Source organism: Companilactobacillus allii, from assembly GCF_001971585.1.
Lineage (GTDB): Bacteria > Bacillota > Bacilli > Lactobacillales > Lactobacillaceae > Companilactobacillus > Companilactobacillus allii.
Genome location: NZ_CP019323.1, coordinates 1,499,460 through 1,557,130 on the forward strand (window position 1 = coordinate 1,499,460; position 57,671 = coordinate 1,557,130).

Genomic DNA, 57,671 nt, shown 5'->3' on the forward strand with positions numbered 1-57,671 from the left:
CCTCCGAATGCGTTATTCTATAAGTGAATGTTACCATATTTTAATAACAAAGACAGTAGGTGTAAATTTGAAAACATTAATCAAAAATGATTGGGAAGATATATTAGAACCAGAGTTCAATAAGCCCTATTATCATGAATTACATAATTTTTTAAAGGAAGAATATAGTACAAAACAAATCTATCCAAATATGTACAAAATTTTTCAAGCGTTTATTTGGACTTCTTTTTCGGATACTAAAGTAGTTATTTTAGGCCAAGACCCATATCATGAACCTAATCAGGCTATTGGGTGTAGTTTTGCAGTGGCACCAGGTGTAAGAATACCGCCGTCATTGGTTAATATTTATAAAGAATTACAAGATGATGTTGGTTGTAAGCCGGTAAACCATGGCTATTTGAAGTCGTGGGCAAATCAAGGTGTATTGCTATTGAATTCTGTTTTGACGGTTAGAAGAGGCCAAGCATATTCTCATAAAGGTAAGGGATGGGAAGAGTTGACCGATTATGCAATTAAGGCATTGTCGAAACGTGGTAAGGTCGTATTTATTTTGTGGGGAGGAGCTGCTAAGGGGAAAATCCCTCTGATAGATCAAACTAAAAATACAATAATATCATCGCCGCACCCCAGTCCATTGTCCGCATATCGTGGTTTTTTTGGATCAAAACCATTTTCTCGCACAAATAAAGCGCTTTTATCTTATAATGAAAGGGTAATCAATTGGCAATTACCTGAAGTTGTCGATGAAATGGAGGAGAAATAATGGATTTATTTGATAGTCTTAAGAACAAAATTGATGGTAAGAATCTAACGATAGTACTACCAGAAGGTAATGAACCAAGAATTCTTGGTGCTGCGATTCGTCTTCAAAAAGAGAATATTCTTAAACCAATTCTACTAGGAAATAAAGATGATATTTCTAAAGTTGCTAGTGATAATTCATGGAATATTGATGGTCTTCAAATTATTGATCCAGAAACTTATTCAGAATTTGATGAAATGGTAGATTCATTCGTTGAACGTCGTAAAGGAAAAAATACTAAAGAACAAGCTTTGACTATGTTAAAAAATAACAATTATTTTGGTACTATGCTTGTTTATATGGATAAAGCTGACGGTATGGTTTCTGGTGCAGTACATTCAACTGGTGACACTGTTCGTCCAGCACTTCAAATTGTTAAAACAGCTCCAGGTAATAAGAGTGTAAGTGGTTCATTTATTTTGCAAAAGGGTGACCAACGTTATATGTTTGCTGATTGTGCTATTAATATTGATCCCGATGCAAATGGATTGGCTGAAATAGCGGTACAAACAGCTAAAAGTGCAAAACTCTTTGATATTGATCCAAAAGTTGCTATGCTTAGTTTCTCTACAAAGGGTAGTGCTAAAGGAGAAATGGTCGATAAGGTAGTTGAGGCCACTAAATTAGCTAAAGAGCTTGATCCAAGTCTTCCAGTGGATGGAGAATTACAATTTGACGCTGCATTTGTACCTAGTGTCGGTGCTCAAAAGGCTCCAGATTCTAAGGTTGCTGGTAATGCCAATGTATTTGTATTTCCAGATCTTCAATCAGGTAATATTGGCTATAAGATCGCTCAAAGATTTGGTGGATTCGAAGCTATTGGACCTATTTTACAAGGTTTGAATAAGCCTATTTCTGATCTTTCACGTGGATGTAATGAAGAGGATGTTTATAAGACATCGATTTTAACTGCAGCACTATCACTATAATATTTAACGTAATTTATTAATGAGGAATAATATGACTGAATATCAAGTACAGACACATTCTTATGAAGAGACTGAAGCTTTGGGGAAAAGATTCTCTAAGGCTTTGGTAGCTGGGGATGTTATTTTGATGAATGGAGATCTTGGCGTTGGTAAAACAACTTTTACCAGAGGTCTAGCTCAAGGATTAGGAATTAAGAAGAATGTTAAAAGTCCAACTTTCACTCTAATTCGTGAATACCAAGATGGCAGAATACCGCTTTATCACATGGATGCCTATCGTTTAGAGAGCAGTCCTGATGAGGATTTGGGATTTGATGAGTATTTTAATGGTAAAGGAATAACCATTGTCGAATGGCCACAGTTTATTAAGGATGAAATCCCAGATGATCATATATCAATTAATATAAAGCGATTGCAAAATGATGATGATCGCCAAATTGTGTTGAAACTACACGGTAATTATCAACAAAGAGACTTTGGAGAATTTCTAACAGGGGTCAATAAATGAGTGAACAACTGATTTTGCGAGAAGCGATTCCAGATGATGCAGAAAAATTGTTAGAATTTTTGAAACTTGCAAGTAAGCAAAGTGACTTTATTAAACATGATTCACTAGATGAAGTAACAATTGACCAAGAAAAAAATTCCTTGGATATAATTTATAATTCTGATGATAATGAACTTGTAGTTGCGATATTTGATGATGAAATAATCGGATTTTGTCGATTGGAGAACTCTGACAAAGAGATTGCTGAGTTAGGTGTTGTTGTTGATAAAGATTTCTGGGGAAATGGTATTGGCTCATATTTAATAGAAGATGCCCTGAACTGGGCAAAGGAATCAAGTCTTAAAAAAGTGTTTTTAGAAGTATATAAAAATAACCCTGTAGCGATCCATATTTATCATAAATATGGATTCACAACAGAGTCAGAGAAGCATGAAACTTTGATTATGGAAAAGATGGTCTAGCTAGTTAGCTTAACCATCTTTTTTATTTGTTCTGTACCAAAATCTTGTTCAGTTTTTAGTAGTATTTTTGCACAGGCAATACTATCGGCTAATGCATTATGGTGATTTTCTAGATCAATATTCAAGTTAGCAGATACGGTATCCAATTTGTGGTTTGGTAATTGTGGATAAAATTTGCGACTTGTTTTAACAGTATCGATTGTTAAATACTTTGGGGCAAAAATCCCGTAGTTTGTTAAGGTATTCTTCAAAACAGAATTATCAAAACTGGCATTATGTGCAGCTACTAAATGAGAAGTATCAAAGAGTGCTTGAATATGTGGCCAAACTTTGTCAAATGTTGGTGCATCTTGAACATCGTCAGGCCTTATATGATTAATTTGAATATTTCTTGGACTGAAGTATTCTTGTGGATTGATTAGTGTGTAGAAACTGTCGACAATTTGGCTATCTCTAACTAATACCAAGGCTAATGAGCAGGCACTAGTCCGATGTCCATTGGCAGTTTCAAAGTCTATTGAAACAAAATTCATAATTGTTCTCCTTGTGAGTATTAAAGATTGATATTCAATTCAATGGGACAGTGGTCGGATCCGTAGACGTCATTTAAAATATCGGCACTGTCGATTAAGTCTTTACCGTTATCAGAAATAACAAAGTAATCAATTCTCCATCCAGCATTATTGGCACGAGCATTAAAACGATAACTCCACCATGAATATTTAACTTCATCTGGATGCAAATAACGGAATGTATCAATAAATCCACTATTTAATAATTCAGAGAACTTGTTACGCTCCTCATCAGAGAATCCTGGATTCTTATGATTAGTTTTATCATTTTTAATGTCAATTTCTTCATGAGCAACATTTAAATCACCACAAAGAATGACAGGTTTATTTTCTGATAGACGTTTCATATAGTCTCGAAGTGCATCGTCGTATTCCATTCTAAAATCAAGCCGTTTTAATTTTTGTTGAGAATTTGGTGTATAGCTGTCGATTAAATAAAATTTAGGAAATTCTAAAGTTAGTGTACGTCCTTCAGTGTCCAACTCTTCAACACCGAGTCCGTGGGATACTTTGATAGGTTCTTCTTTGGTAAATACAGCTGTCCCAGAATATCCCTTTTTTTGTGCATCGTAGAAGTATTGGTGATATCCAGGAAGCTCCAAGTCTATTTGGTCCTGGTGTAGTTTAGTTTCCTGAACTGAGATTATGTCGGCATCCAAATTATCAACAATACCTTGAAAATCTTTTTTAACAACGGCACGTAATCCATTAACGTTCCATGATATAAGTTTCATTAAAATCACCTCAAGTCTGATTATATCATGATTTTGAAACTTGACTATTCGTTATAAAACGATGTATGTGATAAAATTATAATTAGCTTACATAGATTAAGGATGATGAAATCTTGAAATTTCCTGTTGAGAAGTTACCTAATATTGAATTTAAAGTTGATGAGCCATTAAGTAAATACACATTTACTAAGACGGGTGGAAATGCGGATGTTTTAGCTTTCCCTAAAACTCGTGTTGAACTCGTTGAGATTGTAAATACTGCTCGTGAAGATGATATTGACATTACTATCATTGGTAATGCAAGTAATTTGATTATTAAAGACGGAGGAATCCGTGGAATAGTAATTATATTACCAAACTTCAAGAAAATTGAAGTGCATGGCGACAAAGTTACCGCCGAAGCTGGTGCAACAATAATAGATACAACTATTGCTGCTCAAAAAGCTTCTTTGACGGGAATTGAATTTGCGGCTGGAATACCAGGTAGTGTTGGCGGTGCTGTCTTCATGAACGCTGGAGCTTATGGTGGTGAAATTAAAGATGTGTTTGATTCTGCCGAAGTTTTATTACCAAATGGTAATATTGTGACTTTGAATCATGACGATATGGAATTCTCATATCGCCATAGTTTAGTCCAGAATAATGATGGGATTGTTATAAGTGCTACATTCCTCTTGGAAAGTGGCGACAAGGAGAAAATCCAAGCCGAAATGGACCGTTTAAATGAGCTTAGACGTTCAAAACAACCATTAGAGTATCCTAGTTGCGGTAGTGTGTTTAAACGCCCCACAGGACATTTTACTGGGCCTCTTATTATTAAAGCTGGATTACAAGGACATATTATCGGTGGCGCTCAGGTTTCTATGAAACACGCGGGATTTATTGTCAATATTAATCATGCAACTGCTACTGATTACATGGATCTGATTCATTTGATCCAAAGAACTATAAACGACAAATTCGATATCAAGCTTCAAACTGAAGTGAGAATTATTGGCGAAGATACCAAATAAACATAAAATTTAAGAAAATAGGTGATGTCTGTGCAGATACTTGAATCAATTATTTTGATTCTTACATTATTGATCGTGGCGAATATTATAAGCCACTATTTTGTTTCTATTCCACCAAGTTTAATTCAGATTGCGGCAGGTATATTAGCTGCGGTATTTATGAAAGTACAAATATCAGTGGATACGGAATGGTTCATGCTAGCATTTATAGCCCCCATTTTGTTCAATGATGGGAATAGATTCCCCAAACGAGAATTATGGAAACTTAGAGGTCCAATTTTAGGTAACGCCGTTATATTAGTTATAGTTTCGACTGTTGTCGGAGGGATGATCGTTAAGTTATTGATACCTTCATTGACTTGGTCAGTGGCCTTTACATTAGTTGCGGTGTTATCTCCAACCGATCCAATTGCCGTTCAATCTATCGCCAAAAAGGCTCACATCCCTGATAAGTTGTTACATTTGATCAGTGGAGAGAGTTTAATAAATGATGCATCTGGTTTGATTTGTTTCAAATATGGTGTTGCGGCAACTGTTACTGGGGTCTTTTCTCTAAAAAGTGCAACAATGGACTTCTTTTATATTTCGATCATGGGTGCCTTAGCTGGTGCTATTATGATCTGGATTTTTAATGGTATTAGATTGTATTTGATTAATCAAGGTGTTGATGATTCAATACTTCACGCCATTATTCAAATAATCATTCCATTTATTATTTACTATATTGCTGAAGATGTATTCAGCGTTTCAGGTGTTGTTGCGGTAGTTATTGCTGGTATCATGAATATTTCATCTAGTAGAACAGTCAGTGCCTTCTCACCCGAAATTAGACTGGTTACGTCTAGAACGTGGGATTTAGTAGTGTATGTGCTAAATGGTATTGTTTTCGTGCTACTAGGAATCGAGATACCATTTGCGATGACCAAACTCGTTCATAACGATAATATCAGTACTTTTGGAGCTATTGGATTATCATTTATTATCTGGATAATGTTAGTGGTAATTAGATTTATCTGGAGTTACATATATACGACATTTGCCAAAAATGGTGATGACGATTTTATTTTGTTCTCTAAAGAGCGATTTGATTATTGCTTGATGTCTGGTATTTCAGGTGTCCGTGGTGCGGTCACTATGGTTGGTGTTTTATCGATACCACTAACTATCAGTGGTGGAGCAGCATTTCCATCACGTACGTTGGTATTATTTATTGCCAGTACCGTAATCATCTTTAGTTTAGTAGGGGCAACTTTATTAATTCCTATTTTGACAAAGAGTAGTGCACCGGTTGCTTATCGTGGTAATTCATTTAACGATGATAATGTTGAAATAGACGATGAAGCAGAGGATACAGAGGTCGTTGATACACAAATTGAACTTGATCAATATCAAGCTAACAAATTTGTGTTAGAGAAGACCATTGACAAGCTCAAAGATGAGAATGAAGAAAATGAGAATATTGTGTATTCAACGGTAATAGCTGAATATTTGTATAATATCCATAATTTAAGTATTAGTTCTGATTATCCTGCTCCAATCAGTAAGAAGCGCGTAAAGAACAAAAAGGACGCTGAGTTATGGGACATTTGTTTCAATTGTGAATTAGAAGCGATTGAAGAGTTGTATTCTGAAGAAGAGATTTCAGAGGATGCTTATAATTCGGCAGTCAAGAAAATCACTAAGTACAAAAAAGAAATCGTCAGACATAGATATAGTCAATCAGTTGAATTTTTCCTTAATTACTTCAGAAGGACTTATCGTTCGATAAGGAAAATCATTCGTACTTCATTTATCAAACGAGAAGAAGTTATTCAATTTGATCAAGATGCAATGAAGATTTCGATTGCTGGTGCACAAAGAGCACTGGCTAAATTACACGAATTGGATAAGAATGAACATGGCGATGTTGCTGATAATCTAGTGTATGTTTTCCAAAGACATTATGAAGATAGACTTGATCTACTTCAAGGTAAGCATAAACACCGTTCACCTGAATTTAATAGCGAGCGGATCAGTGTTGAAATTCAAGCATTAAGTTATCAACGTGCCTATGTTCAGGATTTATTAGAACAAGGTAAGATTAGCAAATCAACCGCTAATGAATTACGTCAAAATATTAACTATAGTGAGGAAGTAATTAATGTAGATCTTGATTAAAATTATGAATAGATATTGTTGTTAACTTTTATAATTTTTATTATTTGCTATAATTAGTTCGAGCTATTAAGGGGTAAAAAATTATGAATTTTATACCGAGCAATTTATTTACATGGCAAAATTTGGCTAATTTGGTTGATATTTTAGTAGTTTGGTTCGTGTTGTACCAATTCCTTTCGATGATTCGAGGGACTAAGGCTGTCCAACTATTAAAAGGTATCGTGATTATTTTTCTGATTAAGGTAATTAGTTGGGCACTTAATCTACATACCGTTTCATTTTTAATGGATCAATTAATTAATTGGGGAATTGTTGTCATAGTTATAATCTTCCAACCAGAAATACGTCGTGGACTCGAACATCTGGGACGTATGCCTTTGTTCAGTACAACCAGTAATGAAGAAGGTAAGACAAAGAATCATCTGATCGAAAGTTTGGATCAAGCTATTCAGTATATGAGTAAAAGAAGAATTGGTGCACTTATCACTTTGGAAATGAATACTGGTTTGGAAGAGTATGTAGAAACTGGTATTGATCTAGATGCTGAGGTAACAGGTGCGTTATTGATCAATACTTTTATTCCTAATACGCCTCTACATGATGGTGCAGTTATCATACGAAAGAATAGAATATCAGTTGCGGCCGCCTATTTACCGTTATCTGAGAGTAATACCATCCCTAAAGAACTAGGTACTAGACATCGTGCGGCTGTTGGTATTAGTGAGGTCACTGATGCTATAACAATTGTTGTATCAGAGGAGACCGGTGGCGTTATGATTACTCGTAACGGTCATATGATGCTGGATCTTTCGAGAGATGATTACTTGAAGTACTTGCAAGCACAACTTGCTGATACAGAAAATGAAAGTGACCACTCAATACTCAGTCTATTTTCAATAGGCCGAAAGAAGAGGGGGAAGCAAAATAATGATAAAAAAGATAATTAACAGTAATTATTTCTACGCATTTATTTCGCTTTGTGCCGCTATATGGTTGTTTTTAACCGTTAGTAGTCCCGGAGTAGGTTCAACCAGAGATTCTAATCAATCTAGTACATCAACGGTCAATACCAAGACGACCTTGACGGTACCATTACAAATACAGGCCAACACCAATGATTACTACATTACGGGTTATCCTGAAAGTGTAAAAATCACGATTGAAGGACCATCTGCGTTGGTCACAGCAACAAAGAATACACAAAACTTTAATGTGTATTTGAACTTGAAAAAATTGGCCACTGGTCAGCACAGTGTTGAAGTTAAGGAATCTGGTTTAAACAGTGAATTAACATATTCAATAAAACCAAGTACAGTAACTGTCAATATTCAAAAGCGTAAAACTAAGACTTTTGCTGTAGATGTTGATTACAGTAAAAGTGCACTTGCATCGGGATATTCTGCTGGGAAAATAACTTTATCCCCAGAGACAGTCAGTGTCACAGGTGCTGCTTCTGAAGTTAAGAAAATTAAAAAAGTAGTTGTAAAACCTATCTTGCCAAAAGGTATAAAAACTACATTTGACCAAGAAGTTTTAGTGCAAGCATTGGATAAAAATGGTAAAACTGTTAATGTAACTTTGGATCCACAAACAGTTCACGTTAAAATTCCAATCAGTATGCCGAGTAAAGAAGTCAGCATAAATCTTACGCAAAAGGGGACGACGAGTTCAGATTTCTCCTTTGAATCTGATGTGAAAACCATTAGAATCTATGGCTCACAAGACCAGTTGGACGATATCGATGATTCAATTGATGTGCCGATCGATGTGTCGAATGTGACCACAGATACCAAGAAAACGATTAATCTGACAGATGTACTGGATAATGTTGTTGCGACTGATCCTGAAAGTATAGATGTTACTATCAAAGTGACTGATTCAAATAGTAGTAGTGATACAAGTACTAACACAAACAATAGTAGCAGTAACACGACTACTGATAATTCGAATAATACTAGTGGTAGTTCCAGTGGGAGCACTTCTAGTAACGATACTACCAATAGTAGCAATAACAGTAACAGTAGTAATAGTAGTGATTCAAATAATAACAATGAAGACAACGATGAAAATTAAACGTTGGGGGAATTTTTTATGACAAAGTATTTTGGAACAGATGGAGTTAGAGGTATTGCAAATAAGGAGTTAAGTCCAGAGTTAGCATTTAAGCTGGGACGTTCAGGTGGTTATGTATTGACACAACATTCTGATAACGAGGGTCATCCTCGTGTATTGGTTGCTAGAGATACACGTATTTCTGGTCAAATGTTGCAATCAAGTTTGATTGCTGGTTTATTGTCAGTAGGTATTGAGGTATTAAATTTGGATGTTATTACAACTCCAGCTGTAGCTTACTTGGTACGTGCTGTTTCAGCAGATGCGGGAATAATGATTTCAGCTTCACATAATCCTGCTGAAGATAACGGGATTAAGTTCTTTGGTTCAGATGGATATAAATTAGCAGACGATGTTGAAGACGAAATAGAAGAATTGTTGGACGCTAAAGAAGATACATTGCCAAGACCTTCAGCAGAAGGATTGGGTAGCGTTTCGGATTATCCAGAAGGTGCACAAAAGTATCTTCAATTTTTGAAGCAAACATTATCTGATGATCTTAGTGGTATGAAGATTGTCTTGGATACTGCTAATGGTTCAACAAGCCGCCTTGCTAGCACTTTGTTTGCTGACTTGAATGTCGACTTTGAGATAATGGCATCACATCCAGATGGTATCAATATAAACAAAAATGTTGGTTCAACACATCCTGAACAGTTAGCCAAAAAGGTTAAAGAGTCCGATGCAGTTGCTGGATTAGCATTTGATGGTGATGGAGATCGTTGTATTGCTGTAGATGCTGATGGAAATATTATTGATGGTGACAAGATCATGTTCATCTTAGGCCAATATTTGCATGAAGGTGGCCGTCTTAAGAAGGATACTATTGTTACAACTGTTATGAGTAATCTAGGTTTGTACAAGGCTATTGAAGCTAATGGGATGCATAGTGTTCAAACAGCAGTTGGAGATCGCCATGTGGTCGAAGAAATTCGTGAGAATAACTACAATATTGGTGGTGAACAATCAGGTCACGTTGTACTTTACGAGTACATGAATACTGGAGATGGAATGTTGACAGGTATCCATCTATTGCACGTTATGAAAGAAACTGGCAAGAGTTTAGCTGAATTGGGTGCTCCTGTTAAGGTTTATCCACAAAAGCTTGTTAATGTACCAGTACATGACAAAGAGAACTGGAAAGATCATCAACCAATTGTAGATGCAATTAAAACTGTTGAAGATGAGATGGATGGAGACGGTCGTGTATTAGTTCGTCCTAGTGGTACACAAGCATTGCTTCGAGTAATGTGTGAAGCTGCTACTGAAGAGAAGGTCAATGAATTCTGTGATCAAATTGTTGAAGTTGTTAAAACTGAAATGAATTAAAAATCACTATTAAGTATATAATTTTCAAATAAATAAGGAGCCAGTAATCACATAAGTGAATGCTGACTCCTTTTTCTGTGCAAAAGCAAAATATCTATACCAATATTGGTACAGTCCAACCATACCGATTGTAAATTCGTTGTAGAAAATCAAAATAAAATTGTTGACAAAGTCTTTGAATATTAGTATTCTAGGTTTTGTTCTCTTATAAAAAAACAAATTATATGGCTAGACCAATTTAATTATAAAGACTAGACCAATTACAAATGCGAGGTTTTAAAGATGTGTGGAATTGTTGGAGTTGTCGGTAATAGTGAAACAACAGATATTTTATTGAATGGATTAGAAAAGCTGGAGTATCGTGGTTATGATTCTGCAGGTATCTATGTTAATGATCAAAAGGGAAAAGATTTCCTTATTAAAGAAGTTGGAAAAATCAGTGAACTTGAAAAAGCTGTTACACCAGATGTACAGGGACTAACTGGTATTGGACACACAAGATGGGCAACTCATGGACCAGCAACAATTGATAATGCTCACCCACATTTTTCATCAGATAATAGATTTTATTTGGTACATAATGGTGTAATTACAAATTACGCTGAATTAAAAAAAGAATATTTAGCAGACGTTACTTTTAAAAGTCAAACTGATACAGAAGTTGCAGTTCAACTTGTATCACATTTTGCAAACGAAGGTATGGATGCACAACAAGCATTTAGAAAAGCCTTAAGACTAATACAAGGTTCATATGCATTCGCTATGGTTGATAAAGAAGAACCTGACAAGATTTTTGTTGCTAAGAATAAAAGTCCACTACTTATTGGATTAGGCGATGGATTCAACGTTATTTGTTCCGATGCTATGGCAATGCTTGATCGTACTCATGAATTCGTTGAGATTCACGATGAAGAAGTTGTTATTCTTGAAAAGAATCAAGTATCTATCAGTACGATCGATGGAACACCTGTAAAACGTGATTCATATACTGTAAATATTGATGCAAATGATATTTCAAAGGGTACTTACGAACACTACATGCTCAAAGAAGTTGATGAACAACCAAGTGTTATGCGTCGTATTTCTAAGAACTATATCAGAGAAGATGGCAGTATTAATGTTGATCCTGAGATGTTAAAAGAGCTAAATAAGGCCGATAGAATTTATATCGTTGCTGCAGGTACTAGTTATCATGCAGGATTAGTTGGTAAAAATATTTTTGAAACACTTGCTGACGTTCCGGTTGATGCTGAGCTAGGTAGTGAATTTGGATATCATATGCCTAAACTTTCTAAGCATCCCTTCTTTATTTTCTTATCACAAAGTGGTGAAACGGCTGATAGTCGTCAAGTACTTGTGAAAGTTAATGAGATGAATCTACCTAGTTTGACTATGACTAACGTTCCTAATTCAACACTTTGGCGTGAGTCGACCTTTACAATGGAGTTATTGGCTGGACCAGAGATTGCTGTTGCATCAACTAAGGCATATACAGCTCAGATTGCTGTTGAGGCAGTTCTTGCTAAAGCTTTAGGAGAGTTAAAAGGAATCAAAGCCGCTAAGGATTTGGATTTAAAAGCTCAATTAGCTATCGCTGCTAATGGTATTCAAACGATCGTAGACGAAAAAGATCGTATCAAGAAACTTACAGCTGATTATTTAACTGATCAAGATCATGCTTTTTATATTGGTCGTGGAATTGATTATGCATTGTCACTTGAAGCAGCCTTGAAATTAAAAGAGATTTCATATATTCATGCTGAAGGATTCGCAGCTGGTGAATTAAAGCATGGAACAATTGCGTTAATTGAAGACGGTACTCCAGTGTTCGCATATATTAATGACGGTATCGGAGCTAGTCATACACGTGGCAATATTCAAGAAGTAAAAGCACGTGGTGCACATGTTTTGGTTATCGCAAATGAAAAGTACGCACAACCAGGTGATCAGATAGTTATTCCAGAAATTGATGAAATGATCTCACCGATTGTTAGTGTTGTACCAGCGCAATTGATTGCTTATTATGCAAGTTTGGCACGTGGTAATGATGTTGATAAACCTCGTAACCTTGCCAAAAGTGTTACGGTAGAGTAGTGTAATTGTTAATTATTAATGAGAGTGTGGCATAACTCTGTTTTTGCTCAAATTTGAAGCAAAAACGTAGTTTGTCACACTCTTATTCTTGTTTACAGATTAATAATAATCTTATAATATGTGGTGATTTTCTTAATGGAAGGTAAAAAATTAAACCTGTTTTCAACCGTGATGTTTGGCTTAAGTGCCATTATTGGTTCGGGTTGGATGTTTGGATCAAGCCAAGCAGCCAAGATCGCAGGTCCAGCAGCTATTATTGCTTGGATTTTTGGAGCTATATTAGTTGCTATGATTGCTATGGTATACGTAGAAATAGGAACAATGTTTCCAGAAGATGGAGCAATGAGTCGATTCACTATGTACACTCATGGTTCGTTTTTGGGACATATTTCATCATGGGCAAATTGGCTTTCACTTTTAGCAATTCTTCCCATTGAAGCTGTAGCGTCAACGCAATATATGAGTACTTGGCCATGGAAGTGGGCACAATGGACACATGGATTTATGTCACATGGTGAACTTTCACCTAAGGGGTTAGCAATGGCAACGCTGCTCATTTTTGTATTTACTATAATTAATTACTGGTCAGTAACCATTATGGCCAAGTTTAATAATTTGATTTCAGTATTTAAGTTAGTAGTTCCACTTATAACTATGGCGGTATTAATGACGTCCCATTTTGATGTTTCTAATATGGGATCAAATATTGGCCAATTTATGCCCAATGGAACTTCATCGATTTTTATTGCCATTGGTAGTGCAGGAATAATCTATTCTTATGTGGCATTTCAAACTGTGATCAATCTTGGAAATGATATTCAAAAGCCATCAGTAAATATTAGACGCGGGATTATCTTGTCCTTATTGATAAGTGCAATTATTTATATTTCATTACAAGTTGTATTCATTGGTTCCTTGCCAAAATCAATTATTAACAGTGGTTGGAATCATATTAGCTTCAATTCTCCATTTGCTGATTTAGCAATATTGTTGAACGTTTATTGGTTATCAACACTGATTTACTTTACAGCCTTTATTTCACCAGTTGGGAGTGGAATTGCATTCTCTGCTTCAGCAAGTAAGTCATTATCATCTATGCCTAAAAATAAACATTTGCCTAAGTTCTTAAGTAGATCAAATAATAAGTACAATACACCGCGTGTCGCGTTATTAGTGGATTTCTTCGTCAGCTTTTTATTGATATTAATGTTCAAAAACTGGGCATTATTATCACGTGTTGTGGCAGCATCTACGTTGATATCGTTATTGACTGGGCCAGTGGTTGCAGGAAGCCTACGTAAAATGGGACCAGATTTTAAACGTCCTACTAAGATAAGAGGGATGAAATGGTTGGCTCCGGTAGTATTCGATCTAATAAGTCTGGCAATTTATTGGTCAATGTTTCCAACGAGTGTGCAAGTTATTATAATAATTATAGTTGGTTTACCAATTTATCTGATTTACGATTATAAACGAGGTTTTCGAGAATTTAAACAAAAAATGTACGCTAGTCTGTGGATGATCGTTCATTTAATAGGATTGTCAGTGATTTCTTGGATAGGTAGCTCTGATTTTGGTGGCTTGAATTTAATTAAGTATCCATTAGATTTTCTTGTTATAATTGTTTTTTCAACAATAATATATTTTTGGGCGGTTAATTCTTCGTATTATTCAGGATATTTTGATGATGCTAGGGAATTGAATGCCAAAGTTAGTTTGGATGATGATAATGCAAAATAAATTAAAAATGAAACAAAAGTGGTTTTGGGGCGTTGTTATTGCCATTGAATTGATCCTTTTTTATAGTAGTTCGATGACATATAAGGAACAAACCTCAGTACCTTTCCTTGAAAAAATTTTGGGTACTAACAAGCCATTATATAGTAGTTTGAGTAAAATAAGTTTTAGATATGGCGGAAAAACGCAATCCATTGAAAATGACGGATACTTTCATTTTTTAGAGTTCTTTATTCGTAAAGGAGCACATTTTAGTATCTATTTTCTTTTGGGACTATTTCTTTGCTTAGCCGTTTACAAATATTTTAGTAAGAACAAGTTTCTAATGATGTTCATTCCTTGGCTAGCAACAACAGGTCTAGCAGCTTTTGATGAATTCCATCAAGGATTGACAGGTGGAAGAACTCCATCTGTAACTGATGTTATTTTGGATAGTGTTGGAGCATTGACCGGAATATTAGTTCTTATGTTGATACTTTGGTTGATAGAACTACATGCTAATAAAAATAAATCATAATAAATAAGACCCGGTATTTCATTTCTAGAATATCATTGAAGATCTATGGATCAAATACGCAATTCTAAGGCACTATTTTTACGTATGACAGTATTACAGACATTATGCAATAAAGGTTACTTGTACTGATGAATCGGCTTTAGATCAGAGTATATACCCAAATAATTGATGCAAATGATTCAAATTCCGGTATCGTTATAGCGGTGTTAGATTTTTTTGATATTGGTATCAATAAAAAGCACATACAACGGTCAAACTACGAGGTCATTTGAATATAAGATATTGAAATTGTAGGCTTATTTTGATATTATATTACCTGGTTTACAATTATTGACGAAAGAAGGAAGCAGAAATGTCAGGACACTCAAAATGGCATAACATCCAGGGTAGAAAAAACGCCCAAGATTCTAAACGTGGAAAGATTTTCCAAAAATTATCACGTGAATTATTCATGGCAGCAAAAGCGGGTGGTGCTGATCCGGACAGTAATGCTGCTCTTCGTTTAATAGTAGATAAAGCTCGTGCAGCTAACATGCCTAAAGATAACATCAAGCGTGCCTTAGATAAGGCCGAAGGTGGCAGTGAAGAACATTATGATGAAGTTACATACGAAGGCTATGCTCCAGGTGGAGTCGCAGTTTTAGTTGAAGCTTTGACAGATAATAAGAACAGAACAGCCTCTGCCGTACGTGTTGCGTTTACTCGTAACGGAGGTAGCTTAGGCTCTAGTGGTTCAGTTGCTTACATGTTCGATCGTAAGGGATATATCGTACTTGATCGCGAAGTTAACACACAAGATGAAGATGAGGTTCTTTTGGACATCATGGATCTTGGTGCTGATGACTTACAAACTTCAGACGAAGCATTTGAGATTTATACAGATGCTAAGGAATTTGCCGCTGTTCGTGATGGTTTGATTGAAAAGGGATATAAATTAGCTAATTCTGAATTAACTATGATTCCTCAAAACACAACACCAGTTCCAGAAGACAAACAAGAACAATATGAACACATGATCGATCAACTTGAAGATGATGATGATGTTTCAGATGTATTTACAGCAGCCGCTGATGATGATGAAGAATAATTTAATTTAAAAAAGATCGTAGACATTTAAGTTTACGATCTTTTTTTTTCGTAATTTTTTTGTGTAGGGAGGGATAAACATCAGCACAGAAAAAATGGCACTTAAATTACTTAACGAAGCCTGTAATAATGTAGCATCTGATATTTATATTTTCCCACATGATAATGGTTATTCTATTGAGGCCAGAGTGAATGATGGATGCTTTATAATTGCAAAATATACTTTGAATGAAACAATATCAATAATTAATTTTTTGAAATTTAATGGTGGATTAAACGTATCTGAACAAAGGAGACCTCAAAAGGGCTCATTTAGCTTTTTATTCAGTAATCATAATATTCACATTAGAATTTCGACAGTTGGAGACTTTATGAATCGAGAATCAGTTGTTATTCGATTGATATATCCACAAGAAATGTGTAATCAAGTTAACCAAGAAATAATTGATACCTTATTGCCAGTTGCTAGATTAAAGGGAATGATGATTTTTTCAGGTCCAATGGGTTCTGGGAAAACATCTTTAATGTATGCGCTCAGTCGGGAGTTAGTGAATAATAAAAAAGTTATGTGTATTGAAGATCCAATTGAAATTGTTGAAGATAAGTTTCTTCAGCTACAAGTGAACGCTGAATCGAAAATGACTTATGAAGAATTGATCAAAACTAGTTTAAGACATCGTCCTGAAGTGTTGATAATAGGTGAAATACGCGATAGTCAAACAGCCAAACTGGCCGTTCAAGCGGCGTTATACGGTTATACGGTCATGACAACGATTCATGGTAAGTCAAAATATACGGTTGTACAAAGACTTAGACAGTTTGGAATCGATGATTTCGAAATTACAAATTCTATAAATATGATATCTTATCAACGATTGATACCAGTAGTTAATGGAACTGAATTATTGGTTGATACATTGGATAATACTGGAATAAAAGAATTCATATCTAATGAGAAAACAGATGATAATTGGCAAGAAATGTTAAAAAATACGCGTCAGAATGGATATATTGATGAAAATACTTACCAAGAATATCTTTTCGGTTAAGGAAATAAACTCAGTACAACAGGCGGAATATTTACTGATTCTCAGTAAACTAATGCACAATGGCTTTCCCATTAGGGATGCCATAAACAGTATGAGAATGATGGACAAAGGAAATCGTGTATTTGACAAAATATATCAAGATTTACAAAATGGGCAAATGGTATCAGTTGCATTAAAACATTTGGAATTATCTCAAGTTATAAATAATCAATTAATTATTGCTCAAAGCAATGGTGGACTACAAAAGGCCTTATTCCAAAGTGGCATTATCTTAAAAAATAAAGCACGTCAAAAAGAAAAATTAAAAGATCTACTAGCATACCCGTTAGTAATATTGAGCTTTTTATTTATATTATTAATTGGTATGAAATTCTATATTATTCCACAAATGGACTTATCACAGGGCAGTAAAATGATAGATGCTTTTTTTATGGGATTAGTGATTCTTTCAATCATGTCAGTGATCTTTGTTGTGGGTTTTATTTATCGTATTAGAAGAATGGATGAGTATACGAGAGCCAATTTGATTATTAGACTACCAATAATAGGAAATACATATCTAAGCTTTTATCAATTCATGATATTACAAGGCTTAGGAATGCAGGTCGCAAGTGGATTGAATCTATACGAAATTTGTACTAGTAGTCAAATATTTAAGAGTGGTTCGATACAAGCAACAATAGCAAATGACTTTATTAATGGGTTAAATTCAGGTAAGGATATTTATCAGTTAATAAACGATGATGCCATATTACCGAATGAATTGAAAATGATCTTGCAGTCTGGTGATGAAACAAGGAATATCGCACAAGATTTGATATTAATGTCGGAATTAAAATTTGATGAAACTCAAAAAAAATTAAAAAGAATTTTGAATATGATACAACCAATTTTATTCGCAATTATTGCGATGGTAATTGTTATCACTTACTTAATTGTATTATTGCCAGTTTATGGAATGATGAAAGGGATGTCTTGATGAAAAAAATAATTAATAAAACTAAAAAAGGTTTTACTCTAATAGAAATGGTGATCGTATTATTTATTATTTCGTTATTGTTGTTGATAATGATTCCCAATTTGGCTAGACAAAAACAAGATGCAGCAATAAAAGGTGAGGACGCGTTTAGAGTAACTATGCAGACTCAAGTAGATATGTACGATGGAGCAGACTTATCTTGGAATAAATTAAAAGCCGAAGGGTTGATTTCTGATAAACAGGCTAAAGAAGCTATGAAGAAATTCAACGAGGTTTCAAGTGATAAAAAGAAAATCACTGATAAAACAGTACAAAAGTAAGGCTGGATTTACTTTAATTGAGGCGGTTTTCACACTTATAATTATTTGCAGTTTAGCTTTGGCAACTAGTTTTGGGATGAAAGATTATCAACAAAGGATTCAAGAGAAACAAACGTTAGAAGAATTCAAAGTTAATTTAAGAGATATGTTCAATTATTCTTATTTGTATAAACGGACTAGTGTCTTTCAATACTACAAAGATAAAGATTATATAAGTTTTAGAGATTTAAGTGATAGGGATAGATATTATCATGAAGTTAAATTGTCGAAAACTTTGCATATATTAAATTCTGAAAATATTGTGCACTATGTTAGTAGAGAAGGCCAAACCAGTCCTATGACAATAATATTTAAGTCAGAATTAACTGGTAAGAAATATATATTCAAAATTCAAATGTTATGGGGAGAAATAAATGAAGAGTAGAAGCGGATTCATGCTTTTGGAATCACTTATAACTATGTCTATTTCCATAACGATCTTAATTACCCTTTCAATGTGTGTTGGACAACAATTCAAAATACTTAATTATTGGGAAGAACGAGTTAGTGCACACAAAATAATGTTGATACATTCAAAAACAGACAATATGGATAATGAACATATTGTAGATGGGAAAAAATATTTTTACGATAATATTAACGGTAGAATGAGTGTGAAGGTCAATGGTAATATATTTTATGCACAAAAAGCGTAGTGGCTTCATGCTAGCAGAAGCAGCTGTGGCATTATTAGTGGCGATTATAACTTTAGGAATTTTGAATCAGTCACTACAAATTGCTAGAAATGTTCATCACAATACTAGAAGTGAATTATTGCGCTGGCATATAACGAACGAGAAATTACAAAATGATTACTTTATACATGCAGATATAAAAAATGTTAAAAGCAATTCTATAACGTTTAGCATTATTAAAAATGGCGAAAAAAAAGATTATGAACTTAATTCATACGATGATAAAGTTCTAAGATTGACGACTCCAAATGGTGGATATATGCCGATTTTAAAAAATTTGATTTACATAAATATTAGTAAAAATGGGAATTTGATAACAATAATAACCAGGGATAAAACTAATCGAAAGTCTGAGATGTTCTTGATAAATGAACCGAATACACCAAAAACATGAAGGGGCAATCATTCTTAATGCAGTTATGATTTTGTCTATTGCCATATTAGTGATAGGATTTAGTAATGCTTATTTTGATCGTCAAGTTAGAAGCTATCAAAAACTAGACGAGATCTATAAACAAGAAATTACTAACAATGCTGAAAGTACCGAGCAATTAAAATTCTGGGAAGCGTTACAGCCCTTGAATTAAATCGCTTACAAAGGTAAAATTTTAGTGTGTTATTAAAGAGGTAAATTATGGCAGAAGAAAATATGCAAAAGTACTATGATCAGTTAGATCAAGCTACCACTTTACTTAAGAAGTCTTTAGGAACTAGTTATGTTGAGGCACTTGCTGAGAACTTAACTAATATTTCCGACGGAAACGTTTATGTGGAGAACGGAGCACCAGATGATTCGACAGTATCACAGCTCAAGGATATTTATAAAGAATTGATACAGTTACATTTAACACAGGCGCAATTAAAACAGGCTATTACAGTCAATATTATCAAAGACCAAAGAACCGATAATGTTGAAGTCAACAAATTGATGACACCTGATACGATTGGCTTAATTGCTAGTTTAATTGCTTTTGAAATTCTTAATTCTGAGAACAAAAAAACTGTTAATTTGGTTGATCCTACTGTTGGAACTGGTAATTTCTTAATTGAATTCATTCAACAGCTAAAACAAGCAGGTGATTTTAAAATTAACGCTGCTGCATTGGATAATGACGAAACATTATTATCATTAACTAAGTCATTCAGTGAAGTTATGAATATAAATCTAGATGCATATCATCAAGATAGCATCGCTGACTGGGATATAACTGACATTGATATGGCTATTGCAGATCTACCAGTTGGTTATTACCCAGTGGATGATAATGCAAAAGCTTTTGAAACTAAAGCTGATGAGGGGCATTCATTTGCACATCATTTATTGATAGAGCAAACAATGAATAATCTTAATGATGGTGGAGTTGGAATATTTGTTGTTCCGTCACAAATATTCCAAACTGATCAAGCTAAGAAATTATCTGCATGGATGGTTTCAAGTGTATATTTGCAAGCGGTATTGGATTTACCAACTAATTTATTTGCCTCAAAAGAAGCACAGAAGGCTGTTGTAGTATTACAAAAGCACGGTGGTAATGCTAAACAAGCTGGTAATGTCTTAATGGGAACAATTCCAGATACTAATCAGCCACAATTGTTTGAAGGTTTTAAAAATCAATTACAAGACTGGGCACAAAACAACTTTAAGGATTAGGTGAAAAAAATGTCAAAGATTATTGCAGTTAATTCAGGTAGTTCAACGTTAAAATGGAAGCTTTATTCTTATCCAGATGAAAAAGTTATTGCTAAAGGGATGGTGGATCGACTAGGATTGTCAGATTCAGTATTCGAGGTTAAATATAATGGTGAAAAGACTAGTAAGGTAGGAGATATTCCTGACCATATTACGGCCGTTAATATGATGCTAGAGAAGCTTTTGGATATGGATATTATTAAGAGTTACGATGAAATTACTGGTATTGGTCATCGAGTTGTTGCTGGTGGTAATCTTTTCAAAGATTCTGCCGTAGTAACACCTAAAGTAATTCAAGAAATCAAAGAATTAGCAGAATTTGCACCACTACATAACCCTGGCCAGGCTGCAGGTATTGAAGCATTTGAGAAGATTTTGCCAGATGTACCACAAGTTGCTGTTTTTGATACATCTTTCCATCAAACAATGGATCCGGTCAATTATTTGTATAGTTTGCCATACGAATACTATGAAAAATATGGCGTAAGAAAATTTGGTGCACATGGAACAAGTCATCGTTACGTTTCGAGTGCTGCAGCAAAATATTTGAATAAACCGCTTAAAGACTTGAAGATCATTTCATGTCATCTAGGTAGTGGGGCATCAATCGATGCTATTGATGGTGGTAAGTCAATTGATACATCAATGGGATTCACCCCATTAGCAGGTATTACTATGAGTACTCGTTCTGGTGATATTGATGCATCCCTTGTTGCTTACTTGATGCAAAAGCTTAAGATTATTGATCCACAAGAAATGATTACTATTTTGAATAACAAGTCAGGATTACTTGGAATCTCCGGTGTCTCTCCTGACATGCGTGATTTGATTGCTACAAAAGACGACAACAAACGTTCTAAACTAGCTATAGATATCTTTATTAACCGTATTGTTAAGTATATTGGTTCATATATCGCGTTGTTAAAGGGAACCGATGTTATCTTATTTACAGCTGGAATGGGTGAAGGTAATCCATGGATTCGTGAGTTGGTAATAGATAGCTTTAACTATATGGGAATTAAAATCAACAAAGAAACAAATGAAAATGGTAAAGGAATCCGTAAGATAAGTACTGACGACTCAACGGTTGATGTATTAGTTGTGCCAACGGACGAAGAATTAATGATAGTTAGAGATGTTGTAAGATTAACAAAATAATATTAAAGACTGGTATTTACGAAAGTGAATGCCGGCCTTTTTATTATCAATTATCAATAATTAAATTATATATTTATCACTTTTTAGCGTAATTTCTAAGAAAGCCTTTACATTTGTAAGCAAACTAGCTATATTAAAGTTGTAGAGAGTAACAATTCAAAACGGAGGTTGTAAATATGACAAGAAAAGCTTATATGATTGGTACTGGTATTGGTAACTTGGCTGCAGGTCTTTATTTAATTCGTGATGGTGGTTTCAAAGGAGACCAAATTACCATGATGGGACTAGAAACCCATGGTGCAAACGATGGTGATACTGTTGAATCGTTTGAAGATGAATATGGTAATCAAGCTTTATCTAACAATAAAGGATTCTTGGCCAAAGGTGGTCGTATGCTTAATGAAGAGACATATGAAAACCTTTGGGATCTATTACGTTCTGTTCCATCATTGGATAACCCTGGTCAAACAGTCACAGATGATATTCTTAACTTTGATCACGCACATCCAACACATGACGTTGGTCGTTTGATGGATTATGACGGACCTCGTATAAAGAATAATAAAGATAATTACAGACATATGCAATTTAATAATAAAGACAGAGCATTGTTGTCTAAGTTAATGATGACGCCTGAAAAAGACGAACAGTCTTTGAATAATATTAGTATTGCGGAATACTTTGCTAGCACACCACATTTTTTTACAACAAACTTCTGGTACATGTGGCAAACAACTTTCGCATTCAAACGTGCAAGTTCAGCTATGGAATTGCGTCGTTATATGAATCGTATGATTCTTGAGTTTAGCCGTATCAATACTTTGGAAGGTGTAACAAGATCACCTTATAATCAATACGAAAGTATCATTGTTCCAATGCGCAAATATCTAGAAGATCGCGGAGTAACCTTCATTAATAATCGTAAGGTAACTGATTTCGAGTTTAAAGATACACCGCTTCAAGATGATATTATTGTTACTGGTTTGAAGTATGAAGAAGTTGATAATGATAATAAAGAAGGGCACATTGATATTGATGAGAACGATTTAGTCTTTGATACTAATGGTTCAATCACTGACAGTTCATCAATTGGTGACTACAACACACCTGTTACTGAGAATATGGAGTACGCCCCAAGTGCAATGCTTTGGAAGAAGGCTGCTGAGAAGTTCTATTCATTGGGTAATCCTGATAAGTTCTTTGATGATCGTACTCAAAGTGAGTGGATGAGTTTTACTATTACTACAAACAATCACTATTTGTTGAATCAAATCACACGTATCACTCAACAAGAACCAGGTAATGCCTTGAATACATGGATAAATAGTACACCATTGATGTCACTAGTTATTCACCATCAACCACACTTTAAGGCACAAAAACCTAATGAGTCAGTATTCTGGGGATATTTCATGTATCCACGTAGAAATGGTGATTATGTTCAAAAACCAGTTATCGAAATGACGGGTGAAGAAATGCTCCAAGAACTATTAGGTCAATTGGCTGCAGTTGATCCAAGTAAGGATAATATTAAGGATCATACAGAAGAGATCATGGATAGTATTGTGAACGTTATTCCAGTTCATATGCCATATGCAAGTGCGTTATTCAATCAAAGAGCTGTAGGTGATCGTCCTGATGTAGTTCCAAAGCACAGTAAGAACTTAGCATTCATCAGTCAATTCTGTGAACAACCATTTGATATGGTATTTACAGAACAATATTCATTTAGAGCAGCACAAAGAGCAGTGTATACATTCTTAGGAATTCCTCTAACAGAAATGACACAAATGCATCACTATGAAAAGGATCCAAAGGTTATGGCACGTGCTGTTAAGACAATGTTTAGATAAAATAGAATAATTATGTTTTTGATAGTAATTTAAAAATTCTGGTTAAAGATTAAATTCTTTAGCCAGAATTTTTTTGCTTTGATATATCACAAATTGTAAAGTCGAGTAATTTATATTTTTGTGCTTTTGTGAAGTAAGTTATCAAGACTGATCAGTGTGCAAGTAGTATCTATTGACTTTATTTTCACAAAGTTCACATGACTTTTTATGAAAGACAAACTTGTTTTATATGTAAGCGTTTACATGAATAGATGTTGATATATCAACACATAATACCGAAAAAATGTACATTTTGAAAATAATTATGATTTTTAGCTGAAAACCATTGCCATATTTTCAAACAATGCTAAGATAGAACGTGAAATAGATAACGTGAATTAATTAACAAAATATGTTTCTGTCTTGGAGGTATTTTAAATGTTAAAGAGTTCTAATAAAGATACAAAACAAAATGATGTAGGTCCAGTTATTAATGAAATGGTTGTAAAAGCCCAAAAGGCTTTGAACATTATGGACAGTTATACACAAGAACAAGTTGATCACATCGTTCATCATATGGCGATTGCTGGATTGAATGCCAGTTTGAAGTTGGCAAAGTTGGCACATGAAGAAACTGGTCGTGGTGTTACAGAGGACAAAGTTATCAAGAATATGTTCGCAACTGAGGAGATCTGGCACTCGATCAAGCGTGATAAGACTGTTGGTATCATTGAAGATGACAAGGAACATCGTTTGATAAAGGTTGCCGAACCACTAGGTGTATTAGCGGGTGTAACACCTGTAACAAATCCTACTTCTACAACAATGTTCAAATCATTAATTGCCTTAAAAACACGCAATCCAATTATATTTGGATTCCATCCACAAGCTCAAAAATCATCAGTTGCCGCAGCAAAAGTAATGCTAGAAGCTGCAGTAGATGCGGGTGCACCAGAGAATGTGATCCAATGGATCGATAAGCCAAGTATTGAAGCTACTTCAGCATTGATGAATCATCCAGATGTTGCTAGTGTACTTGCTACTGGGGGACCTGGTATGGTCAAGGCTGCTTATTCAACGGGTAAACCAGCACTTGGTGTTGGTCCTGGTAATGGTCCAGCATATATTGAAAAGACAGCAAATATAAAACGTGCAGTAAATGATATCGTATTATCCAAGACATTTGATAATGGTATGGTTTGTGCTTCAGAGAATAGTGCCATTGTTGATCAAGATATTTATAACGAAGTTAAGGAACAATTAGAAAAGAACAAAGTTTACTTTATTAAAAAGGCTGATCATAAAGCATTGGCAGACGCAATGTTCAGACCAGAAGGCGGTGTCAAAGGACCTATAGCTGGTAAATCAGCAGTTGAGATTGCTAAATTGGCTGGTATAAAAGTTCCAGATGATACTAAAGTTATTGGTGTTGAAATCACAGGAATTGGACCAAGTGAGCCATTGTCAGCTGAGAAACTTTCACCTGTTTTATCTGTATTCAAGTCTAAGGATCACAAGGACGCTTTTGATAAAGCCGACAAATTATTACACTTTGGAGGATTAGGTCATACGGTTGCCATTCATACTATGGATGAAGATCTAGCCACTGAATTTGGTGTCAAGATGAAGGCTAGTCGTGTGCTAGTTAACACACCTGCTGCCATTGGTGGTATCGGTAATTTGTATAATGAAATGATTCCTTCATTGACATTGGGTACAGGATCATGGGGGAAGAATTCAGTTTCACATAACGTTTCATCATTTGATTTGCTTAATATTAAGACAATCGCAAGACGGAGAAACAATATGCAATGGATTAAACAACCTCGTGTTTACTTTGAAAAAACTTCAGTACGTTATCTAGAAGATCTAGAAGGAATGAGTCGTGCCTTTATTGTTTGTGACCCAGTTATGGTTCAATTGGGATATGTTAATACAATTGTTGATGAATTGAAGCGTAGCAAGACAAATGTTGAATATTCAATGTTTTCAGATGTTGACTCTAAAGTTACTACTGACATGGTTCAACGTGGTGTTACACAAATGAAATTATTTAAACCAGATACGATCATTGCACTTGGTGGTGGCACAACAATGGATGCCGCAAAAGATATGTGGCTATTTTATGAACACCCAGATGTTGACTTATTTGGTGCTAAGCAAGGATTCATTGATATTAGAAAGCGTACATACAAATTCCCTAAGCCTGAAAAGACTCAATTTGTAGCTATTCCTACAACGTTTGGTACTGGATCAGAAGTTACACCATTTACTTCAATAATTGATTCTAAGACAAATATTAAATATCCAATAGCTGATTATTCATTAACACCGGATGTAGCGATTGTAGATTCACAATTTGTTGAAACAATGCCAAAGGATGTTATTGCTGAATCTGGATTGGATGTTTTGAACAATGCTATTGAATCATATGTTTCAAACATGGCATCAGATTATACAAGACCATATGCATTGCAGGCCATTAAATTAGTCTTTGATAATTTAGTCAAAGCTTATAATGGTGATCCAGATGCACAAGAGGAAATGCATAATGCTTCAACTTTGGCAGGGATGTCATTTGGTAATGCATTTGCTGGGGTTGGTCATTCTATTACAGATGTTTTGAACAATGAATTTGGTATTAGACATGGCTTAGCTTCTATCGTTGCTTTACCACAAGTTATTAAATATAACTTTGAACAACCTACAAAGATTGCTATGTGGCCTAAGTATGAAAACTTTAGAGCTGATGAAGATTATGCTGTTATTGCACGTTCAATTGGCTTGGATGGTAAAGGAAATGCTGAATTACGCGATATGTTGATCAATAAGATTGTTGAATTAGCACATGGTGTGAATGTTAAAATGAGTCTTAAAGAAAATGGAATAAAAAAGGCCGATTTTGATAAAAAAGTTGATGATCTATCCGAAGCAGCATTTGCAGATCAATTCTCATTTGCTAATCCTAAAGAACCATTGATTTCAGAATTAAAACAAGTTTTGATAAATGCTTATGAAGGTAAAGGTATCAAATAGACAAAATAAAAGAGCTCCCAGCTAAAAACTGGAAGCTCTTTTATTTTGTCCTAAAATGCTTTTACAAAGTCATCAATAGCCCTTAAGTACGTATTTTTTTGGAAGTCGCTGATCCATGATGTTTCGAATGAATTCCTAGCAAAAATAACTAACTGTTGGGCAGTTAAATCATATTTTTTGGCTATTGCTTCATAATTATCGGCGATATAACCTCCGAAATAGGCTGGATCATCAGAATTAATTGAAACTTTTACACCTTGTTCCATTAATTCCACTATCTCTTTGCCTTTCATGTCATTGGTTACGAATCCGTTGGAGAGTGGACAGCTAGTTAAACCAAGATTTCGTTGGTTAACCCAATCTACTAGGTCTTGGTTTTCAACGATATTAGTACCGTGGTCTAGTCTTTCCACATTTATAATTTCAAGAGCTTGTTTTATGTGATCTATAGAGTCTACTTGGTCAATGTCGGCATGCATCGTTGTGTGATATCCAGAAGATATAGCATTACTAAATGGACTAATAAACTTCAAAGGTGGATTGTGATGCTCATCAGAGTCTAAACCAACGCCTAGGATCATATTACGGTATGGTTTTGCCATATTTAGGACTTCATTAGCATAGTTAGCAGACATATCACGTAAGAAACACATAATTAAATGTGCATCTACATTAAATGCTCTGGCATCAATACAAGCACGGTAATATCCGTTTATGAATACGTCAAATGGGATTCCTCGTGTTAAATGTGCTTGAGGATCAAAGAACATTTCGACATGTTTCACACCATCTTTTTTAGCATGTTTTAAATATGCCATTGCTAATTGATAGAAATCGTCTTCTGTTTGCAAAACTGCCATTCCGGGATAATAAACGTTGAGGAATGAAGCGAGTGAATCATATTCATATGTTTTACGTACATCTTCTATTGTAGTTTGTCCGATATCAATACCATTTTTCTTAGCTAATTCAAGTTTCAATTCGGGTTCTAGTGTTCCTTCTAAATGTAAATGAAGTTCGGCTTTTGGTAATCCGTTGATGAATTCTCGTGTAATTTTTTTTGGTAACAATTTTATTAGCTCCTCTAGTAGTGATTTGTTTACAATGTTAAGAATAACAACTATAAAAATAATAATCAACTGGTTTATTCATAAAAATATTCATTAAACACGAACGATAAATATTTATTTATAAAAAATAATCGTATTTTACTTGATATTATTTTTTAAATTTGAGATACTTTTGGTGTAGAAGAGTACATATATTGCTCTTAACTAAAAGGAGATTAGGTAAAATGGATAGTTCATTAAACCAGAGAAGCTTTATAGAAAAGTTATTTCATTTGCAAGAAAATGGAACAACAATAAAACGTGAAATTTTAGCAGGGCTGACGACATTTGTCTCGATGGCATATATCTTATTTGTTAATCCGCAGGTATTAGGGGATGCAGGTATGAATAAAGGAGCTGTTTTCACGGCAACGGCTCTATCAGCTATTTTAGGTTCAGTATTGATGGCATTATTAGCTAATTATCCAATTGCAATTGCACCAGGACTTGGTGACAATGCGTTCTTTACTTATTCAGTTGTATTGGCCATGGGAATTCCTTGGCAGACAGCGATGGCTGGAGTATTTATCTCAAGTATTCTGTTTTTGATTCTTTCATTAGTTAAACTTCGTGAGATCGTTATTGATGCAATTCCTCATGATTTGAAATTAGCCATGGCTTCAGGAATTGGTATCTTTATTGCTTTTGTTGGTTTCCAAGGTGGAGGTCTTATTACTGGTAGTAAATCTACACTAGTTGCTATGGGATCATTCACAGTACCAACTACATGGTTAACGATCTTTGGGTTGATTGTTACCGGTGGATTGATGGCCAAGAAGGTTCCGGGTTCAATCTTTATAGGTATGGTTTTAACAACTATTTTAGGATTAGTAACAAAATTGATTCCATTACCAACACACATTGTTTCGACTATTCCAAGTTTAAAACCTACATTTGGTGTTGGAGTTATGCATCTAGGAGATATCATTAATCAACCACAATTATGGGCAGTTGTTCTTATTTTCCTATTAGTAGCATTCTTTGATACTGCAGGTACATTGATTGGACTAGCTTCACAGGCTGGATTTATGAAAGACAATAAAATGCCACGTATTGGTGGAGCATTAATGGCTGATTCCATTTCAATGCTTGGTGGTTCAGTAATGGGTACAACACCAACAGCAGCATATGTTGAATCTAGTGCAGGTATTGCTATTGGTGGTCGTACAGGACTTACTTCATTGGTAGTTGGAGTTTTGTTTGCTCTAGCAATGTTCTTCTCACCACTATTAACGGTTGTGACTTCAAACGTTACTGCACCTGTTTTGATTATTGTTGGTATCTTAATGGCACAATCAATGAAAGAAATCGATTGGGGTAAATTTGAAATTGCCATGCCAGCTTTCTTAACAATTGTTGGTATGCCACTTACATATAACATTTCTTATGGTATTGCCTTTGGATTCTTAGCTTATCCATTAACAATGCTTGCAGCAGGTAGAAGAAAAGAAATCAATCCAATCATGTATATCTTGTTCTTCGTATTCATTGTTCTACTATATACAATTAATATTCTACCTAAATAGGAGGCATCAACTTGCTAGAATTAAATGATTTTAAAGACTTAATTAGAGCTGGAGCGGCACAAATACCAGCAGATCTAGTTATTAAAAATGGACAACTAGTTAATGTGTCTACTAAAGAGATATATCCAACTGAAGTAGCGATTTATAAAAATAAAATTGTTGCTGTGGATGAGGATGTTTCTGATTACATTGGTGAGAATACCAAGATCATTGATGCCAAGCAAAAATATTTGGTTCCAGGGATGATTGATGGTCACATTCATGTAGAGTGTAGTAAGTTGAGTATGACTAGTTTTGCTAAAGCAGTTGTACCACATGGAACTACAAGTATTATTTCCGGTTTAGATGAATATATTTCAGTAATTGGCTTGAAGGGATTACCAGAAATATTTAAAGAGATTGATAATTCAAATTTGAAGTTATTCTGGGGAGCACCATTCAAAACTCCCTATACGATTCCACAATCGACTATTGCTGAAAATATCGATTCTGACGTACAACGTGAATTATTAAAGCAATCCAATGTATATGGTGTTTGGGAAACTGTACGAGAAGATATTCAAGAATTAGATGAAGATACTTTGAAGACAATGCTTTATGCTAAGGCTGCACATAAACCAGTTTGGGGATGTTCTCCAATGGCACGTGGTAAAAAACTCAATCAGTATTTAATGAGTGGTGTGCGTGTGGATCATGAGAGTTATGATCATGAAGAATTATTGGAAAAAGCTCGTAAGGGCTTGAATGTAGTGGTTAGAGAATCATCTGTGACACACTTCTTAAAAGAAAATATTCGTGCTATTACTGAGAATAATGCGGATGTCGCAAGTCATGTCAGCTTTTGTACTGATGATGTGACTGCAACTGATATCGCAGAATTGGGTCATTTAGATCATGTTGTTCGCTTGGCAATTAAGTCTGGGGTCGATCCTTTGACTGCAATCCAAATGGCAACTATCAATTCAGCTCAGGCTTATCGAATTGATGACCAGGTGGGAATTATAGCGCCAGGTCGTGAGGCAGATATATTATTCGTAAAAAATTTAGATAAGTTTAAAATTTCCAAAGTTATATCTAAAGGAAAAATAGTAGACGAAAAAAAAGTTCCAGATGTTAAACGTTCACCTGAAATTATGAATTCTGTTAAAGCTAGTGAAGTTAGTGCAAATGATTTTGTTTATAAGGTTGATATTAAAAATGGTACAGCTGATGTTGAGACTATTAAGAGTGTTGGTCCCTTTGTTAGAAAACGCCGTGATGTAAAACTAGAAGTTAAAGACCATATAATTCAAATAGATACTAATAAAGATGTAGCTTTGGTTTCAGTTATCGAGCGATTTGGAATTAATGGTAATAAATCACTAGGATTCACTTCTGGTTGGGGATTAAAGGCTGGTGCCATGGCGTCAAGTGCATCACCAGATGATAATAACTTGATTGTTATGGGTGTTAATAATATAGATATGGCATTTGCAGCAAATGAGTTGATTAAACGTGGTGGTGGTCAAATTGTTGTTAAAGATGAAAAGGTCTTGAGCTTTTTACCATTGCCCATTGCTGGAATTGTTTCAGAGGCCACTCCAGAAGAATTGGTTTCTCAGGAAAAGAGTATTTTAAAAGCTGCAAGATCTTTAGGTAGTATGGTAGACGATCCGATGTTTTATATGACCTTTTTACCAATAACTGCTATTCCAGATTTGGCAATTACTGATCTTGGACCAACAGATTGTATTGCACTGAAAATATTTGATCCAATTTTGAATACAGAAGTGAGCAAGTAAGGTTCAGATTTTTAGATAGTAAATGTGCGCCAAAACACAATTTTCTCAATATAAGCCTAAAAGGCCGATATTTACTTGCGTAAATACCGGTCTTTTAGGCTTATAAACGAAAACTGAACGTGTTTTAGCGCACTCTGCTTTTTATTCCCATTTATTTATGAGTTTATTTGTTTCTTTAGTATTGTTTGTAAACAAACTGTCAAATTTATAAATTTTCAATGCATTGTAGTTGTCATTGTAAGTATCAATTGTCCAGGCATTTGTTTTAAAGCCATTGTGATGAGCCTTCTTTATTAGCTTTTTTGTCCATTGATCTTGATTGATCGAGATAAAGGTTATGTACCTTGGAGCATTGTCTATCTCTTCAGTATATTGTCGCTCAGTAACAGAATCTAGCAACCAAAGTATAGGAATCTTCTTTTGAGATTTCTTACCGTGGAATTCCTTGATACCAGGGATGCTTGAATCCTGCATGATAATATTGTTATTCATTTTGTATTGATTCAAAACCTTTGCTAGCGCTTTTTCAGTGTCAGTGTTATCTCCAGCACCTTTTTTTGCTTCAATAATATAATGAACGTTTTTATTGTATTTTTTAAAAACATCCCCCAATTGATGAAGTTTTTCGCCATTTGCTAATTTAACTTTTGCCAATTTATTGGAGTTAGAAGTAGAAATTTTGATATTTTTATTAGTAGTTCGTTTTAAATTATCATCATGTGAAACGTACAACTTACCGTCTTTGCTTAACCAAACATCTTGTTCAATATATTGGCTACCATCTTTGATTGCTTGATTGTATCCGGCAAAGGAATGTTCCGGTTCATTATAAGGACTTCCACGATGTGAAAATACTAGAGGAGTCTCATTTGATGCATGATTAACGCTTGTTTCAATTGATGTTTTGTTCTTGGCCTTTACTGAGGCGGAAACTTTTGTAGTTCCAACACCTAATAGAATGGCTGTTAGTATTGCTACAATAGGTAATTTTTTCATATTTAATCCCTTAAATGTTATATAGTTTGAGGTGCTCGGATAGATATTTACCAGTAATACTATCCTTTGATTTACAAATATCTGATGGAGTACCACTGGCTATGATTTTACCACCGTTAATGCCACCTTTGGGGCCAAGATCATTAATATAATCAGCATTAGCTATGATATCTAGGTCATGTTCGATAACAATAACTGTAGCATGATTATTAATTAATTTGTTTAAAACATTGATCAATACTGAAACGTCTCTAGGGTGAAGTCCAACACTAGGTTCATCAAAAACAAACAATTGATTTTTTTGACTATGCTTCATATAAGTGACCAGCTTTAATCTTTGAGCTTCACCACCAGAAAGAGTAGGGGTACTTTCACCTAATTCTAAGTAGCTAAGTCCAATCTCATTAAGAGTATCAAGAGTTCCCTCAATATTAGCTTCATCTTTAAAAAATTCAATAGCCTCAGTTATTGACATATTCAAAATTTCAGCAATATTTTTCCCATGCCAAGTTATCTCTAAAATATCAGGATTATATCTATTGCCATTGCATACTGGACATGTTTCAACAATATCTGGTAGGTATTGAATATCTAGTGTAATTACACCCGTACCACCACAATTTTTACATGCACCTTCTTTATTATTATATGAGAAGTAACTTGGAGTATATTTCTTGTTTTTGGCATCAGGTGTAGATGCGAATAGTTTTCTAACTTTGTCCAGAATCTTTGTATAAGTTGCCACGGTGGATCGAACATTTTTACCAATTGGTGTGGAATCAACGGTTAAGATGTTTTTGATATTATCTTCGTTGAGTTTGGTAACGTATTTTGGCATCGGTTCATTATCGATTTTATCTGTGAGTGCTTTTATTAGACTATCAAAAATCAATGTTGTTTTACCAGATCCAGACATTCCAGTGACAACATTTAAGGATTCTTTACTAAACTTTGCCTTCATATCATGTATATTGAATCTGTCACTAATCTCTATTTCAATTTCACCTTTGCTAAATGGTTTTATAGATTTATGTTGAATTATGTTGGCATTACCAGTTAGATAGGGTTCAATTACAGAATCCTTGTTGTGCTTGATTTCGTCGACTGTTCCTTCTGAAATAACCTTTCCACCACTGGCACCTGAGGAAGGACCGATTTCAATAACATAATCAGCAGCGGCAATGATACTAGTATCATGATCGACAACTATGAGTGAATTACCCAATTTGACTAATTCATGTAGTATTTTGATTAATCCTGTAACGTTTGCGGGGTGTAAACCAACACTTGGTTCATCTAGAACGTACAATACGCCAGTCATTTGATTACGAATAGTTCTAGCAAGTTGAATTCTTTGTAATTCACCGGTGGATAAAGTATTCCCTGCACGAGTTAAATTGAGATAATTTAACCCCAAATCATCAATTGGTTGTAATAATTCTAATAGTTCATTTGTTAGATTCTTACCAATTCTTTGCATATCACTTGGTAACCAATCCATTATTGTAGAACAAAATTTTTGTAGTTGTTCGATACTTAATTGACATACCTCGGCAATGTTTTTACCTACAATTTTATTTGTAAATAATTTGGGATCGAATCTACTGCCTAAACAATTAGGACATTCTTTTTCGTCATAGAACCTGCCTAGTCGTTTAAGCGTATTCTCATTTTTAGTGCTTGATAGACTATGTTGAACTGCATCGATTGCATTTTCATATAGGGCATTAAGTTTGAATGACTTACCAGTTGATGTAGGAATAATTACTTCTCTTTTAACACCTTTTCCTTTTATAACGATATTTTTTTCATCGGTAGTCAATTCTTCAAATGGCACATTGATTCTTACACCCAATTGTTCAGCAAGCTCTATTTGTAGTGATCTACCTGGTAATCTCCATGAGCGAACAGCACCTTGTGCAATGGTCAATGATTTATCAGGAATTATTTTGTCTAATTCAATAGTTTTTAAAAATCCTGTACCTTGGCAAGTTTTACAGGCACCAGTTGAATTGAAGGCAAAATCTTCGGCACCAAATGCCATGAATTTTACATTGCAAACTGGACAAGTCATCATGCCCATATTTTCGTCAGAAGATGGTAGGTCCATAACTTGAGAGATTTTTAAGGTTGGATCTAGGTGATGTCCATTTGGACAAGTTATTGAGGCCAGGCGTGAAAACATCAAACGTAAAATATTTAAACTTTCAGTCATGGTACCAACAGTGGATCTAACTCCCGGCACGACTGGTCGTTGTCTTAGGGCAATTGTTGAAGGAAGATTTTTGATTTGTTGGACATTGGAACGTCCCATTTGTGTGATTCGTCTTCTAGTGTAGGTTGAAAGTGCATTGAGATATTTTCTGGCACCTTCAGAGTAGATAGTATCCATTGCTAATGATGATTTACCAGATCCAGAAACTCCAGTTATTGCAACGAATGAATTAAGAGGAATATCAATATTTAGATTTTTAAGATTGTTCGCATTTGCACCCCTAACTTCAATATTATCTGGGATATAATTCTTGTGTCTAATCGGCATTTTTAAATCCTCCTTTTCCATGTTATTTTAACATTTTAAAAAATATTTTTTATCCAAAAGGGCTGTCATACTAAGTGTTAACTTATGAAACTAATACCATATATGCTATAGCACTATATTTGTATACAATATCTAGTTCGTAAGTGGTATTATATTAAATGTTGATTTTTTACAGATTATTTAATGATTGGTTGGAGGATAATAATGATGATCGTATTAAGCGGCACAATCGGGGCCGGAAAAAGTTCAATGGCAACTATCTTGTCAGAACATCTAGGAACAAAGGCTTTTTATGAGCAAGTAGATGATAATCCAGTATTACCACTATTTTATGCAGATCCTAAGAAGTACGCTTTCCTATTACAAATTTACTTTTTGAACAAGCGTTTTGAATCTATTAAACAAGCAATGGTTGATGACAATAACGTTTTAGATCGTTCAATTTATGAAGATTCACTATTTTTCCATATGAATGCTGATATGGGACGTGCTACGCCACAAGAAGTTAAAGTTTATGACGAGTTATTAGCCAATATGATGCAAGAACTTCCTTATGCTGCCGCTAAAAAAGCTCCAGATTTATTAGTTCATATTGATATTTCATATGATACGATGATTCGACGTATTGAAAAACGTGGACGTGATTATGAGCAACCAGAACAAGATCCAACTTTGGTTGAATATTATCATAATTTACTTGGCAGATATGATGGCTGGTATGATGATTATGACTATAGTCCAAAGATGAAAATCGATGGAGACAAATACGATTTTGTTGAAAATCCAGATGATCTTAAATTAGTTCTAAAACAAATAGATGATGAATTAGCAAAATATAGAATTATCTAAAGTGAAAAATAGAAGCCTGTTGCTTCTATTTTTTTTGCTTAATGAATGAAAATACGTTAGTCTATTTAAGACAGTTTTTCTGGTAACCTGTCTACTAAATAAAAACAGTGGGGGATTTGTTTTATGAACAATTTAAGAATAAAGGACATTACCCAGATTGCAATTATTGCTGCTTTATATGTTGCAGTAACAATAGCACCAGGGCTTTCAGCTTTTGCATATGGTCCAGTACAATTCAGAGTTTCTGAAATTTTGATGCTGTTACCATTTTTAAATCACAAGTACAGTTGGTCATTGATAATAGGTTGTTTCATTGCCAATATTTTCAGTGCATCATTAGGAGCTTATGATTTATTGTTTGGAACATTGGCTACAGCTGTGGCTTGTCTATTGATTACAAGGGTGCCATCAAAAATGTCTATGATCTGGTCAGTACCAATAATCTGTGCAGTTGTTAACGGAATTATTGTTGGTGCAGAATTACATTTAGTATTGAAGATACCATTTTGGATCAACGCTGGATCGGTCGCTATTGGTGAATTAGTGGTGGTAGCAGTGGGTGCCGCAATTTTTTATTTCTTAATGAAGAATCGTAATTTTAGTAAATTAATTGACTAAGAGATGAAAGGGGGAAGTGATTCTCCCTTTTTTTTGTTATAATCATCAATATAAAGATTGTGAGGAGATGTTTTTATGAATATCGGAATTTTTACCGATACATACTTCCCTCAAGTTAGTGGAGTAGCTACATCGATCCAGACATTGAAGAACGATTTGGAGCGAAAAGGAAATTCAGTATATATTTTTACTACTACAGATCCTAATGTTTCGAAAACAACTATTGAACCTAATATCTTCCGTGTGGGAAGTGTGCCGTTCATTTCATTTACTGATAGAAGAATTGCCATCAGGGGGATGTTCCATGCTGTGGAACTTGCTAAGGAATTGAAACTGGATATTATTCACACACAAACGGAGTTCTCATTGGGATTAATGGGTAAATTTGTGGCGAAGCAATTGAAGATACCTTTTGTTCATACTTATCACACAATGTATGAGGATTATTTGCATTATGTATTGAATGGGCATTTACTTAAGCCATATCATGTTAAGCAAATGTCACGTATGTTCTTAAAAAATGCTTCCGGGGTTGTTGCTCCAAGTAAACAAGTGAAGACAACTTTGGATAGGTATAATGTACCTGCACCAATTTCTATAATTCCTACAGGGGTCGATCTATCAGAGTATACTAAGCCGGTTAATGCGTCTGATGTTCGGGAAAAATTGGGTATTTCTGAAGATACACCAGTTATTTTGATGTTAAGCCGTATAGCTCTGGAAAAGAAAATTGATCATATGCTAAAATCGATGCCTGAATTGTTGAAATACAATCCTGATATTATGTTAGTGATTGTTGGAGACGGTCCAGATATGGATGAATTAGTTGAAATGTCTAATAGTCTTGGTATTAGTGATAATGTTATTTTTACAGGAGAAGTTGAACATGATAAAATTTCTCCATACTATCATTTAGCGAACATATTTGTATCTTCAAGTGATACAGAGTCTCAAGGATTAACATATATTGAAGCTATTGCATCCGGTTTGAAGATCGTAGTACGTAGTGCGCCTTATACAGACCAACTTCTAACTGACCCTTCAGTTGGAGTGACATTTTCAAAGGATAGTCAACTTGTGCCCAGGATTATTGCTTATTTAGATCATCCTAATTCATTTGATGATCGTGAAGCTCGCCAAAAAATTCTTTATAATATATCATCTGATAGTTTTGGTAATTCTATTTTGGACTTTTATCGTCGTTCAGAAGAATACTTTGTACGTGAGAAACTATCGGACTCATCAATAGATCCAGAGGAGTATTCTAATGATTAAAATTAATATGTTTTCGTCTGCAGATAAAGTAGCCGGCCAAGGGGTCGGTAGTGCCTATGTGGAATTGATAAATTTGTTAAAAGATAGATTTAGTAATGAGTTTGATATAAAAATCAATAATTATGGACGTAGTGATTTGAGCCACTATCATACTATTGATCCACAGTTTTATCTTTCAACGTTCTCAAAAAAACGTGGTAGAAAAATTGGTTATGTACATTTCTTGCCAGAGACACTGGAAGGTAGTATTAAATTACCTAAGCCAGCAAGAATGGTTTTCTATAAGTATGTAATTGATTTTTATAAGAGAATGGACCAAATAGTTGTCGTTAATCCAACATTTATCGATAAATTGGTGAAACATGGATTGGATAGAGAGAAAATCAAATATATTCCAAACTTTGTTTCTACCGAGAATTTTTACGAGAAGACCAAAGAAGAAAAGATAGATTTTCGTAAAAAAATTGGTATTCCTGAAGGTAAATTCATTGTTTTTGGGGATGGACAAGTTCAAGAACGCAAGGGAATTGATGATTTCTTTAAATTAGCAGAATTGAATCCTGACATTGAATTCATTTGGGCAGGCGGTTTTTCCTTTGGTAAAATAACCGATGGCTATGATCGTTATAAGAGAATGGTCGAAAATCCACCCAAGAATATGAAATTCACAGGTATTGTGGATCGTAATGAGTTGGTCAATTACTATAACGTTTGTGATTTGTTCCTATTACCATCATATGATGAATTATTCCCTATGTCGGTTTTGGAAGCATTTAGTTGTGGTGCTCCAGTTTTATTACGTGACCTTGATTTATATAAGGCAATTATTGATGGTTATTATCAACCAGCCAATAATCGCTTTGAAATGAATGATTTTATTAACAAAGCTAATATGGACAGATCAATCTTAGATAAGTTTAAAGTGAAATCTAAAGCAGCCACAAATCAATATTCAGAAGATAATTTGAGTAAGATTTGGTATGATTTCTATAATGATCAATATAAAATTGCTAAACGGGATAAATAATGAGTAAAAAAAATGTTTTTGCACTATTTATAATGCTGGGACTGGGATTTAGTATTTTTTGGTGGGAAGCTAGAAAAATCAACTTCCAGTCTTTAGTAACTACGTTTCAAAACCTTAATTATTTTTGGTTGTTAATCGCAGTGTTATCTATATTATTATCATATGGTGTGGAAGCGTTAGTTTTGCATACCTTATTGAAAAAGGATGAAGATAGAAAGTTTGGTTGGTGGGAGATGTACCGCATTCCATTGATTCAGGCATTATTTAATGCGATAACTCCATTCTCTTCAGGGGGGCAACCTGCTCAATTGATTGGTTTAATGCAATCCAAGATTAACGCCGGGCGTGCAAGCTCGGTATTATTGATGAAATTTGTTATTTACCAAACGATGGTATTAATTAACTTCATTATTGCGATGTTGGTGAGCTTTAGAAGTGTTGCTGAACACTTCTCAGGTCTTGCAACATTGATTGTATTTGGAATGGTAATACATTTAGTTACGATTTCATTTTTGTTGATGATCATGTATTATTATGATTTCACTAAAAAAATGGTTCATGTCATCCTTAAACCAGTACTTTTTTTTCCTTAAAGAGGAAAAACGAGATAGAATTTTGCAGTCAACTATCAAAAGCATTGATAGTTTTTATAATGAGAGTTTAGTTTTAAAACGTGAAAAGAAAAAAGTCGTTAAAGCTTCACTATTGACGATTATTCAGCTATTCTTATATTACTTTGTAGTGTATTTCGTATTGCTTGCACTGAATTGTGATCACGTAAATATTGTGGATGTTTTAGTAATGCACATAATGATTGTAATGATCACGTCTATCTTCCCAATTCCTGGGGGTTCAGGTGGTGCGGAATTTAGTTTCAAAACACTATTTGCTGGTTTCATTCCATCTCCATCTGGATTGATACTAGGTATGTTTTTATGGAGATTTATTACATACTATTTGGGGATGTTTTTGGGGATTGTTGCGGTTTCGAAAAAACCGAAAATTAAGTGAGACATCATAAAGTTGTTAGTAAATCTATGGAGCGTAAATAATGAAGCGTATTTTTAAAGGTATTTCTAATTTTTTAAACACTAGGCTAGGTTTTGTTATACTAGCCGTACTTTTATATACTATGAAAACGGTATACGCGTATACCACTAAGTTTAATCTAGGTGTAAAAGGTTCAATTCAAACATTTCTAATGATTATTAATCCGATACCGATAATGTTATTGCTATTTGGTATTGCACTGTACATGAAGGGAAGAAAGTCATACATATTTTTACTTATAGTAGACTTTTTGGATACAGTTTGGTTATTCTCTAATATCTTATATTATCGAGAATTTTCCGATTTTCTAACAATGGTACTAATCAAAGGGTCTGGATCAGTCTCTAACAATTTAGGAAAGAGTATCTTGGGAATTGTTAGACCGACTGACTTTTTGGTTTTTATTGATGTACTAGTTTTGGTTCTTTTATTAGCATTCCATGTAATCAAAATGGACATCAAACGCATGAATTGGCGTATTCCTGTCTTAATCAGTACATTAGCTGTCTTGTTATTTGGAGCTAATTTAACTTTGGCTGAAAGTGACAGATCACAACTTCTTACTAGAACATTTGATAATAACTATATTGTTAAATATCTAGGATTGAATGTATTCAATATCTATGACGTGGTTAAGACGTCTCAAACTAATGCTGTAAAGGCTAAGGCTAAGAGTTCAGATCTAGATTCTATTGAGAAATACATGAAGAGTAACTACGCAACTCCAAATGTAGAATACACTGGTGTAGCAAAAGGCAAGAATGTGTTTGTTATTCATTTGGAAAGTTTGCAACAGTTTATGATTGATTATAAGTGGGATGGGGAGGAAGTAACTCCTAATTTAAACAAGATTTATCATGAAGATGATACGTTGAGTTTTGACAACTTCTTTAATCAAGTTGGACAAGGTAAAACAGCAGATGCTGAATTGATGCTTGAGAATTCTCTATTTGGTCTACCTGAAGGTTCAGCCATGGTTACTGATGGTACTTCAAATACATTCCAAGCAGCACCTGCAATTTTAGATCAACAAGGATATACGACGGCTTCATTCCATGGGGATGTACCAAGTTTTTGGAACCGTGATAATGCTTATAAATCATGGGGCTATGACTACTTCTTTAGTTCCAATTATTATAAGATCAAGAAGGATTACAACGTTGGATACGGTATGAAGGATAAAATCTTCTTGAAGGATTCAGCTAAGTATATTGAACAATTGCCACAACCATTTTATGCTAAGTTGATTACTGTAACTAACCATTATCCATACACCTTGGATAAGAAAAATCAAAGTATTTCTAAGACTGATACAGGTGATAAAACTGTTGACGGTTATGTTCAGACAGCCAGATATTTGGATGAGTCTATAGGTGAGTTCATGAACTGGTTAAAAGAAACTGGTCTGGATAAAACAAGTATGGTTGTACTATATGGTGACCATTATGGTATTTCTGATAATCATAAAAAGGCCATGGCTAAATTGACTGGTATCAAAGGCTTTGATGATTTTGATAATGCCCAATATCAACGTGTACCATTTATAATACATATGGATGGATTAAAAGGTGGAATCAATCATACATATGGTGGTGAAATAGATGTTCTTCCAACTATACTTAATCTGTTAGGTGTTAGTGATAAGAACACTATTCAATTCGGAAGTGACCTGTTGTCTAAAGAGCATTCTCAAGTTGTAGCCTTTAGAAATGGTGATTTTGTAACTCCAAAAGTTACCAAAGTAGGAAGTACGTTCTATAATACGAAGACAGGTAAGGTAGATAAGAATATATCATCTACTGAGAAGGCAAAGCTTTCTAATAAAGTCACAACAGAGCTATCATTGTCTGATCGTGTTATTAATGGAGATCTATTAAGATTCCATAAGTTGCCAGGATTTACTAAGGTTAATAAAAAGGATTACTCCTATAAGAAGAGTACTGCCTTGAAGAAACTTAAAGCGGCACGTAAGAAGGATGGAACCAGTATATTAGCTCAAAATGATAACAAGTCGCTTCTAGATTTGTATACAACAGATGCGCCAGAACTAAATAATGATAAGTAAATAAGTAAGAGCTTTTGAGAATTCGTTTCTCAAAAGCTCTTTTTGTTTGTATATATAAGCGCAAGAAAGTAGTAGTATTAAAGAGTAATAGCCATCAATAGTGATGAATTTGAAAAAAAATGAACTTTTTTCGCAAAAAGGGTTGCATACATCTATTGTGATTGGTAATATATTACTTGTTGTTGCGACAGTGCAACGGCGACAACGTCTTGAGAGCTTCCAACTCGATAGACATTGAAAAATTATTTTAAAAAGTTCTTGACTTATAGTTGACTACTTGATAAGATAATTGAGTCGCTTGTTAAGAAGTTCACTTCTTGACAGACAGTAGACCTTTGAAAACTGAACAAAGTTTTAACAATCAATTGTGTAGGCCTTTTAATTAAGGTTAATTTGTAACAAAGTAACAAGAAACATTGACGAAGTCAATGTTCGCTAGTTTTTAATTTTTGAGTCACAAACTTTTAATATGAGAGTTTGATCCTGGCTCAGGACGAACGCTGGCGGCGTGCCTAATACATGCAAGTCGAGCGAACTCTGGTTTTTGATTTTTGGTGCTTGCACCAAAATGATAAAACATTTGAGTGAGCGGCGGATGGGTGAGTAACACGTGGGTAACCTGCCCTAAAGTGGGGGATAACATTTGGAAACAAGTGCTAATACCGCATAACAACATTTACCACATGGTTTATGTTTAAAAGATGGTTTTGCTATCACTTTAGGATGGACCCGCGGCGTATTAGTTAGTTGGTGAGGTAATGGCTCACCAAGACCGTGATACGTAGCCGACCTGAGAGGGTAATCGGCCACATTGGGACTGAGACACGGCCCAAACTCCTACGGGAGGCAGCAGTAGGGAATCTTCCACAATGGACGAAAGTCTGATGGAGCAACGCCGCGTGAGTGAAGAAGGTTTTCGGATCGTAAAACTCTGTTGTTGAAGAAGAACATGCGTGAGAGTAACTGTTCACGTATTGACGGTATTCAACCAGAAAGCCACGGCTAACTACGTGCCAGCAGCCGCGGTAATACGTAGGTGGCAAGCGTTGTCCGGATTTATTGGGCGTAAAGCGAGCGTAGGCGGTTTATTAAGTCTGATGTGAAAGCCCTCGGCTCAACCGAGGAAGTGCATCGGAAACTGGTAAACTTGAGTGCAGAAGAGGAGAGTGGAACTCCATGTGTAGCGGTGGAATGCGTAGATATATGGAAGAACACCAGTGGCGAAGGCGGCTCTCTGGTCTGTAACTGACGCTGAGGTTCGAAAGCGTGGGTAGCAAACAGGATTAGATACCCTGGTAGTCCACGCCGTAAACGATGAGTGCTAAGTGTTGGAGGGTTTCCGCCCTTCAGTGCTGCAGCTAACGCATTAAGCACTCCGCCTGGGGAGTACGACCGCAAGGTTGAAACTCAAAGGAATTGACGGGGGCCCGCACAAGCGGTGGAGCATGTGGTTTAATTCGAAGCAACGCGAAGAACCTTACCAGGTCTTGACATACCATGAAAAGCTAAGAGATTAGTCTTTCCCTTCGGGGACATGGATACAGGTGGTGCATGGTTGTCGTCAGCTCGTGTCGTGAGATGTTGGGTTAAGTCCCGCAACGAGCGCAACCCTTATTACTAGTTGCCAGCATTCAGTTGGGCACTCTAGTGAGACTGCCGGTGACAAACCGGAGGAAGGTGGGGACGACGTCAAATCATCATGCCCCTTATGACCTGGGCTACACACGTGCTACAATGGTCGGTACAACGTGCTGCGAACTCGCGAGGGTAAGCAAATCACTTAAAACCGATCTCAGTTCGGATTGTAGGCTGCAACTCGCCTACATGAAGCTGGAATCGCTAGTAATCGCGGATCAGCATGCCGCGGTGAATACGTTCCCGGGCCTTGTACACACCGCCCGTCACACCATGAGAGTTTGTAACACCCAAAGCCGGTGGGGTAACCTTTTATTAGGAGCTAACCGTCTAAGGTGGGACAAATGATTAGGGTGAAGTCGTAACAAGGTAGCCGTAGGAGAACCTGCGGCTGGATCACCTCCTTTCTAAGGATAAGTGCGAAAGCACTACGGAATACACAAGTTAAAACTTTGTTTAGTTTTGAGAGGCCTACTATAGCTTAATGCTTATTTGGGCCTATAGCTCAGCTGGTTTAGAGCGCACGCCTGATAAGCGTGAGGTCGATGGTTCAAGTCCATTTAGGCCCATTATATTTGAATAGTAGTACCATGGGGGTTTAGCTCAGCTGGGAGAGCACCTGCTTTGCAAGCAGGAGGTCATCGGTTCGATCCCGTTAACCTCCATAGGTAAGGAAACTTACCAAACTCGTACCTTGAAAACTGGATATTAAGTAATATTATGAATTAAAGAAACACCGAAAACTGCGCGATAAAAATGACGCAAGTCATATTTTGTCAAGGTTAAGTTATAAAGGGCGCACGGTGGATGCCTAGGCACTAGGAGCCGATGAAGGACGTAACTAACAACGATATGCCTCGGGGAGCTGTAAGTAAGCTTTGATCCGGGGATTTCCGAATGGGGGAACCCAATCATCGTAATGGATGATTACTTGTATGTGAATACATAGCATATTAAGAGGAAGACGCAATGAACTGAAACATCTAAGTAATTGCAGGAAGAGAAAGAAAATTCGATTCCCTGAGTAGCGGCGAGCGAAACGGGAAGAGCCCAAACCAAAGAGCTTGCTCTTTGGGGTTGTAGGACTGACGATATGAGAAAAAAAGTAAGTATAGCTGAACAACTTGGAAAAGTTGGCCAAAGAGAGTGAAAGCCTCGTAAGCGAAATACGAACTACTCTAGTCGGGATCCTGAGTACGGCGGAACACGAGAAATTCCGTCGGAATCTGGGAGGACCATCTCCCAAGGCTAAATACTCCCTAGTGACCGATAGTGAACCAGTACCGTGAGGGAAAGGTGAAAAGAACCCCGGAAGGGGAGTGAAATAGATCCTGAAACCGTGTGCCTACAAGTAGTCAAAGCCCGTTAAGGGGTGATGGCGTGCCTTTTGTAGAATGAACCGGCGAGTTACGTTTGCATGCAAGGTTAAGCAGAAAATGCGGAGCCGTAGCGAAAGCGAGTCTGAATAGGGCGACTAAGTATGTAGACGTAGACCCGAAACCAAGTGACCTACCCATGTCCAGGTTGAAGGTGCGGTAAAACGCACTGGAGGACCGAACTCATGTATGTTGAAAAATGCTGAGATGAGGTGTGGGTAGCGGTGAAATTCCAAACGAACTTGGAGATAGCTGGTTCTCTCCGAAATAGCTTTAGGGTTAGCCTCGGGGAATAGGATCATGGAGGTAGAGCACTGTTTGGACTAGGGGCCCGTCTTGGGTTACTGAATTCAGATAAACTCCGAATACCATTGATCTATACCCGGGAGTCAGACGATGAGTGATAAGATCCACCGTCGAAAGGGAAACAGCCCAGATCACCAGTTAAGGTCCCAAAATTCATGCTAAGTGGAAAAGGATGTGGAAACGCATAGACAACTAGGATGTTGGCTTAGAAGCAGCCATTCATTCAAAGAGTGCGTAATAGCTCACTAGTCGAGTGATTCTGCGCCGAAAATGTACCGGGGCTAAGCATGATACCGAAACTGTGGATGCATCGTAAGATGCGTGGTAGGAGAGCGTTGTAAGAGCATTGAAGCTGTACCGTAAGGAGCAGTGGAGTTCTTAGAAGTGAGAATGCCGGTATGAGTAGCGAAAGATCAGTGAGAATCTGATCGGCCGAAAGACTAAGGTTTCCTGGGGAAGGCTCGTCCTCCCAGGGTTAGTCGGGGCCTAAGATGAGACCGAGAGGTGTAATCGATGGATAACGGGTTGATATTCCCGTACTAGTTTATTTTGTTTGAACGATGGAAGGACGCAGGAGGATGATGTGTGCACACGGCTGGAAAAGTGTGTCCAATCAGAAAGTCTTGGTAAGAGTCAAATGCTTTTACCTTTAAGGACAATCTGTGATGGGGAGCGAAATTTAAGTAGCGAAGCACAGTAACTCACACTGCCAAGAAAAGTTCCTAGTTAGAAATAAACTACCCGTACCGCAAACCGACACAGGTAGTCGAGGAGAGAATCCTAAGGTCAGCGAGTGAACTCTCGTTAAGGAACTCGGCAAAATGACCCCGTAACTTCGGGAGAAGGGGTGCTGGTGTAACAGCCAGCCGCAGTGAATAGGCCCAAACAACTGTTTATCAAAAACACAGGTCTATGCTAAATCGTAAGATGACGTATATGGGCTGACGCCTGCCCGGTGCTGGAAGGTTAAGAGGATCAGTTAGCGTAAGCGAAGCTGAGAATTGAAGCCCCAGTAAACGGCGGCCGTAACTATAACGGTCCTAAGGTAGCGAAATTCCTTGTCGGGTAAGTTCCGACCCGCACGAAAGGCGTAATGATTTGGGCACTGTCTCAACGAGAGACTCGGTGAAATTATAATACCCGTGAAGATGCGGGTTACCCGCGACAGGACGGAAAGACCCCATGGAGCTTTACTGTAGCTTGATATTGAGTTTTTGTGTGACATGTACAGGATAGGTAGGAGCCGTTGAAATCGGAACGCTAGTTTCGATTGAGGCATTGGTGGGATACTACCCTTGTTATATGAAAACTCTAACCTGCACCATTAATCGTGGTGAGGGACAGTGTCTGGTGGGCAGTTTGACTGGGGCGGTCGCCTCCTAAAATGTAACGGAGGCGCTCAAAGGTTCTCTCAGAATGGTTGGAAATCATTCGCAGAGTGTAAAGGCACAAGAGAGCTTGACTGCGAGACTGACAAGTCGAGCAGGTACGAAAGTAGGACTTAGTGATCCGGTGGTTCCATATGGAAGGGCCATCGCTCAACGGATAAAAGCTACCCTGGGGATAACAGGCTTATCTCCCCCAAGAGTTCACATCGACGGGGAGGTTTGGCACCTCGATGTCGGCTCATCGCATCCTGGGGCTGTAGTCGGTCCCAAGGGTTGGGCTGTTCGCCCATTAAAGCGGTACGCGAGCTGGGTTCAGAACGTCGTGAGACAGTTCGGTCCCTATCCGTCGCGGGCGTAGGAAATTTGAGAGGAGCTGTCCTTAGTACGAGAGGACCGGGATGGACATACCTCTGGTGTACCAGTTGTGCCGCCAGGCGCATCGCTGGGTAGCTACGTATGGAAGGGATAAACGCTGAAAGCATCTAAGTGTGAAGCCCCCCTCGAGATGAGATTTCCCATTCCGTAAGGAAGTAAGATCCGTTAGAGATTATGACGTAGATAGGCTGCGGGTGGAAGTATAGCGATATACGGAGCTGAGCAGTACTAATAGATCGAGGACTTAACCGAGTAAGTGGTTCGAAGTGTTTCTTATAATAATTCATATTAAACTTAATATCTAGTTTTGAAGGTACGAGTAACGAATAGTGTGGTGGTAATGGCAAGAAGGATACACCTGTTCCCATGCCGAACACAGAAGTTAAGCTTCTTCACGCCAAAAGTAGTTGGTGGGAAACTACCCGCGAGGATAGGTAGCTGCCACGCTGTTATTCCGGATTAGCTCAGTTGGTAGAGCATCTGACTGTTAATCAGGGTGTCGTCAGTTCGAGTCTGACATCCGGAGTCAAAGTATCTTAGGAAGACCTAGATGCTAAGAGAATACATCTAGTTCATATGAATTAGATGTATTTTTTTATAGTTTTTTATGGAGAGTTGTCCGAGTGGCTGAAGGAGCATGATTGGAAATCATGTATACGGGTTTTGCCTGTATCAGGGGTTCAAATCCCCTACTCTCCGTTTATAAAAGAGGCGTATATCGTTGATATAACGCTTTTTTTGTACTCTAAATTATTCAAAGTAATCAATAATAATATTAATTTGGGTGTTATTTATATATGATAATATGGTATAATTTTAAATGTTGAAAAATTATATATGCACCTATAGCGCAATTGGATAGAGTGTCTGACTACGAATCAGAAGGTTGTAGGTTCGACTCCTACTAGGTGCACTAAATAGAATGAAAAGGGGACATTACTTTTAAATAAGTAAATGTCCCTTTTTTTGTACTTTTGAAATATATTTACAATGAATATAATGCAACTGTTTTATTATTATATCTTACTAATTGAATCTACAAATTCTTGGTAATATGTTTCTTCGCCAGTATCTAAAATGTCTATATCATTAACATTTGCAACGTGAAGATCATTTTCACTTATTGTTAATTCATGGGTGAAGGTTGCATTCCCAATCAAATGAATCTGACTATCTTCTTTTCGTTTGGCAAGCTTTATATTGGTTTTTACCATTCCACCAGGATTGAAAACAGTAATGTCTTCATCTTGATCAAAATAATTCTTATTTAACATAGCAAAAGCTAGGCTTGTAGCCGACATACCGGTTCCACAAGCATTAGTGAAACCAACTCCACGTTCATATGTCTGAACAAATAGTTTGTTTGTGTCTAATATTTCACAGAAGCTAACGTTTACACCCTCTGGGAAGTATTCATTGGAACCGTTAAGATCATGTCCAATTCGTCCTAGATCATCTTCATCTACCTCATCAACGAAACTTATCAAGTGGGGATTAGGAACAGCTAGAGCGGTGAATTTTTGCCCTGGAATGAACTCTGGTATATCTTCGTCAATTAATTCTATTTTATTCATATATGAAAATGGTAAATCATCCTTAGCAAATGATATTGGAGAAATCTCAACACTGTACGTTGGTACTTTATCGAAGAAATTCTCTGATTTTTTAACTGCTAAGTTAGTTTCAAGAGTTTCAACTTTGAATGAATCCTGATTGAATTTCTCAGATAGATATCGACTAACGGTCCTTAATCCATTACCACACATTTTTGCTTCACTACCGTCGGCATTGATAACTCTCATTTGTCCGATACAGTCAGCAAATTTAGAATCATTGATGACAAGTAATCCATCGGCACCATCCAAAATATTATTATTGGAATCACACAATTTGATTGCAAGTTGTTTTAATTCATTATCAGATAATTGTTTGTTTAGTTGTGTCTGATCTAGGATGAAGAATTGGTTTTCTGATCCATGCACTTTTAGAAGTTGGGACATATTTTCACCTCATTAATTAATTGAAAAATGTATTGTAGATTGCACGTACGGCCTTATCGGCATCTTTTGATTGTGTTCCAATCATGACTGAAATGCGTGATGCACCTTGGTTTAGCATATGAATTGCAATGTTATTTTGTGTCAATGAATCAATTATTTCACCCATAGTGTCTATAGTATGGGCAAGTCCTTCACCAACTACCATTATAATGGCATAATCGTCAATCCATTCTAAATAGTCTGGTTGGAGGACTTTTTTGATTTCGTTACAAAGATTTTTTATGGTCTCATCGGTTAATTTACTTTTATCAAAAATTATTGTTAAATCATCAATACCTGATGGCATATGTTCATATGAAATATTATATTTATAAAATATTTGTAGAAGTTTTAATGTGAATCCGACTTCTTTATTCAACAGATAACGGTGCAAATACAAGGCTGAGAATCTTTTTGAACTTGCAATTCCAGTAATTGGATTAGCTGGATTGAATAAGAATTGAGAAGGAACTATTAAAGTTCCTGGTGCGCTTGGATTATTAGTGTTTTTAACATTGACAGGAATTTGTCCTTCAACTGCAGGGATAATTGCTTCATCTTGGAAAACTGAGAATCCAGCATATGATAATTCACGCATCTCCCTATAAGACATTTTTTTGATTGCCTGTGGATGATCAACAATATGATTGTTTGCTACATAGATTGCATCAACATCTGTGAAATTCTCATACATATCAGCATGAAACCCACGACTCAAAATGGCTCCAGTTATATCTGAACCACCACGTGTAAATGTGTAAATTGAACCATCTTTACTGTATCCAAAGAATCCTGGGAAAATTATTTTTGTAGTATCGAATGTTATTTTATCCAGATTGGAGTAGGTCTCTGGTAAAACATCAGCGTTGTTTGGTTCTCCTCCAACAAGGAACCCTGCATCTTTGGGATTCATGAATTTAGCACTGATACCTTGATTGTTTAATACATCAGCTAACATGATGGCATTTAAATATTCACCGTGTGCTTTAAATGTTGCCAGTAGATGATCATCATCGACATATGTTTCACTTGCTAAATTTAGAAGTTTAGTTTTAATAGTATGCATTGTTGTATCTTCTAATTTATAAAAGTCACTTATTTCTTGATATCTGGATGCTATTTGATCACATATTTCATGATAATCTTCTTTAGCTAATACTTTATTTGCATATTGAATTAATAAATCGGTAACTTTGATATCCCCATCAAATCGTTTACCGGGAGCTGAAGTTACAACCACTTTTCTATCGCTATCATTGCTTACGATGTCTATAACCTTTTGAAAATGTTCACCATCTGCTAATGAACTACCGCCAAACTTGACGACTTTCACATAAATCACCTCATTAAATTTTAGAAAGCATTTAATACATTTTTAATGTAGAGTGTATCATTATTATGCATTAAAACAAGAAAAAAATTAAAATATTAGAAAAAGTAGACGAATTTGCTAATTATGCTTGACGTATTATTAGAGTTGTTATAATCTTTTAACAACAAAACAAAAGAGGTCGCGGTTAACATTAGTAAATAAGGGAGTCACTGCATGGCGTTGAACTTATTGAAAGGGGAAATCGCCGAAGCGTCGGAATTGTAGGATCCGATGTGCTGGGACGTATCAATAATATGATATGGACTGTCGCAACAAAAAGTCGTTGCGGTGCGCTTATGACAATTACGATGCAGAATATTTTGTAATTTTGGATCTCTTTGTTTTAAGCAAAGGGATCTTTTTTTATCCCGTCAGAAGAAAGGTTGTTTGAATATGATTAGTAAGGAATTAAAGAGTTCTAATGGACATTTGATTTTAGGTGGTGTTGATAGCGTTGAATTAGCACATAAATATGGAACTCCACTGGTAGTGTATGATGTTTCAGAAATTCGTAAACAAATCAATGATTTTAGAGCAGCTTTTGATAATAGCGGTTTTAAATATGAGATTAGTTATGCTAGCAAAGCTTTTGCTACTGTTGCTATGTATCAAGTCTTGAAACAGGAACATCTTCATACAGATGTCGTTTCCGGTGGAGAGTTGTTTACCGCATTAAAGGCTGGATTTCCGGCAAACAAAATAAGCTTTCATGGTAATAATAAATCTTTAGAAGAACTTGAGATGGCGGTTGATAAAAAAATTGGAGTTATCATCATCGATAACTTCAGAGAAATTGAATTATTAGAAAAAGTTCTACAAGAAAAAGATGTATCTATCAATGTAATGTTGAGATTGACTCCTGGTATTTCAGCTCATACTCATAAGTATGATCAAACCGGTCAAGTTGATAGTAAGTTTGGATTTGATGTTGAATCTGGACAGGCTGATAAGGCATTAGAGTTAGTACTTAAAAATAAAAATATGAATTTGATTGGTATTCATGCTCATATTGGTTCTCAAATTTTTGGAATTGAGGGCTTCACCTTGTTAGCACATAAGATGGTAGAGATAGCTTCAAAGTGGCATAAAAATTATAACTTTACACCTGAAATTTTGAACTTTGGTGGTGGTTTTGGAATAAGTTATACAGAAGATGATGAACCGATTGAGCCTAGTGTATTTATTGAAAAAATAACAGAGATAGTTAAATCAGATTCCAAAAAGGCTGGACTATCATTGCCAGAGGTCTGGATCGAACCTGGTCGTTCAATTGTAGGACCGGCTGGATACAATCTTTACACTGTTGGTTCTCGTAAGGATATTCCTAATCTTAAGTCGTATATTAACGTTGATGGTGGTATGGGTGATAATATTCGCCCAGCGCTATATCAGGCAAAGTATGAGGCTGTAGTTTCTAATAAGATGGACGCTAAAAAAACACAAGAGGTACACGTTTCGGGTAAGTATTGTGAATCAGGAGATATCTTAATTGATTCAATCGAACTTCCTGATGTCCAACCAGGAGATATCTTAGCAATGCTAGATACTGGTGCATATGGGTATTCAATGGCATCAAATTATAATCGTAATCCTAGACCAGCAGTTGTTTTTGTAGAAAATGGACAAGATAAGTTAGTTGTAAAACGTGAATCATATGAAGATTTGACTAGATTAGATTTGAATTATTTATAAAAAGATGGAGGAAAAGTTATGAGTAAGATGGATGCTGAACAAATCATTAATTATATAGGTAATTCTAAGAAGGTCACTCCGGTAAAGGTCTATATAAAAGGGAACGTTTCAAATCTTGATATTCCCTCAAGTGTCAAATCATTTTTGAATGATTCAACTGGAATCCTGATTGGCGATTATTCAGAGATTGAACCACTACTTAAAAATATTACTGATTATTATATTGAAACTATTGCTAAGAATTCTGCTGTTCCTATGCTTGATATCAAAAATATTAATGCACGTATTGAACCGGGAGCAATTATTCGTGATCAAGTTGAGATTGGTGATAATTCAGTAATTATGATGGGTGCAGTAATCAACATCGGTGCAAGTATTGGTAAGGGAAGCATGATCGATATGGGAGCTGTTCTTGGTGGTCGTGCCATTGTAGGTGAGAATTCTCACATTGGTGCCAATTCGGTCTTAGCTGGCGTTATTGAACCTGCTTCGGCCAATCCTGTTAAAATCGGTAATAATGTAACTGTGGGCGCAAATGCAGTAGTACTGGAAGGAATTCAAGTTGGTGATAATGCTGTTGTTGGTGCTGGAGCTGTAGTTACTAAAGACGTTGCACCAAATGAGGTAGTTGTCGGTGTTCCCGCTAAGGTCATTAAGATCAAAGATCAAAAGACTACAGATAAAACTCATATTGAAAGTACTTTAAGGAAGTTATAATCATGACTTTAACTTCAGATGATCTTATCCAGATTAGAAGAAACTTTCATCAAATACCAGAATTAGCGCTGCACGAAGTTCAAACACACGCTTATATAAAAGAGATAGTTTCAAGTTTTTCACAGGAATTTTTAGAATTAAAAGAAATACCTGAATTACCCACTGCGTTGTTGGTACATGTAAAAGGGAGTGACCCAAGTCGAACTATTGGTTATCGTGCCGATATCGATGCTTTACCAGTCACTGAAAATAATGACTTATCCTATGTATCAAAAAATAGTGGAGTCATGCATGCTTGTGGTCATGATATTCATATGACTGTGGCTTTAGGAATTTTAAATTATTATTCTATTCATCAACCAAAGGATAACTTGGTATTTTTCTTTCAACCAGCTGAAGAGAGTGAAAGTGGTGGAAGAAAGGCCTATGATCTCGGGGCATTTACGGGTATTTATCATATTGATGAATTCTATGGTTTGCATGATAATGCAGATTTACCAACTGGTGTAATTGGATGTCGTATTGGAACTTTATTTGCTGGTACGACTGAGGTCAATGTCATTATTCATGGGAAGAGTGGACATGCGGCATATCCACATGAAGCTAATGATGCAATTGTTATTGCTGCTAATTTCATTTCACAAATTCAAACGATAATTTCAAGAAATATTGATCCAACGAAGTGTGGCGTCATTACTTTTGGGAAACTTGAAGCTGGTAGCATTAGAAATGTCATTTCTGGTACGGCCAGAGTTGAGGGTACGATCAGAGGATTGACACAAGACATGATCGAATTCATTCGTCAAAGAATAATTGAGGTCACTAAGGGATTAGAAATATCCTTTAATGCCAAGATAGATGTTGAATATAATCAAGGTGGATATTTCCCAGTTGAGAATAATACAGAATTAACGACTAGATTTATTAATTATATGAAAAAATCTGATGCTAAATATAAAGATGTTGCACCAGCTATGACAGGTGAAGATTTTGGTTATTTGCTAAATAAAATCCCTGGTACGATGTTTTGGCTAGGTGTAGATAGTCCTGGTTCACTACATTCATCAGATTTTTTACCACACGAAAAGGCAATTGATGATGGTATTAAGGCGTTCACTGGCTTTTTAAATTACCGGATGAATTCGGAGGAGAACTAAATGTTAGAAAATATAGATTTAATGACAGCAATTATCACTCCATTTACAGATGATGGTAAGGATATTGATTTTGATGCATTGAAGAAATTGACGAATCATCTATTGGATACTGGTACAAAGGGGTTTGTCATCGGTGGGACTACTGGTGAAACACCAACTTTGACTGAAAGTGAGAAATTATCGCTATATCAACGATTTGTAAAAATTGTTGATGGTCGTGTTCCTATAGTTGCAGGTGTTGGTAGTAATAGTACAAAGGCAACGATGGATTTTATAAACAAGGTAGCATTGATAAAAGGAATTGATATGGTGTTAGTAGTCGTTCCTTATTACAACAAACCCAACCAAAGAGGGATGATTGCCCATTTCAAGACTGTAGCTGATAATTCTCCATTGCCAGTAATGATCTATAACATTCCAGGTAGAACTGGTGTATTGATGGAAAAAGAAACTGTCGTTGAATTATCTAAATATAATAATATTGATGGTGTAAAGCAATGTAACACTATGGAAGACTTAGAATATATTGTTGAACATACGAACAAGGACTTTGCTGTATTTAGTGGTGAAGATGCTCAAGCTTTATTTGCAAAAGTTATCGGTGCTAATGGTGTTGTTTCAGTTGCCTCACATATTTATGGTGAATTAATTTCTGATATGTATACAAAACTTGAGAATGGAAATTATAAAGATGCTGGTGCTATTCAAAGAAAATTGACACCAAAAATGGCAGCGTTATTCATGTATCCATCTCCATCGCCAACAAAGGCTGCATTGAATGAAACAGGTTTTCATGTTGGTGGTTGTAGATTACCGATTTTGCCATTAAATGATGATGAAAAAGCTATTTTATTTAAGCAATTGAACATTCAGGAGGCCATCAAGTGATTAAAATAATTGTTTCGGGTTTTAGTGGATCTATGGGGCAAAAAGCCGTTCATATGATCAATTCAACTGATGGATATCAATTAGTTGGAGTATATAATCCTGTTGAAAAAAATTTGGATCCTAATTCATATGATTATTTGGATTCATCTGTGAAAATATATAACGATATGTCACAAATCGATATTGACGCAGATATCTGGGTTGATTTTAGTATCCCGAGTGCGGTTTTTGATAATACTAAATTTGCTATTGAACATGGTTATCGTCCAGTTATTGGAACTAGTGGGTTAAGTGAAGATAAAGTAGAAGAATTGAAGAAATTGGCTGATGATAATAAGATAAGTGGAATTATTGCTTCTAATTTTGGAATCTCTGCTGTATTGATGATGAAATTTGCTCAAGTTGCAGCCAAGTATTTTGATCAAACTGAAATAGTTGAGACTCATCATCAAGATAAGCTTGATGCACCGTCAGGAACAGCTATGAACACAGCACGTTTGATACATGAGGTTCAACAAAAAGATCAAGTAGAAAATAGTAATGAATCGGATCCATTAGGAACTCGTGGTGGCGATTATCATGGTATTAAAATTCATGCGATTCGTTTACCAGGTTTTATTGCTGATGAAGAAGTTATTTTTGGAAGTACTGGTGAGAACCTTGTCATCAAACAAAGTACTACTGATCGTGAATCGTTCATGAAGGGCGTTAAACTCGCAATTGATGAAGTTATGAAACGTGATGAGTTAGTTATAGGGTTAGAAAAAATTATTTAATAAAGTGGAGATGTCACTATGCCAGAGTTAGCAAAGAGTGTTTCAAGTATTTGTAATAAATTGGTCAAACCTCTCGGGGATGACAAGATTCTTGAATTTAATGCTGCAATTTCAGGTATTCCTGGGATTGTTAAATTAACATTGGGTGAACCAGATTTCAATGTTCCAGAACATGTTAAAGATGCAGCAATTAAGAGCATTGAGGACAATGATTCACACTATACACCTCAAAAGGGTATCCCTGGTTTACGTAAGGCAATAAGCAACTATTTGGCTACAGATTACGATGTAACTTATGATCCAGATACTGAAGTCATTGTAACTATCGGTGCCACTGAAGCTATATATACCTCTTTATACACGATCATGAATCCTGGAGATAAAATAATTGTACCTACACCTACTTTCTCAATTTATATGGATGACATAAAGATTCTAGGTGGTATACCTGTTGAGGTTGATACTTCTAGTGACGGTTTCAAAATAACACCTGAAAAACTTCAACATGTACTTGAAAATGAAGGTGCTGGCGCTAAAGCCATGATTATTAATTATCCTGGTAATCCTACTGGGGTCGTATATGATCGTGCTGAAATTGAAGCACTAGCTGAAGTCTTGAGAGATAAGGGGATATTTGTTATATCAGATGAAATCTATAGTCAATTAGTTTATGGAGAAAAACATGTTTCATTTGCTAATGTATTACCAGAACAAACTATTTTGATTAATGGATTGTCAAAGTCGCATGCGATGACTGGATACCGAATTGGATATATTGCTGCACCTAAAGACTTTGTCTCCGAGGCAGCTAAAGTACATTCATTTACTGTTACTTGTCCATCAAATCCAGCACAATATGCAGCACAAGAAGCTTTGGAAAATGGCTTAGATGATCCTATTGAAATGCGAAAAGTATATAAAAAACGTCGAGATTACATTGTTAAAGAGTTAAATAAACTGGGTTATGAAACCGTAGAGCCAAATGGAGCATTCTATGTATTCCCTAAGATTCCGGTAGAATTCAATTTAACTTCTGATCAGTTCTGTCGTAGATTGGCATCAGAAGCTAAGCTTGGTGTAGTTCCAGGGGATGCCTTTGGAGCAGCAGGTGAAGGTTATTTCAGAATTTCTTATGCCACTTCAATGGATCTTATAAAAGAGGGTATTAAGCGATTAACACAATTTACTAACGAATTATTACAAAAAAACTAATTTAATGAGTTAATTTGTTATAGAATGTATAGTATACATAAAGATTAGGAGCACATGTCATGCCAAAATTAGATTCATCTGTTAAAGATGTTGTAAACGAAACAATTGCACCAATGGGGATTTCTCAGATAAGATACTTCGCACAAAAATTTGCTAAAATTCCTGGCATCATCAAATTGACATTGGGTGAACCAGATTTCAATGTACCAGAGCACGTTAAGCAAGCTGCCATTAAGAGTATTCAAGATGACAAATCGCATTACTCTGAACAACGTGGAACAATTGGTTTGAGAAAGGCTGTTTCAAGCTATTTAAATAAGCAATACGATGTAACTTATGATCCAGAGTCTGAGGTTATCGTGACTATTGGTGCTACTGAAGCAGTATTCATCTCACTAGCCGCTATTATCAATCCTGGTGATAAGGTGATTGTACCTACGCCAACGTTTGCCTTGTATTTACCAATCATTCAAGTATTAGGTGGAATACCTATTCAAGTTGACACAACACCAGATAACTTCAGATTAACTGGTAAGAAGTTGGCAGAAGTGATCGATCAAGAGGGAGCTCAAAATGTTAAGGCTTTGATCCTTAACTTCCCAGGTAATCCTACTGGTTTTGTCTATTCAAAGGAACAACTAGAAGAAATTGTCGATGTTGTTAAAGACAAATCTATGTTTGTTATTTCAGACGAAATTTATGCAGAATTAACATACGGTAGAAAGCATGTATCACTTGCCAAATTGATGCCCGGAAAAACGATTCTGATCAATGGACTATCAAAATCACATGCAATGACTGGATATAGAATTGGTTATGTCGCTGCTCCAGCAGATTTTATTGAGAACGCAGGGAAAATGCATGCATATACTGTAACTGCACCGTCAAATCCAGCTCAATATGCTGCACAAGAGGCGCTTGAAAACGGAATTGAAGATCCAATCGAAATGAGAAAGATTTATCAAGAACGTCGTGATTATATTGTTGGTCAATTAAACGATATTGGGTATAAAACAATTTTGCCAGAAGGAGCATTCTACACTTTCTCCAA

Annotated in this window: 45 protein-coding genes, 5 tRNA genes, 3 rRNA genes, 1 pseudogene and 1 riboswitch (1 of these 55 only partly in view); of the genes and pseudogenes, 47 read left to right on the plus strand and 7 right to left on the minus strand. The window is 35.8% G+C overall.

Features of this window, described 5'->3' with window-relative positions; genetic code table 11:
* The first annotated feature begins 67 nt into the window (after positions 1-67).
* From BTM29_RS07255 to BTM29_RS07270, 4 genes are read left to right on the plus strand one after another with little or no spacing between them, the layout of a single operon-like run.
* Positions 68-763, plus strand: coding sequence for a uracil-DNA glycosylase (locus BTM29_RS07255; RefSeq protein WP_076615456.1), 696 nt, complete (start codon positions 68-70; stop codon positions 761-763).
* Positions 763-1,731, plus strand: coding sequence for a phosphate acetyltransferase (gene pta / locus BTM29_RS07260; RefSeq protein ID WP_076615459.1), 969 nt, complete (start codon positions 763-765; stop codon positions 1,729-1,731). The genes BTM29_RS07255 and pta overlap by 1 nt, the downstream gene beginning before the upstream one ends.
* Before the next feature lie 31 nt (positions 1,732-1,762).
* Positions 1,763-2,239 (plus strand): tRNA (adenosine(37)-N6)-threonylcarbamoyltransferase complex ATPase subunit type 1 TsaE, encoded by a 477-nt coding sequence (gene tsaE / locus BTM29_RS07265; protein ID WP_076615461.1) that lies wholly within the window; start codon positions 1,763-1,765, stop codon positions 2,237-2,239.
* Entirely contained in the window at positions 2,236-2,700 is a 465-nt protein-coding gene (locus tag BTM29_RS07270) for a GNAT family N-acetyltransferase (RefSeq protein WP_076615465.1), read from the plus strand. The genes tsaE and BTM29_RS07270 overlap by 4 nt, the downstream gene beginning before the upstream one ends.
* Here the strand turns inward: BTM29_RS07270 and BTM29_RS07275 are convergent.
* Positions 2,697-3,233 carry a 3'-5' exonuclease gene (locus BTM29_RS07275; protein WP_076615468.1) on the minus strand — a complete coding sequence of 179 codons (537 nt, stop codon included), beginning with the start codon at positions 3,231-3,233 and terminating at the stop codon, positions 2,697-2,699. The two genes, BTM29_RS07270 and BTM29_RS07275, sit on opposite strands and share 4 nt — an antisense overlap.
* Positions 3,234-3,253: 20 nt before the next feature.
* Positions 3,254-4,006 carry an exodeoxyribonuclease III gene (locus BTM29_RS07280; protein ID WP_076615471.1) on the minus strand — a complete coding sequence of 251 codons (753 nt, stop codon included), beginning with the start codon at positions 4,004-4,006 and terminating at the stop codon, positions 3,254-3,256.
* Positions 4,007-4,119: 113 nt separating this feature from the next.
* Between BTM29_RS07280 and murB the strand changes: the two genes are divergently transcribed.
* From murB to adhE, 20 genes are all read left to right on the plus strand, one after another.
* Complete coding sequence (gene murB / locus BTM29_RS07285) at positions 4,120-5,019, plus strand: UDP-N-acetylmuramate dehydrogenase (RefSeq protein WP_076615474.1); 900 nt, start codon at positions 4,120-4,122, stop codon at positions 5,017-5,019.
* A gap of 30 nt (positions 5,020-5,049) precedes the next feature.
* On the plus strand, positions 5,050-7,176 hold the full coding sequence (locus tag BTM29_RS07290; protein WP_076615478.1) for a cation:proton antiporter: 2,127 nt from the start codon (positions 5,050-5,052) through the stop codon (positions 7,174-7,176).
* An 83-nt stretch (positions 7,177-7,259) separates the two neighbouring features.
* A complete protein-coding gene (gene cdaA, locus BTM29_RS07295; RefSeq protein ID WP_076615481.1) occupies positions 7,260-8,123 on the plus strand; it encodes a diadenylate cyclase CdaA in 864 nt (287 codons plus the stop codon).
* Positions 8,104-9,249 (plus strand): CdaR family protein, encoded by a 1,146-nt coding sequence (locus BTM29_RS07300; RefSeq protein WP_076615486.1) that lies wholly within the window; start codon positions 8,104-8,106, stop codon positions 9,247-9,249. The genes cdaA and BTM29_RS07300 overlap by 20 nt, the downstream gene beginning before the upstream one ends.
* 18 nt (positions 9,250-9,267) lie before the next feature.
* Positions 9,268-10,617 (plus strand): phosphoglucosamine mutase, encoded by a 1,350-nt coding sequence (gene glmM / locus BTM29_RS07305; protein WP_076615489.1) that lies wholly within the window; start codon positions 9,268-9,270, stop codon positions 10,615-10,617.
* Between the two features lie 282 nt (positions 10,618-10,899).
* Positions 10,900-12,711 carry a glutamine--fructose-6-phosphate transaminase (isomerizing) gene (gene glmS / locus BTM29_RS07310; RefSeq protein WP_076615492.1) on the plus strand — a complete coding sequence of 604 codons (1,812 nt, stop codon included), beginning with the start codon at positions 10,900-10,902 and terminating at the stop codon, positions 12,709-12,711.
* Positions 12,712-12,846: 135 nt separating this feature from the next.
* Positions 12,847-14,451, plus strand: a complete 1,605-nt coding sequence (locus BTM29_RS07315; RefSeq protein ID WP_076615495.1) for an APC family permease — start codon at positions 12,847-12,849, stop codon at positions 14,449-14,451.
* Complete coding sequence (locus tag BTM29_RS07320; protein WP_083686026.1) at positions 14,441-14,965, plus strand: VanZ family protein; 525 nt, start codon at positions 14,441-14,443, stop codon at positions 14,963-14,965. Before BTM29_RS07315 ends, BTM29_RS07320 begins: the two co-directional genes overlap by 11 nt.
* A 352-nt stretch (positions 14,966-15,317) precedes the next feature.
* On the plus strand, positions 15,318-16,052 hold the full coding sequence (locus tag BTM29_RS07325; protein WP_076615498.1) for a YebC/PmpR family DNA-binding transcriptional regulator: 735 nt from the start codon (positions 15,318-15,320) through the stop codon (positions 16,050-16,052).
* A gap of 94 nt (positions 16,053-16,146) precedes the next feature.
* A complete protein-coding gene (gene comGA, locus BTM29_RS07330; protein ID WP_076615501.1) occupies positions 16,147-17,100 on the plus strand; it encodes a competence type IV pilus ATPase ComGA in 954 nt (317 codons plus the stop codon).
* Entirely contained in the window at positions 17,054-18,079 is a 1,026-nt protein-coding gene (locus BTM29_RS07335) for a type II secretion system F family protein (RefSeq protein WP_225972187.1), read from the plus strand. Before comGA ends, BTM29_RS07335 begins: the two co-directional genes overlap by 47 nt.
* Positions 18,079-18,399: a competence type IV pilus major pilin ComGC gene (gene comGC / locus BTM29_RS13060; RefSeq protein ID WP_076615509.1), complete on the plus strand. Its 321-nt coding sequence runs from the start codon at positions 18,079-18,081 to the stop codon at positions 18,397-18,399. The genes BTM29_RS07335 and comGC overlap by 1 nt, the downstream gene beginning before the upstream one ends.
* Positions 18,359-18,823, plus strand: a complete 465-nt coding sequence (locus BTM29_RS07345; RefSeq protein ID WP_076615512.1) for a type II secretion system protein — start codon at positions 18,359-18,361, stop codon at positions 18,821-18,823. Before comGC ends, BTM29_RS07345 begins: the two co-directional genes overlap by 41 nt.
* Positions 18,813-19,094 carry a hypothetical protein gene (locus tag BTM29_RS07350; protein ID WP_076615516.1) on the plus strand — a complete coding sequence of 94 codons (282 nt, stop codon included), beginning with the start codon at positions 18,813-18,815 and terminating at the stop codon, positions 19,092-19,094. The genes BTM29_RS07345 and BTM29_RS07350 overlap by 11 nt, the downstream gene beginning before the upstream one ends.
* A complete protein-coding gene (locus tag BTM29_RS07355) occupies positions 19,063-19,527 on the plus strand; it encodes a competence type IV pilus minor pilin ComGF (RefSeq protein WP_076615520.1) in 465 nt (154 codons plus the stop codon). Before BTM29_RS07350 ends, BTM29_RS07355 begins: the two co-directional genes overlap by 32 nt.
* The gene (locus BTM29_RS07360) at positions 19,502-19,720 is read left to right on the plus strand and encodes a hypothetical protein (RefSeq protein WP_076615525.1); all 219 of its coding nucleotides are present in this window, start codon (positions 19,502-19,504) and stop codon (positions 19,718-19,720) included. The genes BTM29_RS07355 and BTM29_RS07360 overlap by 26 nt, the downstream gene beginning before the upstream one ends.
* A 47-nt stretch (positions 19,721-19,767) precedes the next feature.
* Positions 19,768-20,784 carry a class I SAM-dependent methyltransferase gene (locus BTM29_RS07365; protein ID WP_076615529.1) on the plus strand — a complete coding sequence of 339 codons (1,017 nt, stop codon included), beginning with the start codon at positions 19,768-19,770 and terminating at the stop codon, positions 20,782-20,784.
* A gap of 9 nt (positions 20,785-20,793) precedes the next feature.
* Complete coding sequence (locus BTM29_RS07370) at positions 20,794-21,981, plus strand: acetate/propionate family kinase (RefSeq protein ID WP_076615532.1); 1,188 nt, start codon at positions 20,794-20,796, stop codon at positions 21,979-21,981.
* Between the two features lie 176 nt (positions 21,982-22,157).
* The gene (locus tag BTM29_RS07375) at positions 22,158-23,834 is read left to right on the plus strand and encodes an oleate hydratase (protein ID WP_076615536.1); all 1,677 of its coding nucleotides are present in this window, start codon (positions 22,158-22,160) and stop codon (positions 23,832-23,834) included.
* A gap of 417 nt (positions 23,835-24,251) precedes the next feature.
* Positions 24,252-26,849: a bifunctional acetaldehyde-CoA/alcohol dehydrogenase gene (gene adhE, locus BTM29_RS07380; RefSeq protein ID WP_076615539.1), complete on the plus strand. Its 2,598-nt coding sequence runs from the start codon at positions 24,252-24,254 to the stop codon at positions 26,847-26,849.
* 50 nt (positions 26,850-26,899) lie between these two features.
* On the opposite strand, the gene add is transcribed toward adhE, so the two are convergent.
* Positions 26,900-27,919, minus strand: a complete 1,020-nt coding sequence (add, locus tag BTM29_RS07385) for an adenosine deaminase (protein ID WP_076615543.1) — start codon at positions 27,917-27,919, stop codon at positions 26,900-26,902.
* A 224-nt stretch (positions 27,920-28,143) separates the two neighbouring features.
* Here add and BTM29_RS07390 point away from each other — a divergent pair, with 224 nt between their 5' ends.
* On the plus strand, positions 28,144-29,484 hold the full coding sequence (locus BTM29_RS07390) for an NCS2 family permease (RefSeq protein ID WP_076615546.1): 1,341 nt from the start codon (positions 28,144-28,146) through the stop codon (positions 29,482-29,484).
* An 11-nt stretch (positions 29,485-29,495) separates the two neighbouring features.
* Positions 29,496-31,265, plus strand: a complete 1,770-nt coding sequence (locus BTM29_RS07395; protein ID WP_076615549.1) for an adenine deaminase C-terminal domain-containing protein — start codon at positions 29,496-29,498, stop codon at positions 31,263-31,265.
* A gap of 141 nt (positions 31,266-31,406) precedes the next feature.
* On the opposite strand, the gene BTM29_RS07400 is transcribed toward BTM29_RS07395, so the two are convergent.
* Complete coding sequence (locus BTM29_RS07400; protein WP_076615553.1) at positions 31,407-32,261, minus strand: glycerophosphodiester phosphodiesterase; 855 nt, start codon at positions 32,259-32,261, stop codon at positions 31,407-31,409.
* A 10-nt stretch (positions 32,262-32,271) separates the two neighbouring features.
* Positions 32,272-34,803 (minus strand): ATP-binding cassette domain-containing protein, encoded by a 2,532-nt coding sequence (locus BTM29_RS07405; RefSeq protein ID WP_076615556.1) that lies wholly within the window; start codon positions 34,801-34,803, stop codon positions 32,272-32,274.
* Between the two features lie 207 nt (positions 34,804-35,010).
* Here BTM29_RS07405 and BTM29_RS07410 point away from each other — a divergent pair, with 207 nt between their 5' ends.
* From BTM29_RS07410 to BTM29_RS07475, 14 genes and pseudogenes are all read left to right on the plus strand, one after another.
* Positions 35,011-35,652: a deoxynucleoside kinase gene (locus BTM29_RS07410; protein ID WP_076618801.1), complete on the plus strand. Its 642-nt coding sequence runs from the start codon at positions 35,011-35,013 to the stop codon at positions 35,650-35,652.
* A 123-nt stretch (positions 35,653-35,775) separates the two neighbouring features.
* Positions 35,776-36,270 (plus strand): QueT transporter family protein, encoded by a 495-nt coding sequence (locus BTM29_RS07415; RefSeq protein WP_076615559.1) that lies wholly within the window; start codon positions 35,776-35,778, stop codon positions 36,268-36,270.
* A 75-nt stretch (positions 36,271-36,345) separates the two neighbouring features.
* Entirely contained in the window at positions 36,346-37,545 is a 1,200-nt protein-coding gene (locus tag BTM29_RS07420) for a glycosyltransferase family 4 protein (RefSeq protein WP_076615562.1), read from the plus strand.
* Positions 37,538-38,572, plus strand: coding sequence for a glycosyltransferase family 4 protein (locus tag BTM29_RS07425; protein ID WP_076615566.1), 1,035 nt, complete (start codon positions 37,538-37,540; stop codon positions 38,570-38,572). The genes BTM29_RS07420 and BTM29_RS07425 overlap by 8 nt, the downstream gene beginning before the upstream one ends.
* Positions 38,572-39,624: pseudogene (locus tag BTM29_RS07430) on the plus strand (lysylphosphatidylglycerol synthase transmembrane domain-containing protein). The gene BTM29_RS07425 and the pseudogene BTM29_RS07430 overlap by 1 nt, the downstream one beginning before the upstream one ends.
* On the plus strand, positions 39,624-41,687 hold the full coding sequence (locus BTM29_RS07435) for an LTA synthase family protein (protein ID WP_076615570.1): 2,064 nt from the start codon (positions 39,624-39,626) through the stop codon (positions 41,685-41,687). The pseudogene BTM29_RS07430 and the gene BTM29_RS07435 overlap by 1 nt, the downstream one beginning before the upstream one ends.
* A 465-nt stretch (positions 41,688-42,152) precedes the next feature.
* Positions 42,153-43,729, plus strand: a 16S ribosomal RNA gene (locus BTM29_RS07440).
* A gap of 87 nt (positions 43,730-43,816) precedes the next feature.
* A tRNA-Ile gene (locus tag BTM29_RS07445) sits at positions 43,817-43,891 on the plus strand.
* A 23-nt stretch (positions 43,892-43,914) separates the two neighbouring features.
* Positions 43,915-43,987: transfer RNA gene (locus BTM29_RS07450), tRNA-Ala, on the plus strand.
* 115 nt (positions 43,988-44,102) lie between these two features.
* Positions 44,103-47,019, plus strand: a 23S ribosomal RNA gene (locus BTM29_RS07455).
* A gap of 78 nt (positions 47,020-47,097) precedes the next feature.
* Positions 47,098-47,214 (plus strand): 5S ribosomal RNA (gene rrf, locus BTM29_RS07460).
* The 16S, 23S and 5S rRNA genes sit together here with 5 tRNA genes alongside, the layout of an rRNA operon.
* 6 nt (positions 47,215-47,220) lie before the next feature.
* Positions 47,221-47,293 (plus strand) — tRNA-Asn (locus BTM29_RS07465).
* A gap of 83 nt (positions 47,294-47,376) precedes the next feature.
* Positions 47,377-47,466: transfer RNA gene (locus tag BTM29_RS07470), tRNA-Ser, on the plus strand.
* 140 nt (positions 47,467-47,606) lie between these two features.
* A tRNA-Arg gene (locus tag BTM29_RS07475) sits at positions 47,607-47,680 on the plus strand.
* A gap of 103 nt (positions 47,681-47,783) precedes the next feature.
* Here the strand turns inward: BTM29_RS07475 and dapF are convergent.
* Positions 47,784-48,767 carry a diaminopimelate epimerase gene (gene dapF, locus BTM29_RS07480; RefSeq protein ID WP_076615574.1) on the minus strand — a complete coding sequence of 328 codons (984 nt, stop codon included), beginning with the start codon at positions 48,765-48,767 and terminating at the stop codon, positions 47,784-47,786.
* Positions 48,768-48,783: 16 nt separating this feature from the next.
* On the minus strand, positions 48,784-50,139 hold the full coding sequence (locus BTM29_RS07485; RefSeq protein WP_076615578.1) for an aspartate kinase: 1,356 nt from the start codon (positions 50,137-50,139) through the stop codon (positions 48,784-48,786).
* A 164-nt stretch (positions 50,140-50,303) separates the two neighbouring features.
* Positions 50,304-50,482, plus strand: a riboswitch (Lysine riboswitch).
* 89 nt (positions 50,483-50,571) lie between these two features.
* Between BTM29_RS07485 and lysA the strand changes: the two genes are divergently transcribed.
* The 7 genes in view from lysA to BTM29_RS07520 are tightly spaced (at most 59 nt apart) and all read left to right on the plus strand, a layout consistent with a single transcriptional unit that may run on beyond the window.
* Positions 50,572-51,870 carry a diaminopimelate decarboxylase gene (gene lysA, locus BTM29_RS07490; protein ID WP_076618811.1) on the plus strand — a complete coding sequence of 433 codons (1,299 nt, stop codon included), beginning with the start codon at positions 50,572-50,574 and terminating at the stop codon, positions 51,868-51,870.
* Between the two features lie 18 nt (positions 51,871-51,888).
* Entirely contained in the window at positions 51,889-52,587 is a 699-nt protein-coding gene (dapD, locus tag BTM29_RS07495) for a 2,3,4,5-tetrahydropyridine-2,6-dicarboxylate N-acetyltransferase (protein WP_076615582.1), read from the plus strand.
* Positions 52,587-53,744, plus strand: a complete 1,158-nt coding sequence (locus BTM29_RS07500; protein ID WP_120270375.1) for an N-acetyldiaminopimelate deacetylase — start codon at positions 52,587-52,589, stop codon at positions 53,742-53,744. The genes dapD and BTM29_RS07500 overlap by 1 nt, the downstream gene beginning before the upstream one ends.
* The gene (gene dapA, locus BTM29_RS07505; RefSeq protein ID WP_076615588.1) at positions 53,745-54,632 is read left to right on the plus strand and encodes a 4-hydroxy-tetrahydrodipicolinate synthase; all 888 of its coding nucleotides are present in this window, start codon (positions 53,745-53,747) and stop codon (positions 54,630-54,632) included.
* Positions 54,629-55,408, plus strand: a complete 780-nt coding sequence (gene dapB / locus BTM29_RS07510; protein WP_076615592.1) for a 4-hydroxy-tetrahydrodipicolinate reductase — start codon at positions 54,629-54,631, stop codon at positions 55,406-55,408. The genes dapA and dapB overlap by 4 nt, the downstream gene beginning before the upstream one ends.
* Positions 55,409-55,426: 18 nt before the next feature.
* On the plus strand, positions 55,427-56,620 hold the full coding sequence (locus tag BTM29_RS07515) for an aminotransferase class I/II-fold pyridoxal phosphate-dependent enzyme (RefSeq protein ID WP_076615595.1): 1,194 nt from the start codon (positions 55,427-55,429) through the stop codon (positions 56,618-56,620).
* 59 nt (positions 56,621-56,679) lie between these two features.
* A protein-coding gene (locus BTM29_RS07520; protein WP_076615599.1) for an aminotransferase class I/II-fold pyridoxal phosphate-dependent enzyme crosses the window boundary here: on the plus strand, positions 56,680-57,671 show its 5' portion. It continues 199 nt past the right edge of the window; the window shows 992 of its 1,191 coding nt (coding positions 1-992); its start codon is at positions 56,680-56,682; the stop codon falls past the right edge of the window.

Excerpts from the sequence above, each read along its gene's own strand:
- cdaA (WP_076615481.1), top strand. The coding sequence starts at position 7,260 with ATGAATTTTATACCGAGCAATTTATTTACATGGCAAAATTTGGCTAAT.
- BTM29_RS07370 (WP_076615532.1), top strand. The coding sequence starts at position 20,794 with ATGTCAAAGATTATTGCAGTTAATTCAGGTAGTTCAACGTTAAAATGG.
- BTM29_RS07280 (WP_076615471.1), bottom strand. The coding sequence starts at position 4,006 with ATGAAACTTATATCATGGAACGTTAATGGATTACGTGCCGTTGTTAAA.
- BTM29_RS07435 (WP_076615570.1), top strand. The coding sequence starts at position 39,624 with ATGAAGCGTATTTTTAAAGGTATTTCTAATTTTTTAAACACTAGGCTA.
- BTM29_RS07360 (WP_076615525.1), top strand. The coding sequence starts at position 19,502 with ATGAACCGAATACACCAAAAACATGAAGGGGCAATCATTCTTAATGCA.
- BTM29_RS07320 (WP_083686026.1), top strand. The coding sequence starts at position 14,441 with ATGCAAAATAAATTAAAAATGAAACAAAAGTGGTTTTGGGGCGTTGTT.
- BTM29_RS07335 (WP_225972187.1), top strand. The coding sequence starts at position 17,054 with ATGGATATATTGATGAAAATACTTACCAAGAATATCTTTTCGGTTAAG.
- BTM29_RS07420 (WP_076615562.1), top strand. The coding sequence starts at position 36,346 with ATGAATATCGGAATTTTTACCGATACATACTTCCCTCAAGTTAGTGGA.
- BTM29_RS07390 (WP_076615546.1), top strand. The coding sequence starts at position 28,144 with ATGGATAGTTCATTAAACCAGAGAAGCTTTATAGAAAAGTTATTTCAT.
- pta (WP_076615459.1), top strand. The coding sequence starts at position 763 with ATGGATTTATTTGATAGTCTTAAGAACAAAATTGATGGTAAGAATCTA.
- dapD (WP_076615582.1), top strand. The coding sequence starts at position 51,889 with ATGAGTAAGATGGATGCTGAACAAATCATTAATTATATAGGTAATTCT.
- glmS (WP_076615492.1), top strand. The coding sequence starts at position 10,900 with ATGTGTGGAATTGTTGGAGTTGTCGGTAATAGTGAAACAACAGATATT.
- BTM29_RS07355 (WP_076615520.1), top strand. The coding sequence starts at position 19,063 with ATGGTAATATATTTTATGCACAAAAAGCGTAGTGGCTTCATGCTAGCA.
- BTM29_RS07270 (WP_076615465.1), top strand. The coding sequence starts at position 2,236 with ATGAGTGAACAACTGATTTTGCGAGAAGCGATTCCAGATGATGCAGAA.
- BTM29_RS07275 (WP_076615468.1), bottom strand. The coding sequence starts at position 3,233 with ATGAATTTTGTTTCAATAGACTTTGAAACTGCCAATGGACATCGGACT.
- BTM29_RS07350 (WP_076615516.1), top strand. The coding sequence starts at position 18,813 with ATGAAGAGTAGAAGCGGATTCATGCTTTTGGAATCACTTATAACTATG.
- comGA (WP_076615501.1), top strand. The coding sequence starts at position 16,147 with ATGGCACTTAAATTACTTAACGAAGCCTGTAATAATGTAGCATCTGAT.
- dapF (WP_076615574.1), bottom strand. The coding sequence starts at position 48,767 with ATGTCCCAACTTCTAAAAGTGCATGGATCAGAAAACCAATTCTTCATC.
- BTM29_RS07405 (WP_076615556.1), bottom strand. The coding sequence starts at position 34,803 with ATGCCGATTAGACACAAGAATTATATCCCAGATAATATTGAAGTTAGG.
- BTM29_RS07365 (WP_076615529.1), top strand. The coding sequence starts at position 19,768 with ATGGCAGAAGAAAATATGCAAAAGTACTATGATCAGTTAGATCAAGCT.
- BTM29_RS07315 (WP_076615495.1), top strand. The coding sequence starts at position 12,847 with ATGGAAGGTAAAAAATTAAACCTGTTTTCAACCGTGATGTTTGGCTTA.
- comGC (WP_076615509.1), top strand. The coding sequence starts at position 18,079 with ATGAAAAAAATAATTAATAAAACTAAAAAAGGTTTTACTCTAATAGAA.
- adhE (WP_076615539.1), top strand. The coding sequence starts at position 24,252 with ATGTTAAAGAGTTCTAATAAAGATACAAAACAAAATGATGTAGGTCCA.
- BTM29_RS07415 (WP_076615559.1), top strand. The coding sequence starts at position 35,776 with ATGAACAATTTAAGAATAAAGGACATTACCCAGATTGCAATTATTGCT.
- BTM29_RS07325 (WP_076615498.1), top strand. The coding sequence starts at position 15,318 with ATGTCAGGACACTCAAAATGGCATAACATCCAGGGTAGAAAAAACGCC.
- dapA (WP_076615588.1), top strand. The coding sequence starts at position 53,745 with ATGTTAGAAAATATAGATTTAATGACAGCAATTATCACTCCATTTACA.
- tsaE (WP_076615461.1), top strand. The coding sequence starts at position 1,763 with ATGACTGAATATCAAGTACAGACACATTCTTATGAAGAGACTGAAGCT.
- BTM29_RS07515 (WP_076615595.1), top strand. The coding sequence starts at position 55,427 with ATGCCAGAGTTAGCAAAGAGTGTTTCAAGTATTTGTAATAAATTGGTC.
- BTM29_RS07400 (WP_076615553.1), bottom strand. The coding sequence starts at position 32,261 with ATGAAAAAATTACCTATTGTAGCAATACTAACAGCCATTCTATTAGGT.
- glmM (WP_076615489.1), top strand. The coding sequence starts at position 9,268 with ATGACAAAGTATTTTGGAACAGATGGAGTTAGAGGTATTGCAAATAAG.
- lysA (WP_076618811.1), top strand. The coding sequence starts at position 50,572 with ATGATTAGTAAGGAATTAAAGAGTTCTAATGGACATTTGATTTTAGGT.
- BTM29_RS07375 (WP_076615536.1), top strand. The coding sequence starts at position 22,158 with ATGACAAGAAAAGCTTATATGATTGGTACTGGTATTGGTAACTTGGCT.
- BTM29_RS07425 (WP_076615566.1), top strand. The coding sequence starts at position 37,538 with ATGATTAAAATTAATATGTTTTCGTCTGCAGATAAAGTAGCCGGCCAA.
- BTM29_RS07410 (WP_076618801.1), top strand. The coding sequence starts at position 35,011 with ATGATCGTATTAAGCGGCACAATCGGGGCCGGAAAAAGTTCAATGGCA.
- BTM29_RS07300 (WP_076615486.1), top strand. The coding sequence starts at position 8,104 with ATGATAAAAAAGATAATTAACAGTAATTATTTCTACGCATTTATTTCG.